Origin of the sequence: Staphylococcus sp. HMSC055A09 (assembly GCF_001809655.1) — a bacterium.
GTDB classification, from domain to species: Bacteria; Bacillota; Bacilli; order Staphylococcales; family Staphylococcaceae; genus Staphylococcus; species Staphylococcus capitis.
The window spans coordinates 759,002-816,672 of sequence record NZ_KV798369.1 but is presented as its reverse complement, the minus strand read 5'-3'; the positions used below and the strand labels follow the sequence as shown (position 1 = coordinate 816,672).

Annotated in this window: 52 protein-coding genes, 1 pseudogene and 1 riboswitch (2 of these 54 running past the window's edge); of the genes and pseudogenes, 26 read left to right on the top strand and 27 right to left on the bottom strand. The window is 31.8% G+C overall.

Going from position 1 to position 57,671, the window contains the following annotated elements:
* The 5 genes from HMPREF2642_RS09425 to HMPREF2642_RS09405 all read left to right on the top strand — a co-directional run.
* Nucleotides 1-939, top strand: partial view of a HAMP domain-containing sensor histidine kinase gene (locus HMPREF2642_RS09425; protein WP_070597809.1) — the 3' portion only. Its footprint begins 426 nt before the window's first position; the window shows 939 of its 1,365 coding nt (coding positions 427-1,365); its start codon lies beyond the left edge, outside the window; it ends in the stop codon at nt 937-939.
* Between the two features lie 234 nt (nt 940-1,173).
* Entirely contained in the window at nt 1,174-3,978 is a 2,805-nt protein-coding gene (locus HMPREF2642_RS09420; RefSeq protein ID WP_049428655.1) for a 2-oxoglutarate dehydrogenase E1 component, read from the top strand.
* 17 nt (nt 3,979-3,995) lie between these two features.
* Nucleotides 3,996-5,270 carry a dihydrolipoyllysine-residue succinyltransferase gene (gene sucB, locus HMPREF2642_RS09415; protein ID WP_049428653.1) on the top strand — a complete coding sequence of 425 codons (1,275 nt, stop codon included), beginning with the start codon at nt 3,996-3,998 and terminating at the stop codon, nt 5,268-5,270.
* 205 nt (nt 5,271-5,475) lie between these two features.
* Complete coding sequence (locus HMPREF2642_RS09410) at nt 5,476-6,675, top strand: Fic family protein (protein WP_228116333.1); 1,200 nt, start codon at nt 5,476-5,478, stop codon at nt 6,673-6,675.
* A gap of 148 nt (nt 6,676-6,823) precedes the next feature.
* Nucleotides 6,824-7,654, top strand: coding sequence for an ATP-binding cassette domain-containing protein (locus tag HMPREF2642_RS09405; protein WP_070597808.1), 831 nt, complete (start codon nt 6,824-6,826; stop codon nt 7,652-7,654).
* A 734-nt stretch (nt 7,655-8,388) separates the two neighbouring features.
* Here HMPREF2642_RS09405 and HMPREF2642_RS09395 read toward each other — a convergent pair.
* Nucleotides 8,389-8,562 carry a hypothetical protein gene (locus HMPREF2642_RS09395; protein WP_002433919.1) on the bottom strand — a complete coding sequence of 58 codons (174 nt, stop codon included), beginning with the start codon at nt 8,560-8,562 and terminating at the stop codon, nt 8,389-8,391.
* Nucleotides 8,563-8,761: 199 nt separating this feature from the next.
* Here HMPREF2642_RS09395 and HMPREF2642_RS09390 point away from each other — a divergent pair, with 199 nt between their 5' ends.
* The 5 genes from HMPREF2642_RS09390 (at nt 8,762) to brnQ (ending at nt 14,158) form a co-directional block, all read left to right on the top strand.
* Nucleotides 8,762-9,571: a VOC family protein gene (locus HMPREF2642_RS09390; protein ID WP_049428645.1), complete on the top strand. Its 810-nt coding sequence runs from the start codon at nt 8,762-8,764 to the stop codon at nt 9,569-9,571.
* 28 nt (nt 9,572-9,599) lie between these two features.
* On the top strand, nt 9,600-9,803 hold the full coding sequence (locus HMPREF2642_RS09385) for a DUF6501 family protein (RefSeq protein ID WP_002453229.1): 204 nt from the start codon (nt 9,600-9,602) through the stop codon (nt 9,801-9,803).
* Between the two features lie 111 nt (nt 9,804-9,914).
* Complete coding sequence (locus tag HMPREF2642_RS09380) at nt 9,915-10,706, top strand: ATP-binding protein (protein WP_070597807.1); 792 nt, start codon at nt 9,915-9,917, stop codon at nt 10,704-10,706.
* 12 nt (nt 10,707-10,718) lie between these two features.
* Nucleotides 10,719-12,608, top strand: coding sequence for a vWA domain-containing protein (locus HMPREF2642_RS09375; protein WP_049428640.1), 1,890 nt, complete (start codon nt 10,719-10,721; stop codon nt 12,606-12,608).
* Nucleotides 12,609-12,802: 194 nt separating this feature from the next.
* Nucleotides 12,803-14,158, top strand: coding sequence for a branched-chain amino acid-like transporter carrier protein BrnQ3 (gene brnQ / locus HMPREF2642_RS09370; protein ID WP_049428639.1), 1,356 nt, complete (start codon nt 12,803-12,805; stop codon nt 14,156-14,158).
* 79 nt (nt 14,159-14,237) lie between these two features.
* On the opposite strand, the gene HMPREF2642_RS09365 is transcribed toward brnQ, so the two are convergent.
* The 3 genes from HMPREF2642_RS09365 to HMPREF2642_RS09355 are packed head-to-tail and all read right to left on the bottom strand — an operon-like array spanning nt 14,238 to nt 16,315.
* A complete protein-coding gene (locus tag HMPREF2642_RS09365) occupies nt 14,238-15,371 on the bottom strand; it encodes a toxic anion resistance protein (protein WP_070597877.1) in 1,134 nt (377 codons plus the stop codon).
* Nucleotides 15,372-15,393: 22 nt separating this feature from the next.
* Nucleotides 15,394-16,020, bottom strand: a complete 627-nt coding sequence (locus tag HMPREF2642_RS09360; RefSeq protein ID WP_023350290.1) for a 5-bromo-4-chloroindolyl phosphate hydrolysis family protein — start codon at nt 16,018-16,020, stop codon at nt 15,394-15,396.
* Between the two features lie 25 nt (nt 16,021-16,045).
* The gene (locus HMPREF2642_RS09355; RefSeq protein ID WP_049428637.1) at nt 16,046-16,315 is read right to left on the bottom strand and encodes an acylphosphatase; all 270 of its coding nucleotides are present in this window, start codon (nt 16,313-16,315) and stop codon (nt 16,046-16,048) included.
* 159 nt (nt 16,316-16,474) lie between these two features.
* Between HMPREF2642_RS09355 and msaA the strand changes: the two genes are divergently transcribed.
* From msaA to HMPREF2642_RS09335, 4 genes and pseudogenes are all read left to right on the top strand, one after another.
* Nucleotides 16,475-16,783 carry a regulatory protein MsaA gene (msaA, locus tag HMPREF2642_RS09350; RefSeq protein ID WP_002433682.1) on the top strand — a complete coding sequence of 103 codons (309 nt, stop codon included), beginning with the start codon at nt 16,475-16,477 and terminating at the stop codon, nt 16,781-16,783.
* Nucleotides 16,784-16,965: 182 nt separating this feature from the next.
* On the top strand, nt 16,966-17,166 hold the full coding sequence (gene cspA, locus HMPREF2642_RS09345; protein ID WP_002433901.1) for a cold shock protein CspA: 201 nt from the start codon (nt 16,966-16,968) through the stop codon (nt 17,164-17,166).
* Nucleotides 17,167-17,758: 592 nt separating this feature from the next.
* Nucleotides 17,759-18,612, top strand: a pseudogene (locus HMPREF2642_RS09340) (ATP-binding cassette domain-containing protein).
* Nucleotides 18,613-18,620: 8 nt separating this feature from the next.
* On the top strand, nt 18,621-19,370 hold the full coding sequence (locus tag HMPREF2642_RS09335; RefSeq protein ID WP_049428635.1) for an ABC transporter permease: 750 nt from the start codon (nt 18,621-18,623) through the stop codon (nt 19,368-19,370).
* Between the two features lie 136 nt (nt 19,371-19,506).
* Here the strand turns inward: HMPREF2642_RS09335 and lysA are convergent, their stop codons facing one another.
* The 9 genes from lysA to HMPREF2642_RS09290 form a co-directional block, all read right to left on the bottom strand.
* Complete coding sequence (lysA, locus tag HMPREF2642_RS09330; protein ID WP_002453221.1) at nt 19,507-20,772, bottom strand: diaminopimelate decarboxylase; 1,266 nt, start codon at nt 20,770-20,772, stop codon at nt 19,507-19,509.
* Nucleotides 20,773-21,849: an alanine racemase gene (locus HMPREF2642_RS09325; protein WP_002453220.1), complete on the bottom strand. Its 1,077-nt coding sequence runs from the start codon at nt 21,847-21,849 to the stop codon at nt 20,773-20,775.
* A 5-nt stretch (nt 21,850-21,854) separates the two neighbouring features.
* Nucleotides 21,855-23,006: an amidohydrolase gene (locus HMPREF2642_RS09320; RefSeq protein ID WP_049428632.1), complete on the bottom strand. Its 1,152-nt coding sequence runs from the start codon at nt 23,004-23,006 to the stop codon at nt 21,855-21,857.
* 179 nt (nt 23,007-23,185) lie between these two features.
* Nucleotides 23,186-23,905: a 2,3,4,5-tetrahydropyridine-2,6-dicarboxylate N-acetyltransferase gene (dapD, locus tag HMPREF2642_RS09315; RefSeq protein ID WP_037549025.1), complete on the bottom strand. Its 720-nt coding sequence runs from the start codon at nt 23,903-23,905 to the stop codon at nt 23,186-23,188.
* Nucleotides 23,906-23,931: 26 nt separating this feature from the next.
* Nucleotides 23,932-24,657 (bottom strand): 4-hydroxy-tetrahydrodipicolinate reductase, encoded by a 726-nt coding sequence (dapB, locus tag HMPREF2642_RS09310; protein WP_049428630.1) that lies wholly within the window; start codon nt 24,655-24,657, stop codon nt 23,932-23,934.
* Complete coding sequence (dapA, locus tag HMPREF2642_RS09305) at nt 24,657-25,541, bottom strand: 4-hydroxy-tetrahydrodipicolinate synthase (protein WP_002433548.1); 885 nt, start codon at nt 25,539-25,541, stop codon at nt 24,657-24,659. The genes dapB and dapA overlap by 1 nt, the downstream gene beginning before the upstream one ends.
* Nucleotides 25,525-26,532: an aspartate-semialdehyde dehydrogenase gene (locus HMPREF2642_RS09300; RefSeq protein ID WP_070597806.1), complete on the bottom strand. Its 1,008-nt coding sequence runs from the start codon at nt 26,530-26,532 to the stop codon at nt 25,525-25,527. Before HMPREF2642_RS09300 ends, dapA begins: the two co-directional genes overlap by 17 nt.
* Nucleotides 26,533-26,600: 68 nt before the next feature.
* Nucleotides 26,601-27,803: an aspartate kinase gene (locus HMPREF2642_RS09295; RefSeq protein ID WP_049428627.1), complete on the bottom strand. Its 1,203-nt coding sequence runs from the start codon at nt 27,801-27,803 to the stop codon at nt 26,601-26,603.
* A gap of 85 nt (nt 27,804-27,888) precedes the next feature.
* Nucleotides 27,889-28,065, bottom strand: a riboswitch (Lysine riboswitch).
* Nucleotides 28,066-28,277: 212 nt separating this feature from the next.
* Complete coding sequence (locus tag HMPREF2642_RS09290; protein WP_070597805.1) at nt 28,278-29,885, bottom strand: ABC-F family ATP-binding cassette domain-containing protein; 1,608 nt, start codon at nt 29,883-29,885, stop codon at nt 28,278-28,280.
* A gap of 218 nt (nt 29,886-30,103) precedes the next feature.
* On the opposite strand from HMPREF2642_RS09290, the gene cvfB reads away from it, so the two are divergent.
* The 6 genes from cvfB to phoU all read left to right on the top strand — a co-directional run bounded on the left by cvfB (nt 30,104) and on the right by phoU (nt 36,122).
* Entirely contained in the window at nt 30,104-31,000 is an 897-nt protein-coding gene (gene cvfB, locus HMPREF2642_RS09285; RefSeq protein WP_070597804.1) for an RNA-binding virulence regulatory protein CvfB, read from the top strand.
* Nucleotides 31,001-31,474: 474 nt separating this feature from the next.
* Nucleotides 31,475-32,467 (top strand): PstS family phosphate ABC transporter substrate-binding protein, encoded by a 993-nt coding sequence (locus tag HMPREF2642_RS09280; RefSeq protein WP_070597803.1) that lies wholly within the window; start codon nt 31,475-31,477, stop codon nt 32,465-32,467.
* 204 nt (nt 32,468-32,671) lie between these two features.
* Entirely contained in the window at nt 32,672-33,598 is a 927-nt protein-coding gene (pstC, locus tag HMPREF2642_RS09275) for a phosphate ABC transporter permease subunit PstC (protein ID WP_002433906.1), read from the top strand.
* A 1-nt stretch (nt 33,599) separates the two neighbouring features.
* The gene (gene pstA, locus HMPREF2642_RS09270) at nt 33,600-34,505 is read left to right on the top strand and encodes a phosphate ABC transporter permease PstA (protein WP_049428624.1); all 906 of its coding nucleotides are present in this window, start codon (nt 33,600-33,602) and stop codon (nt 34,503-34,505) included.
* 84 nt (nt 34,506-34,589) lie between these two features.
* On the top strand, nt 34,590-35,468 hold the full coding sequence (gene pstB / locus HMPREF2642_RS09265; protein WP_002433584.1) for a phosphate ABC transporter ATP-binding protein PstB: 879 nt from the start codon (nt 34,590-34,592) through the stop codon (nt 35,466-35,468).
* 6 nt (nt 35,469-35,474) lie between these two features.
* Complete coding sequence (gene phoU, locus HMPREF2642_RS09260; RefSeq protein ID WP_002453208.1) at nt 35,475-36,122, top strand: phosphate signaling complex protein PhoU; 648 nt, start codon at nt 35,475-35,477, stop codon at nt 36,120-36,122.
* 66 nt (nt 36,123-36,188) lie between these two features.
* Here phoU and pepF read toward each other — a convergent pair whose 3' ends face one another.
* Nucleotides 36,189-37,997 carry an oligoendopeptidase F gene (pepF, locus tag HMPREF2642_RS09255; protein ID WP_070597802.1) on the bottom strand — a complete coding sequence of 603 codons (1,809 nt, stop codon included), beginning with the start codon at nt 37,995-37,997 and terminating at the stop codon, nt 36,189-36,191.
* Between the two features lie 249 nt (nt 37,998-38,246).
* Between pepF and HMPREF2642_RS09250 the strand changes: the two genes are divergently transcribed.
* The 5 genes from HMPREF2642_RS09250 (at nt 38,247) to HMPREF2642_RS09230 (ending at nt 42,064) form a co-directional block, all read left to right on the top strand.
* The gene (locus HMPREF2642_RS09250) at nt 38,247-38,597 is read left to right on the top strand and encodes a membrane protein (protein WP_002433873.1); all 351 of its coding nucleotides are present in this window, start codon (nt 38,247-38,249) and stop codon (nt 38,595-38,597) included.
* A 181-nt stretch (nt 38,598-38,778) separates the two neighbouring features.
* A complete protein-coding gene (nikB, locus tag HMPREF2642_RS09245; RefSeq protein WP_049428620.1) occupies nt 38,779-39,783 on the top strand; it encodes a nickel ABC transporter permease in 1,005 nt (334 codons plus the stop codon).
* Nucleotides 39,773-40,609 (top strand): nickel transporter permease, encoded by an 837-nt coding sequence (gene nikC, locus HMPREF2642_RS09240; RefSeq protein ID WP_070597801.1) that lies wholly within the window; start codon nt 39,773-39,775, stop codon nt 40,607-40,609. The genes nikB and nikC overlap by 11 nt, the downstream gene beginning before the upstream one ends.
* Nucleotides 40,590-41,369, top strand: coding sequence for an ATP-binding cassette domain-containing protein (locus HMPREF2642_RS09235; RefSeq protein ID WP_049428618.1), 780 nt, complete (start codon nt 40,590-40,592; stop codon nt 41,367-41,369). The genes nikC and HMPREF2642_RS09235 overlap by 20 nt, the downstream gene beginning before the upstream one ends.
* Nucleotides 41,369-42,064 (top strand): ATP-binding cassette domain-containing protein, encoded by a 696-nt coding sequence (locus HMPREF2642_RS09230; protein ID WP_049428617.1) that lies wholly within the window; start codon nt 41,369-41,371, stop codon nt 42,062-42,064. The genes HMPREF2642_RS09235 and HMPREF2642_RS09230 overlap by 1 nt, the downstream gene beginning before the upstream one ends.
* A gap of 80 nt (nt 42,065-42,144) precedes the next feature.
* Here HMPREF2642_RS09230 and HMPREF2642_RS09225 read toward each other — a convergent pair whose 3' ends face one another.
* The 12 genes from HMPREF2642_RS09225 to HMPREF2642_RS09170 form a co-directional block, all read right to left on the bottom strand.
* Nucleotides 42,145-42,909 carry an HAD-IIB family hydrolase gene (locus HMPREF2642_RS09225; RefSeq protein WP_049428614.1) on the bottom strand — a complete coding sequence of 255 codons (765 nt, stop codon included), beginning with the start codon at nt 42,907-42,909 and terminating at the stop codon, nt 42,145-42,147.
* 1,140 nt (nt 42,910-44,049) lie between these two features.
* Nucleotides 44,050-45,303 carry an aminoacyltransferase gene (locus HMPREF2642_RS09220; protein ID WP_023350305.1) on the bottom strand — a complete coding sequence of 418 codons (1,254 nt, stop codon included), beginning with the start codon at nt 45,301-45,303 and terminating at the stop codon, nt 44,050-44,052.
* Nucleotides 45,304-45,330: 27 nt separating this feature from the next.
* Nucleotides 45,331-46,584: an aminoacyltransferase gene (locus tag HMPREF2642_RS09215; RefSeq protein ID WP_023350306.1), complete on the bottom strand. Its 1,254-nt coding sequence runs from the start codon at nt 46,582-46,584 to the stop codon at nt 45,331-45,333.
* Nucleotides 46,585-46,858: 274 nt separating this feature from the next.
* Complete coding sequence (locus HMPREF2642_RS09210) at nt 46,859-47,518, bottom strand: type 1 glutamine amidotransferase domain-containing protein (protein WP_002433580.1); 660 nt, start codon at nt 47,516-47,518, stop codon at nt 46,859-46,861.
* Between the two features lie 143 nt (nt 47,519-47,661).
* Nucleotides 47,662-48,393: a tryptophan synthase subunit alpha gene (gene trpA, locus HMPREF2642_RS09205; RefSeq protein WP_002433703.1), complete on the bottom strand. Its 732-nt coding sequence runs from the start codon at nt 48,391-48,393 to the stop codon at nt 47,662-47,664.
* Nucleotides 48,386-49,594 carry a tryptophan synthase subunit beta gene (gene trpB / locus HMPREF2642_RS09200; RefSeq protein ID WP_049428610.1) on the bottom strand — a complete coding sequence of 403 codons (1,209 nt, stop codon included), beginning with the start codon at nt 49,592-49,594 and terminating at the stop codon, nt 48,386-48,388. The genes trpA and trpB overlap by 8 nt, the downstream gene beginning before the upstream one ends.
* Nucleotides 49,572-50,219: a phosphoribosylanthranilate isomerase gene (locus HMPREF2642_RS09195; RefSeq protein WP_070597800.1), complete on the bottom strand. Its 648-nt coding sequence runs from the start codon at nt 50,217-50,219 to the stop codon at nt 49,572-49,574. Before HMPREF2642_RS09195 ends, trpB begins: the two co-directional genes overlap by 23 nt.
* Complete coding sequence (gene trpC, locus HMPREF2642_RS09190; RefSeq protein WP_070597799.1) at nt 50,216-50,998, bottom strand: indole-3-glycerol phosphate synthase TrpC; 783 nt, start codon at nt 50,996-50,998, stop codon at nt 50,216-50,218. Before trpC ends, HMPREF2642_RS09195 begins: the two co-directional genes overlap by 4 nt.
* 2 nt (nt 50,999-51,000) lie before the next feature.
* Nucleotides 51,001-51,996, bottom strand: coding sequence for an anthranilate phosphoribosyltransferase (trpD, locus tag HMPREF2642_RS09185; protein WP_030062721.1), 996 nt, complete (start codon nt 51,994-51,996; stop codon nt 51,001-51,003).
* A 3-nt stretch (nt 51,997-51,999) separates the two neighbouring features.
* The gene (locus HMPREF2642_RS09180) at nt 52,000-52,566 is read right to left on the bottom strand and encodes an anthranilate synthase component II (RefSeq protein ID WP_030062722.1); all 567 of its coding nucleotides are present in this window, start codon (nt 52,564-52,566) and stop codon (nt 52,000-52,002) included.
* Nucleotides 52,563-53,969 (bottom strand): anthranilate synthase component I, encoded by a 1,407-nt coding sequence (locus HMPREF2642_RS09175; protein WP_049428603.1) that lies wholly within the window; start codon nt 53,967-53,969, stop codon nt 52,563-52,565. The genes HMPREF2642_RS09180 and HMPREF2642_RS09175 overlap by 4 nt, the downstream gene beginning before the upstream one ends.
* Nucleotides 53,970-54,455: 486 nt before the next feature.
* Entirely contained in the window at nt 54,456-55,490 is a 1,035-nt protein-coding gene (locus tag HMPREF2642_RS09170; protein ID WP_049428601.1) for a M42 family metallopeptidase, read from the bottom strand.
* 154 nt (nt 55,491-55,644) lie between these two features.
* Between HMPREF2642_RS09170 and HMPREF2642_RS09165 the strand changes: the two genes are divergently transcribed.
* A complete protein-coding gene (locus HMPREF2642_RS09165; RefSeq protein ID WP_070597798.1) occupies nt 55,645-56,736 on the top strand; it encodes a prephenate dehydrogenase in 1,092 nt (363 codons plus the stop codon).
* Between the two features lie 80 nt (nt 56,737-56,816).
* On the opposite strand, the gene HMPREF2642_RS09160 is transcribed toward HMPREF2642_RS09165, so the two are convergent.
* On the bottom strand, nt 56,817-57,671 hold the 3' portion of the coding sequence (locus HMPREF2642_RS09160; protein WP_030062726.1) for a Y-family DNA polymerase. The gene runs 408 nt beyond the window's last position; only the last 855 of its 1,263 coding nucleotides appear in the window; its start codon lies off the right edge, out of view — the gene reads right to left on this strand; the stop codon is at nt 56,817-56,819.

The following is a 57,671-nucleotide window of genomic DNA, read 5'->3' as shown; positions in this document are numbered from 1 at the left end:
CATTCTCTACAAAATTATGACAATCTTGTACGTTCACTATATATAGTAGCTTTAGCATTCGGTTTAATCGCTACTGTGATAACTGCTGGAATTAGTTATATCTTCTCATCTCAAATCACAAAACCCATTGTGACTATGTCGAACAAGATGAATCAAATTAGGCGCGATGGTTTCCAAAAGAAACTAGAATTAACAACTAATTACGAAGAGACAGATAATCTTATCGTTACATTTAACGACATGATGTACCAAATTGAAGAATCATTTAATCAGCAACGACAATTTGTTGAAGACGCTTCTCACGAATTAAGAACACCTTTACAAATCATTCAAGGTCATCTCAACTTAATTCAGAGGTGGGGGAAGAAAGACCCAGAAATTCTTGAAGAATCTCTAGATATTTCTATAGAGGAAGTCAATCGAATCACTAAATTTGTCGAAGAATTACTCTTATTGACTAAAGATAGTGTGAATAGTCATGTTCTTGAAGCTGAAAATGTAGACATTAACAATGAGATTCAATCACGCGTGAAGTCATTAAGACATTTACATCCTGATTACCAATTTGAAACGCACTTGTCCAATAAGCCAATACAAATGAAAATGAATAGACATCAATTTGAACAATTATTACTTATTTTCCTAGATAATGCAATGAAGTATGATACTGATAATAAATATATAATGATCAATACCTCTCTAAAGAACAAAGTCATCAGTATCGAAATTACAGACCACGGCATGGGTATTCCTAAACAAGATTTAGATTTCATTTTCGATAGATTTTACAGAGTTGATAAATCTCGTGCCCGTAGTCAGGGTGGAAATGGTTTAGGTTTATCAATCGCTGAGAAAATTGTGCAATTAAATGGTGGTTCGATCCAGGTAGAAAGTGAAGTTCAAAAATTTACGACATTTAAGATTAATTTCCCTTTATAAAGTAAGGTTAGAACCGTTTGAATTCAAAAGAAATTAGAGAATTTAGATTGCTAAAAATTGGTATAAAATACAACTTCAAATACGCAACTCAATGCAATTTTCAAAATAACGCAGAACCGATCTATATTTGGTTCTGCTTTTTGTATATTAATAGGTAAATGCACTTTAACAAAATTTGAAATAATGCTATTATTATCTTGTAAGCGTTTCAACATTTTTGTGGAGGGTGTAAAAATGACTAAGGACAAAAAAGAAGTTACAGAGGCACCTGTAAACTTCGGTGCAAATCTCGGTTTAATGCTAGATTTGTATGATGATTACCTACAAGATCCATCATCAGTTCCAGAAGATTTACAAGTCTTATTTAGTACAATTAAAACAGGTGAAGCTCATGTCGAGGCTAAACCGGCCACTGGAGGAAGTGGTTCACAAGCGGGAGATAGCACTATTAAACGTGTAATGCGCTTAATTGATAACATTCGACAATACGGACATTTAAAAGCAGGCATATATCCAGTTAATCCTCCAGAGCGTAAACATGTCCCTAAATTAGGAATTGAAGATTTTGATTTAGATCAACAAACTTTGGAACAAATATCAGCTGGTATTGTATCAGAACACTTTGAAGATATTTATGACAATGCCTATGAAGCGATAGTTCGTATGGAAAAACGCTATAAAGGGCCAATTGCTTTTGAGTACACTCACATTAATAACAACAAAGAGCGAGTTTGGTTGAAAAGACGTATCGAAATGCCTTATAAAGCGAATTTAAACAATAATCAGAAAAAAGAACTTTTCAAAAAATTAGCACATGTTGAAGGATTTGAAAAATACTTACACAAAAACTTTGTAGGTGCAAAACGTTTCTCAATTGAAGGGGTAGACACGTTAGTACCAATGCTTCAGCATACAATTACTTTAGCGGGTAACGAGGGAATTAAAAATATACAAATCGGTATGGCTCACCGTGGTCGTTTAAACGTATTAACTCACGTACTTGAGAAACCATACGAAATGATGATTTCAGAATTCATGCATACAGATCCGATGAAATTCTTACCAGAAGACGGTAGCTTAGAACTTACTTCAGGTTGGACTGGAGACGTAAAATATCACTTAGGTGGCGTGAAGACAACTGATTCTTATGGCACTGAACAACGTATTTCTTTAGCTAACAACCCAAGTCACTTGGAAATTGTTGCTCCAGTTGTTGAAGGTAGAACACGTGCTGCACAAGATGAGACGCATCAAGCAGGTTCTCCTTCAACTGATTTCCATAAAGCCATGCCAATTATCATTCATGGTGATGCTGCTTACCCAGGACAAGGTATTAACTTTGAAACAATGAACTTAGGTAGCTTAAAAGGGTATACTACTGGTGGTTCATTACACATTATTACTAATAATAGAATTGGCTTCACAACTGAACCTACTGACGGCCGTTCAACAACATATTCTACTGACGTTGCAAAAGGGTACGATGTTCCAATCTTGCACGTTAATGCAGATGATGTTGAAGCAACAATTGAAGCGATTGATATCGCGATGGAATTCCGTAAAGAGTTCCATAAAGACGTTGTTATCGATTTAGTTGGTTATCGTCGTTATGGTCATAATGAAATGGATGAGCCTTCAATTACAAACCCAGTTCCTTACCATAATATTCGTAAACATGAATCAGTTGAATTGCTTTATGGTAAAAAGTTAGTTGAAGACGGCATCATTTCTGAAGACGAAATGAATGACGTTATTGATAGTGTTCAAAAAGAAATGCGTGCAGCGCATGATAAAATTGATAAGTCTGATAAGATGGATAATCCAGACATGGAAAAACCTGAGTCACTTCAATTGCCATTGCAAAGTGATGACAAAGACTTCTCATTTGATCACTTAAAAGAAATTAATGACGCTATGCTAACTTATCCTGAAGATTTCCACGTTCTTAAAAAATTGAACAAAGTACTTGAAAAACGTAGAGAACCATTTGAAAAAGAAGGCGGCTTAGTTGATTGGGCTCAAGCAGAACAACTTGCCTTTGCAACTATTTTACAAGATGGCACTTCAATTCGTTTAACTGGTCAAGATAGTGAACGTGGTACTTTCAGTCATAGACACGCTGTGTTGCATGATGAAGAGAATGGCGACACATACACTCCATTACATCATGTCCCAAATCAGCAAGCGACGTTTGATATTCACAACTCACCGCTTTCTGAAGCAGCAGTTGTTGGGTTCGAATATGGCTATAATGTTGAAAATAAAAATAGCTTTAACATTTGGGAAGCACAATACGGTGACTTCTCTAACATGGCACAAATGATTTTTGATAACTTCTTATCTAGTTCTCGTGCCAAATGGGGAGAACGTTCAGGCTTAACATTATTCTTACCTCATTCATATGAAGGTCAAGGTGCTGAACACTCTTCAGCTCGTTTAGAGAGATTCTTACAACTTGCCGCTGAAAATAACAGCACAGTAGTGAACTTATCTAGCTCAAGTAACTACTTCCACTTATTACGTGCTCAAGCAGCAAGTCTTGATTCTCAAGAAATGAGACCATTAATCGTCATGTCACCGAAAAGTATATTGCGTAATAAAACTGTTGCTAAACCTATCGATGAATTTACTTCTGGTGGTTTTAAACCTATTATCACCGAAGAACATGATGCAGAAAAAGTTAAGAAAGTGATTTTAGCTTCAGGTAAAATGTTTATAGACTTAAAAGAACATTTAGAGAAAAATCCAGACGAATCTACTTTAATTGTTGCAATTGAGAGATTATATCCATTCCCTGAAGAAGAAATTCAAGAAGTACTTGAATCATTACCAAATCTTGAAGAAGTATCATGGGTTCAAGAAGAGCCTAAAAACCAAGGTGCATGGTTATTCGTTTATCCTTATCTTAGAGCACTTGTTGCTGATAGATATGACCTTAGCTATCATGGTAGAATACAAAGGGCAGCACCTGCTGAAGGTGATGGAGAAATTCATAAACTTGTTCAAAACAGAATTATTGAAAGTAGCATTAATAATTAACTAGGGGGAAATAAAGTATGCCAGAGGTAAAAGTTCCAGAATTAGCTGAATCAATCACAGAAGGTACCATTGCAGAATGGTTAAAAAACGTTGGAGATAGCGTCGATAAAGGTGAAGCTATCTTAGAATTAGAAACAGATAAAGTTAACGTTGAAGTAGTTTCAGAGGAAGCAGGCGTACTATCTGAACAATTAGCTGAAGAAGGAGATACAGTTGAAGTAGGTCAAGCTGTAGCCGTAGTTGGTGAAGGCAGTGGCAACGCATCAAGTGGTTCTTCAAATGAAACTCCACAAAAAGAAGAATCTAAAGATGCTAGCGAATCTCAAGATAAATCACAACAATCACAATCATCTTCAGATAATAAACTAGACGACCAAGATAGCAGTAATCAACGTGTAAATGCTACACCTTCTGCTCGTCGTCATGCACGCGAAAACGGTGTTAATTTAAGCGAAGTTTCTGGTAAAGGAAATGACGTTTTAAGAAAAGACGACGTTGATAACAGTCAAAAACAAGCTAGCCAACCATCTCAAAGCGAAAGCAAATCACAAAATAGTGGCTCTAAAAAATCTAACGATAATCCGTCTAAGCCAGTTATACGTGAGAAAATGTCTCGTCGTAAGAAAACTGCTGCTAAAAAATTATTAGAAGTGTCAAACCAAACAGCAATGTTAACTACATTCAATGAAGTTGACATGACTAATGTTATGGAATTACGTAAACGTAAAAAAGAACAATTTATGAAGGATCATGACGGTACTAAACTTGGTTTCATGTCATTCTTCACTAAAGCAGCAGTCGCAGCGCTTAAGAAATATCCAGAAGTTAACGCTGAAATTGACGGCGAAGATATGATTACAAAACAATTCTATGATATCGGTATTGCCGTATCTACTGATGATGGTTTATTAGTACCATTCGTTAGAGATTGTGATAAGAAAAACTTTGCTGAAATTGAACAAGAAATTGCGAACTTAGCAGTTAAAGCACGTGATAAAAAATTAGGCCTAGACGATATGGTTAATGGTTCATTTACTATCACTAATGGTGGAATCTTCGGTTCAATGATGAGTACACCAATTATCAACGGTAGCCAAGCTGCTATCTTAGGTATGCACTCAATCATTACTCGACCAATTGCAATTGACAAAGATACTATCGAAAATCGTCCAATGATGTACTTAGCGTTAAGCTATGACCACAGAATCATTGATGGTAAAGAAGCAGTTGGATTCTTAAAAACAATCAAAGAATTAATTGAAAATCCAGAAGATTTACTACTAGAATCATAATTCTGAACTTAATACAATCTATTAATACTCATACAACGGTGTTTGACACCGTTGTATTTTTTTTAGCTATTTTATATTTCATTTCGAGTTTTACTTCAACATAGAATAAAAGTTTAGCATTTCAAAATATAATTATAGTATCAGACTAATTTAAGCGATAGAATTATATGAAACTATAACTTATGAGGTGATCATTTTGGAGTTAATGTATAAATATTTTTATAAGTTTCCTAAAGATCATGAGAACGAATATCAGAAAAGATTAGAATCACCTAATTTGGAAGTTTTAGATCTTAAAATTAAGCCCTATAAACATAATGAATACTTTAATTTATATTATGTTCCTACATCAGAAATAATAAATTTAGTTTCTTCGATTGAAAAGAATAACTCGAATTTAATGAAATTAACGAACAACTTACCGAATGTAGCTACTGAGTCACTACACCAAGATATCATCGTTAATGAATTGTATTCCACTAATCAAATAGAAGGTATTAAAAGTAATAAACAAGAAATTGTGCGAAGTATGAGAGAATTTAAGGCAAATCCTAAAAAAGATATAAGGTTTAAAAATATGTTAAATTCTTATTTTGGTATACTACATGGGAAAAATAACCTTCCTGAAGTACCAAAAGATATTAAGACAATTTATGAGATGATTGCAGATGAAGAAGTCAATCCTGAAGATGAACCCGATGGCGAGTTATTTAGAAATAATTCAGTGAGTGTTGTTACCTCTACAAATAAAGTTATTCATGAAGGTATTACTCCGCATAGTAAAATTGTAAATCACATGCAATCATTATTAAATTTCTTAAATATGCCTAATAGAATCATTCCTATTATAAAAATTGCTATATCACATTATTATTTTGGTTATATTCATCCGTTTTACGATGGAAATGGACGTACATCACGCTTTATGAATAGTTTGTACTTAAGCAAAGAATATGATGAGTTAACAGCAATTTCACTATCAAGCATGATAGAAAATAATAAAAAAACATACTATGATATGTTTGACAAAACGAATAGTGTAATAAATAAAGGCGAACTCAATTACTTTATTAACAACTTTTTAAGCTTTATAAAAGAGGGGCAAGAAAATTTAATTGAAGATTTAGAAATTAAAAAAACTCAATTAGACTACGCTAACAAAAAAATTAATGGAGACTCTAAACTAACAACTTTATCTGAAAAACATAAAATTATAATGTTCATTCTTGCTCAAATTCAATATTTTTCTTCAGAGGATTATATAACGGTACAAGAGCTTTCAAAATATTTAAATACTACGAGTCAAACAACAAGAAAGTTATTAAATGATTTAATTTTTGTAAATATTGTTGAAAAAATAGGGGAACGTCCTGTAATGTATAAAGCCATTGAGGGATATTTCTAATTAAATTGCATACTTTTTTTGGTTGTACAACGTCGTTAAACGTCGTTGTATTTTTTACTTGAATATAACTTAAGTATGATTAAGTTTATTATGATTAATGCTAAGATATATAGAAATAAAGATAAGTCACAATTATTGGGAGTTTAATATGTCTTATAACATAATAGAAGGGCATCATATAACTAAGAAGATAAATAATCATATGATTATCCATAATATAAATTTCAATATTCCTAAGAATTCAATAACTTTAATCGAGGGACATAATGGTTCTGGAAAAAGTATCACTTTAAAAATAATTACTGGATTAATTAATCATTATGAAGGATCATTATTCATTTCGGGAAGTGTCAGTTATGCAATAGATGTTTTTCCTGGAAACTTAAATTTAACTATCAGGGAATATTTGAGATTCTTATCAAAATTTAACTCATATAAACAGTCAAGAAAGCAAGTTCATTATTTTATCGAACATTTAAATCTTACTCCATTTTTAAATCGTAAATTAAAAGACTGTTCTAAAGGTACTAAGCAGAAAGTAAATATTATACAATGCCTCACTAAAAGTGCAGACATATATATATTAGATGAACCATTTTCTGGATTAGATCAAGAGACAACAGATTTTCTATTAAAATATTTAGCTGAGTTAAAATTATCTGCTACTGTTATCATGACTTCTCATGAATTTCATCATCACAACCATATCATCACTCATACGTTGAATATTGAGACCGGTAAATTTCGTAATCTCAAAGTAGAAAATAATCTTTCTAATACTGCTGCTAAAGTTATAGTAATTAACTATGATTCAAATATTACTAAACGCTTAACTAATTATAAAAATATCACAAACATCTATACTGAAAACAATAAGGTGTATATAAAAACGCATCAGCAACATTTAAATGAATTGCTAATGCAATTAATTACTCATCAGTGCGAGATCATTGAAATTAAGGATGTGATCCACTTTTGATTGCTTTTATACAATATCAGTTTAAAAATTACTTGCGCTCATACCAATTTATACCTCCAATGATGATTTTTGTAATTTGGATTATTCTTCAATATTTATATAATGAACAACCTATATTATCTAGCTATGCATCTAGCTGTTTAGGATTATTTATCATTACATGTTGGTTAACATTAAATATATTAAATTTAGAGTCATTAAATGAAAAATACTTATTATTTATACAACTAGAATCTAAACTCAAATATCTCATAGTTAAATGGTTATTTATATTTTTAATTAATTGTGTATTAATTGTATTTTCAATAATATATCCGTTACTATTAGGTAGTTTCAAAAATCACATTTATTTTAAACAGGGTGTATTAGCCATATTTTTGCATCTTATTGTATGTATGATATGTATTTTAATTTCCACTTTAATTAAAAATCTTAATGTGATTTCTAAAAAATACATGTGGTTGCTTATTAGTCTAATTGGAGTGGTAAGTATATTACGTCCGATTTTAATACAATCCTATCCATTTATAAAATATATTTTATGGCTTATACCACCAATAGGTGATTTAATAAAGTTGTATCATTCTGACAACCCCAATTATGATGTGCTTTTATTACTAACTTTATGGACGTTAATATACATTATCATTTTATTCATACTCAATCTCATCATCTTTTCTAAATTAGATCAAAATCAAACGTCCTAACCAAATAGGTTAGGACGCTATTATTAATTATCGAGCTAGGAATATGATTTCAATAATTGCAAGAATGACACAAACAATAAATGCAATTGTGAAATATTTAAAACTAGACTTCTGCTTATTATTTAAATTAGTAAATACTTGTATACCTGAATAAACAGCTATTAAAACTGTAATCGCAAATATTATCCACAAATTAGACATATGTACGCCTCCTTATACATGTCATTTATTATATTTTAATATATACAAATATTTTATCCAATGCGAAATGATAACTTTCAAATTAATGACAATACTGAATCATAAATTAACTCATATAGAATGAGGGTTCATCATATTCATTCGCATTAAAATACGTTATAATAAGGATTGTAAAGACAAAAACTAGGGGTGTCAGTTTATGAGCGGACTTAGAAGTGTCACTATAGGAACAAGTGACCTGTCTAAAACGAAAGAACTTTTTGGAAATATTCTAGGATTACAATATTCCGATAAAAATGAAAATGCTTTAAGATTTGGAGATGCTAACTTAAGTCCAGGTACTCGCATTCACTTTGTTGAAATTTCTAATAAGGACTATAGCAATCAACATATTGATAGCATAGGACTACGTACACCATCTGATTTAGGGCTAGATGAATATCAAAACATACTTTCAAATCATAATATTAATTATAGCTCATTTACTGAACTCAATGGCAATAAACATTTTAGTTTTGAAGATGATAATCATCAAACTTATGATATCTACTCCAATGAACACAATACTGGAGTCGGGCTAGGTATGCCATCTTTTGATAGTTCTGTAAATCCTCTTCACCAAATTCAAGGTTTAGGACCAGTTATTCTTAAAGTCAATGAATTATCAATCACTACATCAATTTTAACGAGAGTATTTGGATTAGATTTATTTGCTGAATATCTACCAAGTGAAGATGCTAATGAAAATATCCAAGTTTTCAAAATTGGAGAAGGTGGCTTAGGCGGAGAATTACACCTATACCAAGCACATGAGGAAATACAACTTTCAGAGTATGGACCAGTTGAACAAGTTGAATTTTCTACACATCACCGAAATGAATTTGTTCAAGCCAAAGAACAATTAGATGAAATAGGAATACCGTATCAAACCTTGGAACAAGAAGAATCTGAATCGTTAAGAATCACCGAAAGTAGTGGTATTTCATTTATTTTCACCCTTGAAAAGTAAATCATTTTAAATAGAGGAAGGTTATACAATGTTACATGAAACTTGGAAAGAACGTACACCTATTAAAAAGGTAGAAGTTACGAATACAGATGCGAAGAAATTTACAGTTGCTGATATGCTGACTGTAGGTAAACAATATGATGTTGTTAATGAAACCGAAGAGTATTATCAAATCGTTGATAATTCTGGTTTAGTAGGTGGCTATTATAAAGATTACTTCAAAGAAGTTTAAGTTTTATTACGTAAAGTAACAGTACGTGTATTTAATTATTAATAAGACTAAGACAGGTCAATAATGACTTAATTGTCTTAGTCTCTTTTTATACATAAAGGACGGGAAATTATGACTAAATCAATTTATAAAAATTCTGATGAATCAGTATTTAAAGATGCGAAAGTTCTATTTGAATTAAATAAAAATATTTTACTTAAGGGACCTACAGGTTCAGGAAAAACAAAACTTGCTGAAACGTTAAGCGATGAAGTTAGACGTCCAATGCATCAGGTTAACTGTTCTGTCGATTTAGATACTGAAAGTTTGCTTGGATTTAAGACAATTCAAACTAACGAAGAGGGGCAACAAGAAATTGTCTTCATTGATGGGCCTGTAATTAAAGCTATGAAACAAGGACATATTTTATATATCGATGAAATTAATATGGCTAAACCAGAAACGCTTCCGATTCTTAATGGTGTCTTAGACTATCGCCGTCAAATTACTAATCCATATACAGGTGAGGTCATTAAAGCTGCACCTGGCTTCAATGTGATAGCAGCAATTAATGAAGGTTACGTAGGCACATTACCAATGAATGAGGCACTTAAAAACCGTTTTATCGTTATAGAAGTAGATTATATAGATGGACATATTTTAAAGACTGTTATAAAAGAACAAAGTCGATTACAGGATGACAAAGTAATTGAACAAATCATTAAATTTAATGAGGACTTAAGAACAATGACTAAACAAGGACAATTTTCTGAGGAAGCTGCTAGTATTCGTGTCCTCATAGATTTAAGTGATTTAGCTACAGTGATTCCAATCGAACGTGCAATTAAAAGAACAATTATCGATAAATTAGAAGATGAGCGTGAACAACAAGCAATTATTAATGCGATTGAGTTAAATTTTTAAAGAGGGATACTTATGAGTGATCGTTTTATAAAATTCAACGATGAACAGTTAGATGCTAAGCAGGTAATGATGTTACAAGACTTAGCTCGTCTATTATTAAAAGATGAACAAACACAAGTGAAAATACAAAAGTTTCCTTTTTACAATCCTTTCAGCAATACCCTAATCACAAGTTGGTTTTGGTCACACCGTCCGCATCACATTGAGCAAGCCGGCTTAAAAACTGATGTTTTACTCGCTGCATATGGATATCAACATATAGATATAGACATTGTTAATCATGTTTTACATAATGATGATTTTCATCATACTAAATTTTTCCATCAATTATTTAAGTTACTTGAAGATGTACGTATTCTCGAACTTATTCGAAAAGAACGTCCTAGCACTGCTAAGTATATAGATCTACGCTTGGATACTCGGTTAGCTTTTACTGATTCACAAATTAATGTTTATAAAACTAAAACTGTATTCACTGATTTGCTATTTCTCAATTTAGAACGTGCTTTTCTTAGTCAAAACTTCTATGACGTACCATCAATTCATCCGACATTTGATGATGTACTAGTGAATATGTATCAGTATTTGCCAAATATTTTCCAAAACAAAACCTCAGAAGATAACATGTATCTGGCTGAACGTATGATGTATCAGGTAGATGATTTGCTTAAAGAAGATATGTTAAATGAATATTATTATTTACCTCAAAAACTGTATGAAGACATTCAAGCAACCACCTTTGAGGACTTGAAAAGAACTGACGCGAGTAATACAGATGGTAACGATAAACATCAATCTGAAGAAGATGCTGAAACAGCTGAAGCTGAAACTAAAGCAGCGGATAGCGAAACTAAAGGTGGCGCTTACTTAGAGATGGAACTTCACGAGGGAGAAAACAGCGAAGTGATAGCTGATAATGATACTGCTCGTGAAGGGGATTCCACAGACGATATAACAGATATGATGACTAAGAAAGGCAAGGGCTCTCAGAACACTTTAGACCATGATGAAGGTGGTTTCATAGGTCAGAATCAAGCATTTGCACTAGAAGGAATTAATAAAAATGTAAAAGTTGAATGGAAGGTTCCAAACATCCAACCGCAACATATTTTAGACTATCAACATTCTAAAAATGATGTTCAATTTGAAATCAAGGATCTTATTCAAATCATTAAAAAGACAATCGATAGAGAGCATCAAGATGAACGTCATAATCTAACTAAAGGGCGTCTTCAAAAAGATTTAATCAATTGGTTTATCGATGATCAATATAAATTATTTTATAAAAAGCAGGATTTAAGTAAAACATTTGATGCAACGTTCACATTGTTAGTTGATGCGTCTGCAAGCATGCACGATAAAATGGATGAGACCATTAAGGGCGTTGTACTATTCCATGAAACTTTGAAATCGTTAAACATTAAACACGAAATTTTAGCTTTTAATGAGGATGCATTCGAAGCAGATGATCGTGAACAACCAAATATTATAGATGAAATTATCAATTATAATTATTCAATTTTTGAAAAAGAAGGCCCACGTATCATGTCTTTAGAACCTCAAGATGATAATCGTGATGGTGTAGCTATTCGGATAGCTAGTGAAAGACTACTACAACGTAGTCATCAACAACGTTTTTTAATTGTATTTTCGGATGGAGAACCATCTGCATTTAACTATAGCCAAGATGGCATCATAGATACGTATGAAGCCGTAGAAACTGCTCGTAAATTTGGTATTGAAGTCTTTAATGTATTTCTGAGTCAAGAAGCTATTACTGAAGATATTGAACAAACGATTCATAATATTTATGGACAATTCTCAATATTTGTAGAAGGCGTTGAACACTTACCAAGCCTTTTATCTCCATTATTGAAGAAACTTTTACTTAAATCATTTTAATAATCACACTAATTAAACATCAAAATTAATTGTATGTATTTAATAGTTGATAAATGGCATTCAACCATATATTTTAAATAATTACCAATTAAATTTGTATAAGTTTTTAAATTTTCTGAAATTATATAGACTTATAATTCCTGATTATGATAGAATGTTTAATGTTGCATTATTAGATAAAAAGGAGCAGCATTATGAATAAAAACACTTGGATTATAGGTTTTACTTTGTTCGCTATGTTTTTTGGCGCAGGGAACCTTATTTTTCCAACGAATCTAGGCCTTGATAGTGGACATTTCCTTTGGCCAGCTATACTCGCATTCGCACTAACTGGTATTGGTTTACCATTACTAGGTGTCGTTGTTGGGGCACTAGATCATCAAGGATATATCGGTGCTTTTAATAAAATTTCACCAAAATTCTCTTTAATCTTTTTAATTGTTATCTATTTAACAATAGGACCTTTGTTCGCGATTCCGCGTACAGCTTCGACTTCATTTGAAATGACTGTCACGCCAATCGCTAATACTAATGGGAATATAGCATTATTAATTTTCACTATTATTTACTTCTTAATTGTGCTTTATTTATGTCTTAATCCTAATAAAATGATAGATCGCATTGGTTCATTGTTAACTCCATTGTTATTAATAACTATATTAGCTATGATTATAAAAGGATTTATAGACTTTGGAAGTAATGCTCCCGGAGAAGGTAATACAAAATTATTCCATTCAAGTTTTTCCGGTTTTTCACAAGGGTTTACTCAAGGTTATTTAACAATGGATGCAATCGCTGCAATTGCATTTTCAATGATTGTTGTTAACGCTATTAAAGCTACCGGAATTAAACATTCTGATAAAATATTTAAGCAAACAGTGATTGCAGGACTTATTGCTGCTACAGCTTTAATCTTTATATATATTTCATTAGGATTTATTGGAAATCATATGCATATTACTTCAGGAAAGATGAAAGAACTCACTGCTAATGATCAAAATATTGGTACATACTTACTAACTACTATGGCTGCGAAGGGATTTGGTACCTTCGGTAAATATTTATTAGGAATTATCGTTGCATTAGCTTGTATAACTACAGCTTGTGGTCTTATTGTTTCAGTAAGTCAATATTTCCACAGAGTTTTCCCTAAAATTTCTTATAAAGTTTATGTAATATTATTTACATTAATAAGCTTTATCATAGCCAATCAAGGATTAAATTCAGTTATATCTATGTCAGTACCTGTATTAAGTATTGTATATCCAATAGCTATAACAGTTGTTTTACTAATATTAGTGGCTCGATTTATACCGACGAAACCAATTGCGCAACAAATTCCATTGCTTATTGTTGCAATAGAATCTATATTAAGTCTTATTACTACTCAAGGATGGTTTAAAATTTCATTTATAGACCATTTACCACTTAAACAGCATTCACTTGAATGGTTTCCAATCGCGGTAATAGCAACCATCTTTGGTTATATTATTTCATATTTCGTTAAACAAGATTTTATAGTTTATCAAAAAGAAGATAATAACAACTAAAACTTAAATATATATAAAGGCACTCGTACCATAAGTGATTTTAACCATCACTAAAGAATACGAGTGCCTTTTTCAATTATTATTCTTTTCTCATTGACAATAGATGTTGCTTCAAGTCGTTTTCTAAGCCATTAAGCTCTTTTTCAGCTGCTTGTCGCTTTTGACGACCATCTTGTTGGATTTGTAATGTCTGTTCAATTGTTTCTATAATGTCATTTTGAGTTGTTTTCAGAGTCTCAATATCAACGATGCCACGCTCATTTTCAGTGGCAGTTTCAATAGCGTTTTGCTTTAACATTGAAGCATTTTGAGTGAGTAAATCATTTGTAGTATCTGTTACGGCACGCTGTGCTGAAACTGCATTACGTTGTCTCATTAAGGTTAAGGCAATTGCCATTTGATTTTTCCATAAAGGAATACTTGTGAGAATTGAACTTTGAATTTTTTCAGCTAATGCTTGATTCACGTTTTGAATCATACGAATTTGTGGAGCTGTTTGAATAGCAATTTGTCTAGACAATTGTAAGTCATAAATACGTTTATCTAAACGATCTACAAATTGTTCCATATCCGCCACAGCTTGAATATCCATTTGATTTCCTGAGTTATGAGCTTTCTCTTGTAGTTCAGGTATTGTTTCAGATTGAATCTGTTGTTTCTTACGTTGTGCAGCAGCAATATATAAAGTTACATCGTCAAAGTATTTTTTATTTTGATCATATAAACCGTCTAATAATTCAACATCTTTAGTTAGATTCCCTTTATGTTTGTCTAGTTGAATCGTAATACGATCAATTTGAGAGCTTACTGATTGCATTCTTGAAAAGACTTCATTAATTGAAACTTTTGTTCTTCTAAATATACGTTTAAGTTTAGATTGTTTATTTGGATCTAAATCATTAGGATTAACTGACTTTAATTTGCCCATTAATTGACTTAATGAATCTCCAACAGGCCCCATATCTTTAGATTGAACTTCATCTAGCATTTGATGTGAAAATTGAGACATACTTTGTTGTAAGTTAGTACCAAACTGTAATAAGCCATCATGGTCTAAAAGCTTTATTTGTTGACTAATTGTTTCTATTTTTTTCTTGTCCTCATCACTAAATTGAGGGTTGAAGTCTTGAGCTACTGTAGGATTAGTATTTGTATTATCTTCAATATATTGATCGAGTGGATGTGATTGATTGCTATTAATTTTATGCGTCATCTCATTCATCTCTCCATTTCTCTTATACATCTTTGCGACGTTCTTGTTCTAATTTGTTTAATTCCATTTCAACATCTAATCGTTCATAATCTTCTTCATTTAATCTTTTTAAATCAGCAATTAGTGTACGTTTAACTTCATCTAGAGTAATACGCGTCTGTTCTAGTTTTTGTTTTTCTTCTTTTGATTTACGTGGCATCCTTGAAAGGCGAGTATAAGAATCTACTAGATTCAGAGCATTATCTAGATGAGAATAGAAGAAACCCTCTACTTTGAAAAACATACCCGGACGTTGTTTGATACTTGTATATATAGAACGTGATATACGGTAAATATCATTAACTTGTCTAAAATCTTTTATAGATCTGATGTTCATAAATGATTTTAAAATAGTTCTAATTTTTAATTGAGCTTGATTAAGCTGAGTTCTAACATATCTATAATCTCTACGTGACAATCCGATTTCATTAAGATATTTGCGTGAAGTAAGCCTTTGAGTAGGGAAGTACGATAATAGAAAACCACCTGCACCAACGATAGCATCAATCAGGAATGATAAATCCCATGCGAAAACAGTAACCATCCAAACAATAAATGCTACTGGTATGCCTACTAACACTCCAAATAAACGTGAAATGTTATATCTCAAATGTCATCTTCCTTTATATTAAAGTCTATATAGTTTTAAATTCTGTTAATGAGTCATCAATATCTAGATTTTTAATATTATAATCGGATACTGATGACGCAGGTGAAGCACCTTTAATTACAGATTGAATAAATTGTTCTAATTCCTTATCTTCACCTTGAGCATATATTTCTACATAATCGTCAACATTTTGGACTGTACCTTTAATGTGATATTGGTTAGCAATGCGTTCAGTATAATATCTGAAGCCCACACCTTGAACAGTTCCAAAAATTTGAATATGTTTACGTTCCATAATATCACCTCATAACTTCATTATACGTACTTTAGTTGTAAAAAACTAATATTTGCTATATGATTTATCGGCCAAAAGTATGAGCCTTGAAACTTGATTTTGAATTCTGAAAAGTTACAATTAAGTTTAAAGGTTTAACCGTGGAAGGGGATTTTAAACATGTGGACAGTTGCAAAAATGAGAGCTGACTACGAAGGTTGGTGGCTATTTAGTGATTGGCCTGAAAGAGTTATCGAAACACTAAACTTCAACACATACGAAGAAATGCTTGAAAAATACACAAAACTTCTTCAAGACTGTAAGGATTGTTTCGATAATTATGTAGTAGGTAAACATAACATTTATGCTTTCTATAACAACTGTGACTTAAATTTTTGCGAAGATTGCGATGAAGATTTACAAATATTTTATAGTTTTATTATTTTAAAAAATAATGAGGTTTATTTTAATCTTCCAAAAATTGATTAAATGATAATTTTCTATAATTGTATTGCAATTTAGCTATGACTAAACTATAATGATTATTAAGCAATTGTTTTATTCCATATTGCAAAGAATATTTGGATTTATCATACATATAAGCACACGTATTTTTTGTAATATGCGAATAACGCATATTGAAAGAATTTAGTCTTGGAGGTTTCAGAAATATGAAACAAGGTACAGTTAAATGGTTTAACGCTGAAAAAGGTTTCGGCTTCATCGAAGTTGAAGGAGAAAACGACGTATTCGTACATTTCTCAGCAATCAACCAAGATGGTTACAAATCATTAGAAGAAGGTCAATCAGTTGAATTTGAAGTAGTTGAAGGCGATCGCGGTCCTCAAGCTGCAAACGTTGTTAAACTATAATAAATAGATTATAATTATTGACTTTAACTAACACCTTACCAAGATGTAGGGTGTTTTTTTATATCAATACATACAGTAGCTCAGAAAGAAATTGATGTTAATTTCTTTCTTTTTTTATGCACAAAAAGAAACAAAACTTCTTTACAATAATATAGTCTGCAATATATTTTTTATTGATTTATTAATCCATTTTTTTATAATTTAAGTGATTAGTAGGAGAAAGGAGACAATATTATGCCAAATCCTTTTAAATTATTACAAGTTTCAATTGGTCGTTTTTATTTTGGTTACCGTGGTCGTTTCATTAAATGGTAAATCTTAAAATTGAAAATTTTAAGCTGATTAATTTATTCATATCAATAAGCATCATTATCATTAGTGTAATTGTATTAAATATAAGCATAGGTATAATAGCATACTTGAAGATATCTGAATATTCCGAATATTTATCGCTGAATCTTTCTATTATATTAAGTTTTATAATAATACCTACTTAATATGCTTGAATTATCTCAGATAATTTTCTTATTTTTTGTTTACTTAATGCCTCAATTGATTGTAGTTTTTATTAAACATAAAAGAGGTGAAAATAATGCTAGAATTTAAAAATGTATATAAATCTTTTAAGAAAAAAGAAGTATTATGTGATGTAAATTTCAAATTATCTGCAGTTGAGAAGGTGGGGCTTATAGGTTCAAATGGGGCTGGAAAATCAACATTAATGAAACTTATAGCTAAAACTCAATTACCATCTAAAGGAAATGTTTATTTCAACAATATGGATATACATAACTCTCACACTATGATTCGTTCATGATAGGACAAATATATTATCCTGAGCTAAATGCAAGGCAAAATATTGAAAATTATCTAAAGATTAATAATAAGATTAGCTATATGAACGAAATTCAATCAATACTTAATATAGTAGATTTAGAAAATAATGGAAAGAAAGTGAAAAATTATTCGTATGGAATGCAACAAAGGCTTTGTTTAGCTATATGTTTAATTACTCAACCAAAAGTAGCTGTATTAGATGAGCCATTTTTAGGTCTAGATCCGTTAGGCGTGAGAGAATTAAACAATATAATTGAAAAGTTTTCAAAAGAAAAAAACACTTTATTTTTAATATCTAGCCATCAGTTAAAAGAATTAGAAGGTCTTTGTGATAGATTTCTATTATTAGAAAACAGTAAAATTAAAGAAATTGACTTACAGAATAAAATAATCACTCAAAAGTTAATATTCAAGAATTCTATTAGCAATGCTTCGGAACTAAAAGCTAATTTCAAATTCATCAAAAGTATAGAGGACAATCTAATAACAATTATTAATAAGGATGAAGAAGTAAATCTTACAAATTTACTTGAATTAGTAGGTAAAAATCCCTTAATTAAAATAGAGAGTAATGACAATCTCTTATCTTCATATTTCTATAAAGAGTAGGTAATATTATGTTTAAATTTAACTTCTTATATATTTCAAAAATTCGTGCAACTTGGTTGCTTTACCTCATCGGACTTTATCCTCTTTTGATATTTCTAGCTGAATTACTTAATAGTAATTTCCTTTCATTATCAGCAACTCAAACAAATAGCGTAAGCTTTTTAGAACTATTTATCGCAATATATGACACCCAGCAAAAAGCAATGATATCACTTATAATTGTGGGATATTTAGCTTCATTACTATTTTATAGCGAAATTAGCACCGGAAGACTTTTATTTTACAAGGATCAAAGTCGTTACAAAATTTTTAATTCTAAATTAACATCTATTATTTCTAGTTATTTTATATTCTTATCCATTTTACTATTATCAACGTTAGTAGTTTATTTGTTTTATGTTAACAACCATCAATACTCCTCTCATTCTTTTATGTTAAATAACTATAAATTAAATCAAACTCTAATCTTAAATCTTCTTGGAATCTTTTTAACAGATTTATTCTTAATCTTTTATGTAGTTATTTTTTCTGTAAAATTTAATTCTGGGATAACTATAATCAGTATGATTTTATGTTATGTAGTCATAAAGCTTACAGACAATATTAATAAAATCAAGTTTTTTCCTTCAAATTTTACAAATTTAAATACCGATAAAGATTTCATTTTCAGCTTATTAGCAATGAGCACTATTACTGTTGTTTATATAATTATTTTTTATGTTTTAGCAATTACGATATTCAGGAAAATTCAATTTTAAATCTTGTTCATTTCAATAGAACTTAAAACGCCTTGGAAATGTTGAGACAACATCTATCCAAGGCGTTTTAAAATTCATCTTTCATTAAATTAAAATTATACTATAGTAGGTGAGTTTCGCTTGCTCATTTTTACTATCATTTCGTATCATTAATTATTAATTGTCTTAGTGACTGACGCTTTATCACTTCACGTGCTTTTCCATCTTTTAAGAAGAATACTGATGGCTTCTGCATTTGATTATAATTTGATGCCATTGAATAATGATATGCACCAGTTGATAAAATTGCTAAATAGTCTCCACGCTTAATAGAGGAGGGTAACTTAGCTTTTTTAATGATAATATCACCGGATTCACATAGTTTACCTGCAATCGTCACAGTATCATCTGCTTCCTCATTACGATTAACTAATAACGCTTGATATTTAGCATCATATAAGGCTGTACGGATATGATCGCTCATACCTCCATCAACTGAAACATATTTATTCACTTCAGGTATTTCCTTTATAGTACCGACCTCATATAAAGTAATTCCTGCTTCACCAACAATTGAACGACCAGGCTCTATACCAATTTCAGGCACTTCATAATTAAGTGAATGAGCAGTTTCTTTAATTGCATCAGCAATTTCTGCAATGCCTTCTTCAATAGGGAAACTTTCATCACCTTCAACATATTTGATACCGAAACCGCCACCTAAATTAAGTAATTCTACTTTGATTTCATTTTCAGATAACCAATGAAGCACAAGCTTAGCAGTTTCTATCATAGCTTCGGTACCTTCAATCTGAGACCCTACATGGAAGTGAACTCCTTTTAATTGTAAGTGTTTAGAAGCTTTTACTTTATTAATCGCTTCTAAAGCTAATCCATGTTTAATTGATAGACCAAACTTACTATCTTCTTGACCAGTTTGTATAAATTCGTGTGTATGTGCTTCCACGCCAGGATTAACACGTAATACGATATTCACTTCATCACTTGCATATTTATCAATTAAATCAATTTCTTCTAATGCATCTATAACAAAGTACCCGATATTATTTTCTAATGCGTATTGAATTTCTCGCTTAGTTTTATTATTACCGTGAAAGTGAATACGGTTTGCATCAAAACCAGCTTCTAGAGCAGTATAAAGTTCTCCTTCAGACACCACATCTAATTGTAAATCTTCTTCTTGCACTAATTTAACCATTTGAATACAAGTAAATGCTTTAGAAGCATAAGAAATATTATATTTTAAACCACTTTTCTCAAATGCACTATGATATCTGCGCATTTGATTACGAATTTGATCTTCATCATATACGATAGTAGGGGTACCAAAGCTTTGAGCTACAGTCTTTAAACTTGTACCTCCCATTGTTAATTCGCCATACTCATTATATTTGACTACCATTTATATGTACTCCTTTATTAGAGAATCATGATTCATAGCGCTTAATTGTTCAGAGTTTGCGCCCACACCTTTAAAAGTAAATTCATCGATGCGTATATCGTTATTATATAATACTACTTCATCTTGTGCATGAACTTCATCATCCACTTCAACAAACATATGACTCATCATTAGCGCTCTAATCGGATAACGTTTACCATTAATAATCGCCTCATGTTGAGCTCTGGATTTGAGGATGCCATCTCCATACCCAATATCAACCACTGCCAATTGTGTTTGATTCTTAGTAGCTTCATAAGCGAAGCTATATCCGCAATAATCTCCAGCATTAACTTCACGAACTTGAATCACATTACCTTTAACTGTCAAGGATTGTTGAATTTCAGATTCTTTTAATTTGCTATAAGGTCTAGAACCATAAAGTGCAATACCTACACGTGCATGGGTATGGTGAGGTAGGACTACTTGACCTTCACGATAAAAACTTGCACTATTTTGTGCATGTATCATATCAAATGAGTAACCTTCACCCAACAAAGTATTTAGAACATTTAACCATGCCTGTCTCTCAATATCATACTCTGGAACATCGAACTCATCAGCATATCCAAAGTGAGTCCATATACCAGAAATAATCATTTTGTTATCACTTTTATTTTGAGCATGATCTTCTAAAACTTCATGCAACTCTTCTAAATCTTTGAAACCTGAGCGATGTAAAAGATTTTCAAATTCTAAATGCACATGTATATTTCTTAAATCCTCTTTGTGTTCATAATAATAAGTTAAAGAGGGTAGTGTCATATGAATTTCATACTCTCTTACTGTATCAAATTCATACACAGCATTCATTAGAAATATAGTTGCATGAGGTGCGATTTCTCTCACACGGATAGCTTCTTTTAATGATGTTGTACTAAATGTTTGAATGCCTGCTTTTAAAAACTCTTTAACTGAAAATTCTAATCCATAATGATAAGCATTATTTTTTACTACTGCCATTATTGATTGTTCATTTCTAACTTTTACAGCATTCTGATAAAACACTTCTGTATCTACTGACCAAATTGCTGTCAATTGACTTACACCTCTTTGTAATTTCTTAATAATTCTTCATAATAATTTGCTACATCAATTAAAATCTTTTCATCAAAATTTAAATGAGAGGTATGCAAACCTGTAACATAACCTTTAGCTTTATTCTGAGTGCCTACAAATACAAAATATGCAGGAGCTAATTGTTGTCCATAAAAACTAAAATCTTCTCCAAATAAGAATGGGGTAGGTTTATCAATGACTTCTAGATTAGCCTTATTTAAGGCTTGTTCTACACTTTTCCGAAGTTCAGGACTATTCATAGTAGGAGGATAGCCTTCTTCAAATTTTACTTGGCAATCTACATTAAATAGTAATTGGACACTTTCTGCTATTTTATACATTTGTTGTTTAACCACAGTTAAGTCATCTACATCATACGTGCGTATTGTACCTTCAAGATAACCATGACTCGGTACTGTATTTATAGCTTCACCAGCTTCAAAATGTCCCATATGAACTATATTACGTTTTAAACCATTAAGATGGTACTGTTGTATTTGTCCTACTTGTGCTAAGACATGTTGTAACGCTTCACCACATGAATGACCTTGCTCTTTATCAGCCACATGACTTGATAAACCATTTAAATAAAAGCGATACTCAGTCGCACTTGCAGTGATTTCTTCATCACGAATCACTACTTTACCTTCTTCAGCGAACGGGTTCACATGAATACCAAATACTGCTTCGATAGGGTACTTTTCAAAGGCGCCTGCTCTAATTAAGCGATTAGCACCACCACCAGTTTCTTCAGCAGGCTGAAAGATAAACACAACATTGTGGGGAAGTTCACCTTTATCCGCCATCGCTTTGCAACGTTTTACAAATAACATTAATGCTGTTGTATGACCATCATGACCACATGCATGCATCACATTGTCCGTTTTACTTCGATAGTCGATATCATTTTCCTCAAATATTGGTAAAGCATCGATATCAGCACGAAATGCTATCGTATGATTACTTTGACCTTCTAAATACGCTATTGCTCCGGTTTCAAGAGGGCAATCATATTCAACGCCTAAATTATCAAGAAATTCTTTAATATACTTCGTTGTTTCGAACTCATGTAAACTTAATTCTGGATATTGATGTAAATGTCTTCTATGTTTTGTTACAAATTCTAATTCACTCATATTAATCATCCCTTATATGAAATTGTTTTAATTCATTATGTAATGATGACGCTTTTTTACTTAGTTATAATAAAAAGGTGAAACAAACGTGCGAACCTACATATAAGAGTGTTCAACATCATCATTTGCTTCAACCTTTAACATTCATTTATATGAAAATGATTAAAACATACAAGCTATTAATCATTTAACTTTCTTAAAGCTGAGACAATTTCACGTTTAGAGTCTTCAACTTCAGATGTTTGTTTAATTACTTTAGCAGGGGTACCTGCTACAACAGCACCAGCTGGAACATCTTGAGTTACAATAGCACCCGCAGCAACAATAGCACCTTCGCCAACGCGAACGCCTTCAAGAATAACTGCATTAGCACCAATTAAGACATTATCTTCGATTATCACTGGAGAGGCGCTAGGGGGCTCAATTACTCCAGCTAATACAGCACCTGCACCAACATGTACATTCTTACCAGTTGTTGCACGACCACCAAGCGTTGCGTTCATATCAACCATTGTACCTTCACCAACTACCGCACCAATATTTATTGTTGCGCCCATCATAACTACAGCACCATCTTCAATAATCGCTTGTTCACGAATGAATGCACCTGGTTCAATACGTGCGTTTGTGTTTGTTAAGTCTTTAAGCGGAATCGCTGAATTACGTCGATCCATTTCAATTTCTAAATCTTCAATTTTTGTTTGATTTTCTTCATAGAAGGGTTTCCAGTCATCCGCTTCACAAAAGATAACTTTAGAATGTTCTGATCCAAATACTTTAAAACTTTCTGGGAAAGTTACGCCTTCAAAATTACCATTCGCATAAACTTTTAAAGGTGTAGATTTTTTTGCATCACTGATATATTGAATAATCTCTTGAGCTGATAAATGTTGTACCATAATTTAAACCTCTCCTTTGTTTACTTTTATAAATTATCAAAAGTATAATATCCATTTTCTTTATGAATTAACTTTTCAGCGGCACCAATGGCACCATTTGCAAAAATGTCTTTAGATTGTGCTTTATGAGAAATAGTGATTGTCTCATCTGTGCCAGCGAATAAAATATCATGTTCACCAACGATTGTTCCTCCACGCACAGCATGAATACCAATTTCATCTTTCGTACGTTTCTCAGTATTCTCATGACGATCATATACTGGCGTTACTTGGTCTCTAAGTTCTTTGATCACATCATACAATTTAACTAATGTACCACTAGGAGCATCTACTTTCTTATTGTGATGAGCCTCAGTTAATTCAATGTCAAAATCTTGTAGTAGGGGTACGGCAGTTTCTAAAATCTTAGTAAGGGCGTGTATACCATAACTCATATTTGCACTAAAGAATACAGGCATATGTTGACCTAATGTTTGTAGCTTTTGAATGAGCGTATCTTTCTCACCAGTTGTAGCAATAACTAACGGTAAATTGAATGACTCATCTAGTAATGGTATTAATAATTCAGGGTTTGAAAAGTCAATCACTACATCAGCAACGTCTTGAGCTTCAACTATACTATTGTAATGCTTGTATGGTGTTGAATCTTTAGGAGTTCTATCTATGACTCCTACAATCTCATGATTTTTTTCTTCAGCTAGTCTAGCAACTCGTTGATTCATCGCTCCATAGCCTATAAGTAAAATCTTCATTAATGTTCACCTGCTTTAAACTGATCATAAGCTTGCTCTAATACATTACGCTCTGCGTCATCTAATGGGATAAGTGGTAATCTTAATTCATAATTACCAAAACCTAAATGTGCCGTTAGTGCTTTAATAGGAATAGGGTTAACATCCACAGATAATGAGTCTAATAATTGCCCAATAGGTTCAAATTGACTTGAAATATTTTCTCCACTTTGTTTAGCATCGTATAAATCTTGAAATTCTTGAGGGATAACATTTGCAATAACTGAGATAACACCTTTACCTCCACGTTGATAGAATTCAACAACATTGTCATCATTGCCACTATATAATGCAAATTCATCTTCATTAATGCGTTTTTTAACTTCTTCCATATAATCAAAGTCATTCGTCGCATCTTTAAGTGCAACAATGTAAGGGTTGTGACTTAATGTTTCAACAGTTTCTGCTTCAATCGTCATATTCGTCCGTGATGGTACGTTATAAAGTACAACCGGTAATTTTACTTCATTTGCGATAGTCTCAAAGTGTTTAATTAATCCTCGTTGGTTTGTTTTATTATAATAGGGCGTAATAAGCATCACTGCATCAGCACCAATTTCTTTAGCTCTTTTAGAGGCTTCAATTGATTTCTGAGTATTATTCGTACCAGTTCCAGCAATGATAGGTACACGTTTATCAACTAATTTAATTACAGTTTCAAGTACTTGTTCTTTTTCTTGATCTGTTAAAGTAGGGCTTTCAGCTGTTGTTCCATTAACTATAATCGCTTGTGTGTTATTTTCTAATAAAAATTTTACATGTCTTTCTAATGCGTCAAAATCAATTTCATTATTAGTAAATGGTGTAGCTAGAGCTACGCCAACGCCTTCAAACATGTGTGTCATATTTTCGTTCTCCTTTCATAGTTAAAACTTGCTCTAATACTTGAACTGCGTTTAATGCCGCACCTTTAAGTAAGTTGTCTGATGTACACCATACATGGAAAGTGTTATCTAATGAATCATCTCTACGAATACGGCCTACAAAGACTTCGTCTTTACCTGTAGAGTGAATTGCTAATGGGTATTCATTGTTTTCAGGATTATCTACAAGTACAACTCTGCTATCTTGGTCGAAAAGGTTTTGGATATCTTTAACGTTAGCTTCTCTATCTAAAGTAACGTCAATTTCAATGCTGTGACTGTCTTGCACTGGTACACGTACACAAGTAGCTGTAACTTTCAGGTCTTTATCGTTTAAAATTTTTCTTGTTTCATCAATCATTTTTTGCTCTTCTTTGGTGTAGCCATTTTCAAGAAAAACATCAATATGTGGTAACACATTATTATAAATAGGGTGAGGGTACGCTTCAGGAGCTTTTCCATTAGGCCCCTCAGATAAATCTCTTTTACCCTTGATACCTGAGCCTGAAACTGCTTGATATGTTGTATAAGCAACACGTTTTAAGCCATATGCATCTTGTAAAATTTTAAGTGGCACTACGGATTGAATTGTTGAACAGTTAGGATTAGCAATAATGCCACGAGTTAGTTTAGGTTCATTCACTTCGGGAACAATTAAATCTACATCTTCGGTCATTCTCCATTGACTAGAGTTATCAATGACGATAGCACCTGCTTGTTCAAATAGTGGGGCGAAATGTTCACTTGTACCTCCACCAGCACTCATTAACACGTAGTCGAAGTGTTCACTTGCTGCTTCATCTGTTAACTCTTGAACAGTATATGTTTGTCCTTGGAATTCTACTTCCTTACCCGCTGAACGCGCTGAAGAAAAGAGTACTAATTCATCGAAAGGAATATTCTTACGATCCAATGTTTCTAACATTTTTGTTCCTACTAATCCTGTTGCTCCGGCTACTGCTAATCTTGTCATAATAAAGTCACTCCATTTGTAATATTGTTAATTTTAAGAAAATTCTTTATAAATATATCATACCAATTTTAGATATCGAATGCGTTATATAATTCTTCTACCGCTTTTTGACCATTTTCTGCATCAATAACATATGAAATACTAATTTCTGAAGTCGTTGTTTGATAGAATGGAATTTCAGAATTGATTAAAGTGATAAATGCTTTAGATGCTACTCCAGACATATCTCTCATACCTGATCCAATTAACGAAATTTTGACGTATTCTTCATTAATTTTATAATCTAAGGCTTCAAAGTGAGTGGATAGATTTTCCAATATAGATGAAATTTGATTAACGTCACTATCTTTAATCGAAAATGATAGCTGTAATCCTTCGAGATTAACGATTTGCGAAATCATATCGACATTGACAGAACCTTCCTCTAACTCAGTAAATAACTGAGTTAATAAGCGATTGTCAGGTAGGGGATAACTAATTGTGACGTGCATCATATGCGTATCTAAAGCTACTCCTGTAACAGCTTTTTTCTCTAATAAATCTGATCTAGACATAATCCACGTTCCTTTCACATTTGATAAAGTTCTCCCTAAATAAAGGGGGATTTCATAGTTTTTAGCAAGTTCAACACTTCTAGTTTCAAGTACTCCAGCACCAAGCGCACTCATTTCCATCATTTCTTCATATGACACGTATTCTAAACGCTTAGCATGACTTAATATTCTTGGATCTGTTGCATAAACTCCATCAACGTCAGTATAAATCTCGCAAGGGATTTGGTTACTTGCTGCTAGAGCCACAGCAGTAGTATCAGAACCTCCACGGCCTAAAGTAGTAAGCTCAAACTCATCATTTATACCTTGGAAACCAGCTACTACCAGTACATCGTTATTTTCAAATGCTTGATTAAATGTATCTGGATTAATCTCTGCAATTTTACTTTTCAAATGATGACCAATTGTTTTAATACCTGCTTGGTATCCAGTCATTGCTTTGGCTTTTACACCAATATCATTAAGTACCATTGAAAGATAGGAGACTGTCTGTTGTTCACCCGTAGTAAGTAGTAGGGCAAGTTCTTGATCTTTAGGTGTAGAAGTCAACGTTGACACATTTTCCATTAATTGATCAGTTGTTTTACCCATTGCACTAACTACAACGATTAATTCTTCTCCCTGTTCAACTCGTGTTTTAAGCATTTCAGCAATATTTTTTATCTTTGTAAAATCACTGACGGAAGACCCGCCAAATTTCAAAACACTTCTGTTCAATTTCAGTCCTCCTAAAATTAGGGGAGGCTCACACGATATAAAAAAAGAACAAGTTCGGAATGCGCGAACTTGCTCTACATTTATGTACAAGTGATGCACTCCATTATTTAGTAATAATGACAAACTTTCAGCTCTTAACCAAAAAGTCCAACGACTCATAACTGCTATTATGAATTGTTTCGGCATCGCACCCTTTCAAAATTAGTTGTTAGCAGACAAAATACTAAAATTTACTCATGATTGATGCTCCTCATCAAAATCTTATTCAATTGATATGAGTTTATTATACATAGAGTGTATATCTCTGTAAACCGATATGTTAGATTTTTAAAAATATACTGAAAATTTAAGAGTAATATAACACAATTTGTGATTTATTATAAATAAAACTTTATTATTGATTGCTTAAATATCAATTTCCAAAAGAAAAACTCTAGAGAATCACGAAGATGCTCTAGAGTTAAAGAAAATTTATTAACTATTTTGTAAAACACCAATTTCTTGAAGATATTCTTCATAAGGAACTTCTTTAGATAAACCACCTGGTTGATTTAAATCGATAACACGGTTTGCAATTGTATTGATGAACTCGAAGTCATATGAAGTGAAGATGATAGAACCTTTAAATGATTTCAATCCATCATTAACTGCAGTGATACTTTCTAGGTCTAAATGGTTTGTAGGTTCGTCTAGTAATAAAACGTTAGCACTTGATAACATCATTTTACTTAACATACAACGAACTTTTTCACCACCGGATAGAACACTTGCCTTCTTCTTAACTTCTTCTCCGCTAAATAGCATACGACCTAAGAAACCACGTAAAAATGTTTCAGTTTGTTCATCTTCAGGCGCATATTGTCTTAACCAATCAACTAAGTTCATGTCGACGCCATCAAAGAACTCTGAATTATCTTTAGGGAAATAGCTAAGGGAAGTAGTGACACCCCATTTAAATGTTCCTTCATCTGGTTCCATTTCACCAGCTAAAATTTTAAGCAATGTTGTTTTGGCAATCTCACTATCACCAATTAAAATAGCTTTATCGTTAGGATTCATTGTGAATGAAACATTATCTAATACTTTTTCGCCGTCAATTGTTTTAGATAGATTTTCAACAGTTAATAAATCATTTCCAATTTCACGTTCAGGAGTAAATTTAACATATGGATATCTTCTTGAAGATGGTTGAATATCATCTAATTCAATTTTTTCTAATTGTTTCTTACGACTTGTAGCTTGTTTTGATTTAGAAGCATTCGCAGAGAATCGTGCAATGAAATCTTGCAATTCCTTAATTTTTTCTTCTTTTTTCTTATTTTGTTCTTGAGCCATTTTTTGGGCTAACTGACTTGATTGATACCAGAAATCATAGTTACCTACATATAGTTTGATCTTACCGTAGTCTAAGTCAGCAATGTGCGTACATACGTTATTTAAGAAGTGACGGTCGTGGGATACAACAATAACTGTATTTTCAAAGTTAATTAAGAAATCTTCTAACCAGCTAATTGCAGGGATATCTAAACCGTTAGTAGGCTCGTCTAGTAGAAGTACATCGGGATCGCCAAATAAACTTTGCGCTAATAATACTTTTACTTTTTGATTGTTTTCAAGTTCAGACATTTTTCTGTCATGTAAATCTGCTTGAATACCTAAACCAGAAAGTAGGTTAGCAGCATCGGCTTCTGCGTTCCAGCCATTCATTTCTGCAAATTCACCTTCAAGTTCTGCAGCACGAATACCATCTTCGTCACTAAAATCTGGCTTCATATAAATCTCATCTTTTTCTTTCATAACTTCATATAAACGCTCATATCCTTTAATTACGACATCTAATACGCGTTCATCTTCATATGCGAAGTGATCTTGCTTTAATACTGCTAGACGTTCATCTTTTCCTAATGAAACATGACCTGTTTGCGAATCAATTTCGCCAGATAAAATTTTAAGAAATGTTGATTTACCAGCACCATTAGCACCAATTAAGCCATAACAATTACCTTCAGTAAATTTTATATTTACATCTTCAAATAGTTTACGATCTCCGAAACGTAAACTTACATCAGTTACTTGTAACATGCATTTGCTCCTTTATCGTTATTCTAACGGAGAAATTATATCATATAATAGTAGGAGTTTCGACCACGTTGACATAGTAATGATAGAATAAGTGACTCATGTTATAATTAAAAGGAATTTTATCGTAGTGAATCATTTATTTTAATTTTGAAAATAACTATTTATATAGAAGAAACAATAATGAAATTTAGAAATCACATTAGTATAAGGAGAAAATAATGGCATTAGATAAAGATATCGTAGGTTCAATAGAATTTTTAGAAGTTGAGGGCTTACAAGGCTCAACTTATTTATTAAAGGGGCCCAATGGGGAACAAGTTAAACTTAATCAATCAGAAGTAGCCGATGAAGACGAATTTGAAATAGGGGAAGAGTATAGCTTCTTTGTCTATCCAAACCGTTCAGGTGAACTGTTTGCAACACAAAACATGCCTGATATCACCAAAGATAAATATGATTTTGCAAAAGTTTTAAAAACTGACCGTGACGGTGCACGTATTGATGTAGGGCTTCCACGTGAAGTGTTAGTTCCATGGGAAGACCTACCAAAAATTAAAGAATTATGGCCTCAAGCTGGAGATTACCTCCTTGTTACTCTAAGAATTGATAGTAATAATCAGATGTTTGGACGCCTCGCTAGTGAAACAATTGTTGAAGGTATGTTCACACCAGTAATGGATGATAGTAAACAAAATGAAATGATTGAAGCACGAGCATATCGCTTATTAAGAGTAGGAAGTTTCTTATTGAGTGAAGATGGCTACAAAATTTTCGCCCATGAATCTGAACGTAAGCAAGAACCTCGTTTAGGAGAGAAAGTTGAAGTGCGTATCATCGGACATAATGATAAAGGTGAACTCAATGGTTCATTCTTACCGCTAGCTCATGAACGTTTAGACGATGATGGACAAGTTATTTTCGATCTACTCGTAGAATATGATGGCGAATTACCATTTTGGGATAAATCCAGTCCTGAAGCCATTAAAGAAGTGTTCAATATGAGTAAAGGCTCATTCAAACGTGCTATTGGTCATTTATATAAGAAGAAAATAATTAATATTGAAACTGGTAAAATCACGCTTACTAAAAAAGGTTGGAGTAGAGTAGAAGAATAAGAAGTATATATTAGTAAGTAATGATTGATGTACAACATACTTTAATGTAGTTAATTTAAGAATAGAATTAGAAAAATTCAAATCTAATGCAAAGGCTTATTCCTAAAATTCTAGGAATAAGCTTTTTTTATCGAATTATTTTAAATAGAGAATTAAGTATAAAACATCTTTAATAAGCGGGGGCTTGTGATCTGTCTGACTATCTAAGTACAATTTTTAATTTGTGATATCGCCACTATACACACTCACACCTGTATGTTTTCTAAATAACAACTATTGTATTTATGAATTAAAGTAATTTTTCAAAAATATAAACTTCATCTATACCTCTATAAAGCGCGTTATACCAACCTTTAAACATTCTTAACAAAAGATTTACAATTACTCTATTTTTAATTAACAAAAGGTATGTATTATAAAAGCTGTAAGAAATACATATAACATTAGGGTTATTTATACTAGGAGGATGTTTCAATGAAAAAGTGGCAATTAGTCGGTACTACTGTATTAGGTGCTTCATTCTTACTTGGCGCTTGCGGTGGTAGTAATGGAGGTTCTGGTAGCGGAAGTGATCTTAAAGGTTCTGCAAAAGGTGAAGGTTCATCTACTGTAGCTCCTATCGTCGAAAAATTAAATGAAAAATGGGCGAAAAATCACAAAGACGCTAAAATTTCTTCTGGACAAGCTGGTACAGGTGCTGGATTCCAAAAATTCATTGCTGGCGAAACTGATTTCTCAGACGCTTCAAGACCTATTAAAGACGAAGAAAAGAAAAAATTAGAAGATAAAGGTATTAAATACCACGAATTTAAAATTGCACAAGATGCTGTTACTATCGCAGTAAATAAAGATAATAAATTCGTAAAATCATTAACTAAATCTCAATTAAAAGATATTTATTCTGGAAAAGCTAAAACTTGGAAAGATGTAAATTCTAAATGGCCAAACAAAAAAATCAATGCTGTATCACCTAACTCAAGTCATGGTACATACGACTTCTTCGAAGAGGAAGTAATGAACAAACAAGATATCAAGGCTGAGAAAAATGCTGATACTAACCAATTAGTTAGCTCTGTAACTAAAAACAAAGAAGGTATTGGTTACTTCGGTTATGCGTTCTACGAACAAAATAAAGACAAATTAAAAGAAGTTAAGATCAAAGATGATAACGGCAAATTAACTGAACCAACTAAGAAAACAATCAAAAATGGTTCATATGCTTTAAGTAGACCATTATTCATCTACGTTAAAGATAAATCATTAAAAGATAACAAAGTAATGTCTGAATTCATGAAATTCGTTCTTAAAGATGAAGGTAAATCTGCTGAAGCTAAAGATGAAGTAGCTGCTCCTAAGAAAACTTATAAATCTCAATTAAAAGAGTTAAATAAGTTTTTAGATAAACATCAAAAATCTGATAAAAAATCTGACAAGAAATCAGATAAAAAATCAGACGACAAAAAATAAAAATTAGTGTACTTAATATAAAAGGGTTGGGAATTTGCAAAAGTATAAGACAAAGTGGAGAACAACCACTTTGTCTGTACTTTTTTCTTCAGGGAAGATTATTGAGTTTTTATAAACAATTGATTCATTTGAACTCATCATTCCCTAAAGTAATTCCCAATCTTTTTTAAATTATTTTGGGAGAAATTAGAAAGAGGGATTTACATGGCTTCACAAACAAATGTTAGAGAAATGATAGCCAAGAATAATGCTAAAAAGGGTGGAGCAAGTGATAAAATCGTTCCTATCATTTTGGGTATTATTTCAGCTATTTCAATCTTAACCACTATTGCTATTTTATTTACTTTACTCACTGAGACAATCACTTTCTTTACACGTGTACCATTTTCTAAATTCTTTTTAACAGGAACGTGGAATCCTACGGGTTCAAATCCTGAATATGGCATTTGGGCATTGATTATAGGTACATTAAAAATTACTTTCATTGCAACTATCGTATCAGTTCCAATTGGACTAGGCGCTGCAATTTATCTTAATGAATATGCAAGTGATAGAACACGTCGTATCATCAAACCAATCCTAGAAATATTAGCAGGTATACCTACGATAGTATTCGGTTTCTTTGCCTTAACTTTTGTAACACCAATTTTAAGAAGTATTATTCCTGGTTTAGGCGAGTTCAACTCTATAAGTCCCGGTATAGTTGTTGGTATTATGATCGTGCCTATTATTACAAGTTTGAGTGAAGATGCAATGTCTTCTGTACCTAATAAAATACGTGAAGGCGCTTATGGTCTTGGTGCAACTAAATTTGAAGTTGCTACTAAAGTTGTCTTACCTGCAGCCACTTCAGGTGTTGTCGCATCAATTGTATTGGGTGTTTCAAGAGCGATTGGTGAAACTATGATTGTTTCATTAGCAGCTGGTAGTACACCTACATCTTCATTAAGTCTAACTAGTTCCATACAAACAATGACTGGTTATATTGTTGAAGTTGCAACTGGTGACGCGCCATTTGGCTCAGATATCTACTACAGTATTTATGCGGTAGGATTTACTCTATTTATCTTCACTATAATAATGAATCTACTTTCACAATGGATTTCAAAACGATTCAGAGAGGAGTATTAATATGAGTGCAACAACAAATCCTACTAATAAAGCGTTAATAGATAAAAATAAGGTAGATAAAAACATTTCTACTCGTGGTACTAAGAATAAAATATTTAAAGGATTATTTTTTCTATGCACAGTCATCGGTCTCGTAGTATTAGTTGCTTTACTAGCACAAACAATTATTAAAGGGGCAGGACATTTAACACCTGAATTCTTTACGAATTTCTCATCTTCAACACCTGCAGATGCCGGTATTAAAGGTGCGTTGGTTGGATCCATTTGGTTAATTGTTACTATTATTCCAATTACTATCATTCTTGGAATTGGTACAGCGATTTATCTTGAAGAATATGCAAAGGACAATATTTTTACAAGTATTGTAAAAATAAGTATTTCAAACTTAGCTGGTGTACCTTCAATCGTATTCGGTTTATTAGGTTACACACTTTTCGTTGGAGCAGCAGGTATGGGCAATAGTGTCTTAGCAGCTGCATTGGCAATGTCATTATTGATTCTTCCAGTTATCATCGTTTCAAGTCAAGAGGCTATTAGAGCTGTACCTGGTTCGGTGAGAGAAGCGTCATTTGGATTAGGTGCTAATAAATGGCAAACGATTAGAAGAGTCGTATTACCTGCAGCATTACCTGGTATCTTAACTGGGTTTATCTTATCGTTATCTCGTGCATTAGGTGAAACTGCACCATTAGTAGTTATTGGTATCCCAACTATTCTTTTAGCTACACCTTCTGGCTTATTAGATCAATTCTCTGCACTTCCAACTCAAATTTACACTTGGGCTAAAATGCCTCAAGCTGAATTCCAGAATGTTGCATCAGCAGGAATTATCGTCTTACTAATTATTTTATTAGCAATGAATGCAGTAGCAATTCTTTTACGTAATAAATTCAGTAAAAAATATTAATTAAACTTATAGGGAAATAGTTATTCAAATAGTCGAGGGTGATACGTATAAAACCTCGACTATATATAGAAGGAGTTTTTAATTATGGCTAATTCACAAGTCGCAGAAAAAAATAAATTAAATGAGCAAACAGAGAAAAATAATGGCTCTGTGTCTACGATTATTACTACTGAAAATGATAAAAAAGACAAGACACCTGATAGTCAAAAAAACATCGTATATTCTACTCAAAATTTAGATTTGTGGTACGGTGAAAATCATGCGTTACAAAACATTAACTTAGATATTTTAGAAAATAATGTAACAGCAATTATCGGACCATCAGGTTGTGGTAAATCAACTTACATCAAAACTTTAAATCGTATGGTTGAGCTTGTACCTTCTGTTAAAACAGCTGGTAAAATCTTATATCGCGATCAAAACATCTTTGATGCTAAATATTCTAAAGAGAAACTAAGAACTAATGTAGGAATGGTCTTCCAACAACCGAACCCATTCCCTAAATCAATTTACGATAATATTACTTACGGTCCTAAAACACATGGTATTAAAAATAAAAAAGTTTTAGACGAAATTGTAGAGAAATCATTACGTGGCGCTGCAATATGGGATGAATTGAAAGATAGATTACACACTAATGCTTATGGCTTATCAGGGGGGCAACAACAACGTGTTTGTATCGCTAGATGCCTAGCAATTGAACCGGATGTAATTTTAATGGATGAGCCAACATCAGCATTAGACCCAATTTCAACTTTAAGAGTTGAAGAATTAGTACAAGACTTAAAACAAAATTATTCAATTATTATGGTTACACATAACATGCAACAAGCTGCACGTGTATCTGATAAAACAGCATTCTTCCTTAATGGTTATGTAAACGAATACGACGACACTGATAAAATCTTCTCTAATCCTTCTGATAAACAAACAGAAGATTATATTTCAGGACGTTTCGGATAATTATATATGGCAATCATTAGACATAAATACGAAGGTCAGCTAGATGAGTTAATCAAAGATTTACGTCGTCTTGGCCTTCGTGTTTATTTTAATATCAAAAATGCATTAGTGTCGTTAAGTGAAGAAAAAAGAACGTTTGCTAGAGAAACCATTGAGAAAGATAAGGAAATTAATCAATTAGATTATGAGATTAATGAAAAAGTCATTATGTTAATCACTAAACAGCAACCAATTGCTACTGATTTACGCATGATGATGGCAGCATTAAAAATTTCTACTGACTTTGAAAGAATGGGGGACAATGCTGCAAGCATCGCACATATACGTTTAAGAGTGAAGATTAACGATGATTATGTGTTTACACGTTTAAAGACGATGGGTAAGTTAGCAATGCTTATGCTAGAAGACTTAAATACAGCAGTTAAAACCGAGGATTTAACATTAATTAAGGAAATTATTGAAAGAGATAAAGACATTGATGATTTATACATTAATATCGTTAACACAACATACTTAATTGATAATGATCCATTCGTTGCTGGTCAAGCACATTTAGCCGCTCGACACTTAGAACGCATTGGAGATCACATTAGTAATATTGCCGAAAGTGTCTATTATTATTTAACCGGAGAGCATTACGATACATTTGACTAATAAAAAAATCGCCCTTATTGGATAAATTATATCCTGTAGGGGCGATTTTTCATATTCAATTATTCTTTATTCAGCTTCAATTTCATCTGTTAATCTCTCTAATTCATCCACCAACTCTGAGATATACTTTATTGTAGCTTTTAATGGAGCTTCAGTAGTGATATCAACACCGGCAGTTTGAGCTAATTCAACTGGAGACATACTACCGCCAGCTTTTAATGTATTTAACCAGTTATCTACAGCTGGTTGACCTTCATTTTTAATTTTTTGAGATACAACTGTACCAATAGTTAAACCAGCAGAGTACGTGTATGAATATAAACCCATATAATAATGTGGCTGACGCATCCATGTTAGTTCGACGCCATCAGTCATTTCAACCACATTACCGAAGAATGTTTCGTACACATCTAGCATAATTTTATTTAGGATCGGAGCTGTGAGTGATTCTCCTTCATCTACTAATTGATATACTTTACGTTGATATGCAGCTTCTAATAAATGCGTTACCATATTGTGGTAATAAGTTCTTGATAGAATTGAACCAATCACCCAACGTTTGAATTTAGGATCATTACTACTGTTAAATAGGTAGTTAGCCATTAACATTTCATTCATTGTAGAAGGCGCTTCAACAAAGTACATTGATGCCTCAGATTCCAGTAAATTTTGATGGTCTTGTGCTAATTTAAAATGTCCTGCATGACCTAACTCATGAGCAAGAACGAAAGTTTCAGCCATTTTGCCTGTCCAAGAGATAAACACATAAGAGTGCGTAAAGTAAGGGCTCGCACAATAAGCGCCTGTCTCTTTACCTTTATTTTGTGCGAAATCAATCCAACGATTGTTGTAAGCAGTTTCTAACATATTTACATAATCATCACCTAAAACGTTAAGCGCTCCATAAATATATTCTTTTGAAGTTTCAATAGATATATCAGGTTCATAACTTGGGTCAATAGATATTTTCAAATCTTCAAAGCGCATTTTATCAAGACCATGTACACGTTGAATGAGTTTAGCATATTTCTGCATTACAGGAGCTAAATCACTCATAATGACATCAATTTGACGGTCAAACATATCACGCGTAACTTCTTGTTCTTGAAGTAAATAATCTATTACGGAGTCATACCCACGTAAATCCGCTTCAATTTTCTCTTGTTGTACTTGCATGTTATATGTAGCTGCCGTTGTATTTTGATATTTACGTATAGCATCACTAAATGTTTTAAAACTCTTTCTTCTAAATTCAGCATCTGGATGATCTTCGTATTCATTTTCAAAAGTTGCGTAATCTAATGGATAGGTAACACCATTATGTTCAAATGATTCGAAGTCTATATCCAAACTTTTAGTGGTGCCATATAATTCAAACGGACTTCTTAAGGTAGGTGTTAATGTGGCAAGTACTTGTTCTACTTCAGTTGATAATTGATACGGCTTTCTATCATGTAATCTCTTAATAAAGTAAGGATAATTAGTTTTTTCTTGTAATTCATTTAACGTTTCCTCGGATAATGCCAAGATTTCTGAATCTACAAATGATAATAAACCAGCAATTTTTCCAGACATCGTATTAAGTTTAGCATTTACTTTTTGTGCCTCTTCATTAGAAGTATCAACACTAACTCTTAATTCAGGATAATTATATAGGCGATCTAATTGAATTAGAATGTCCTCATAATCTTTCAACGCTCGTTCGACATTCTCAATGTTAGTAAGTTGATTTTTATATTTAGAATTAAACTCTTTAGAAGACTTAAATACTTGATTTAAAGTTTCATAAAATGCTTCATCATTAATAAAAAGATCTTTGAGGTCCCATGTTTCTTGCTTTGGAACATCTTTTCTTAAAGGTAGACCTTGTGTCATCAGTCACACACTCCTTAAATTAGAATTACTTATATTATACAAAACTCAATTCAGAATAACATTTCATGTGGTTATCTAATTGTTTGTTTATCTAATATATAAGCAGGGAATTAAATATTTAATCTTGTATCATGAATAGGTTAGAATTAAGCGTGATTTATAAAACTTTCCTACTTGAGCCTGAGTAGTTTAATGCACATCAATAGTATAATAAAATTATTATTAATTAGAGAACGAGGAGATAGTATAATGACAATTTTTGATATGCCTAATTATTTATGGATTACTATCTTAGCAATGATTTTGTTAACAGTATTCTGTACTCTTGTTTTACATAAATGGTTTTCGGCCGCAATCATCACGTTTGTAGTTTTAGCATTATTAGCATTCTTTATTCCAAATTTCCATGATATTTCTTATCAACCTTTATTAGGTTATGCTGCCTTTTTAGCTATAATGAGTTTAATCATAAGTTTCTTATTGTGGTTCTTTACTCGTAAATGGCGACGTGAGCGTAAGAAAAATAAACTTGAGAAAGAAATTCGTAAATATGAAGATGATGACGATTTTAAAAAGTCGAGACATCGTTTTCGTAAATAAAATTTTTTAAAGACTCCGCACATTCGGTAATTCGAAAGTGTTGAGTCTTTTTTATTTAACGCTCTTACTATTATTTTTTTAAAATCACTACTATAATAGAAAGATGATAACAAAAACAATTTAATGTTAAATTTTATTATATAAATATTTAATTCATTTAAAGTGGAAGGATGCTTCTATAATGTTTAAAACAATCATTTCCAAAATATTGCAAATGATGATTGTTCTGTTTGTAATCACAACGCTCACATTTATTCTGATGAAATTATCACCAGGTAATCCTGTTAATAAAATCCTTCATCTTGATACAACTCAGGTTTCTCAATCCCAAATTCGAGCAACAGAACAGAAATTAGGTTTAAATGACTCTATATTTGTTCAATGGTGGCACTGGATGAGTCATTTATTACACTTCAATTTAGGTACAAGTTTTCAAACTAATGAACCAGTAACACAAGAAATCGCAGGTTATATTGGCCCAACATTGATTATTACCTTTGGCACTCTAATTGTATCTATGCTTATTTCTATACCATTAGGTATTTTTGCGGCATTAAACTATCACAAAACTTTAGATCACTTGATACGTATTTTTACTTCTCTTTCGGTAAGCTTACCTTCATTTTTTTTTGGATTAATTTTATTATTTATTTTTAATCAAAAACTCAATCTCTTACCAACATCGGAGGAGGGGTCTATAGCCATATATGTATTACCTATACTTACAATGAGCATTGGAATGTGTGCATATTATATTCGACTCATTCGATCTAATTTATTAGAACAATACCAAAGTCCAATTGTGGAAGCTTCTAGGTTACGAGGAATGTCAGAACGTTATATTTTATTTAACGACATCTTTAAACCTTCATTACTTCCCATTATCCCATTATTAGGTTTATCAGTAGGTAGTTTAATAGGGGGCACTGTAGTCATTGAAAACTTATTCGATATTCCAGGTTTAGGTTACATTTTAGTAGATAGCATCAAATCAAGAGACTATCCTTTAATACAAGGTTGCGTTTTATTTATAGGCTGTTTCGTAGTGATTATCAATACGATTGCAGATATTTTAAGTTTGATGATGGATCCTAAACAACGTTATAACTCTAAAGATGGAATAAATATTTTCAAATCCTCTCGCCAAAGCCAGCATAGACAAGAAGGTGATCGACATGAAGCGTAAACTAGCCAACCGTAATTATATTTTTTATGTGTTTGGTATTTATATCTTTATAATCATTGCCTTACAATTATTTGTAAGTCCAGACGCAGCTTTCAATGTTCATTTATCAGAGACGTTTAAACCTATAAGCTTCAAACATTTATTAGGCACTGACGATTATGGTCGCGATTTGTTTAGCCGTCTTATCATAGGCGCTCGTACAACTTTATTCATTACATTACTTACGTTACTTTTTACTATTTTAATAGGTGTGCCATTGGGTCTTTTGGCAGGCTATAAAAAAGGGATTATTGATTCAATCATTATGAGGATTATCGATATCGGTTTAAGTATTCCAGAGTTTGTCATAATGATTGCTTTAGCAAGCTTTTTTCATCCAAGTATATGGAATTTAGTCATTGCGATTACACTTATTAAATGGATGAATTATACAAGTGTAACGAGAGGGATTGTTAATTCTGAAATGAATTATTCCTATATCAAAATGGCTAAACTATTCAATGTGTCAACTTTTAATATTTTATTTAAACATTTATTACCAAAGGTCATACCATCTATTTTGGTCATTATAGTAGTAGATTTCGGTAAAATTATATTATACATTAGTTCGCTATCATTCTTAGGATTAGGGGCACAACCGCCTTCTCCTGAATGGGGAGCTATGCTGCAAGCAGGACGAAATTTCATCACGTCTCATCCTATTATGATTATTGCACCAGCCACACTTATTTCAATCACAATATTGTTATTCAATCTTACTGGTGATGCAATTCGAGACCGCTTATTAGAGAAGAGAGGTGCCGAGTTTGACTCTTTTAAAAATTAAAAATCTTAACATTAGCGATCTAAATGGTACAAGTTTAATTAAAAACCTAAACTTAGATGTCCGCAAAGGAATCTTAAATGTAATTATTGGAGAAAGTGGGGCAGGTAAAAGTCTCACAGCTAGAGCACTGTTAAATTATTTACCTAAAGGTCTTGATATGAGTTTTACGGAATATCAATTTGAGAATAATGAGGCTCGTGACATAAAAAAATTTTTAGGTAAGGACATTGGTTATATTTCTCAAAATTATGCTCAAAGCTTTAACGAACATACACGTTTAGAAAAACAACTCATCGCAATATACCGTACTCATCATGATGCAAGTCGTTTTGAAGCATTAGAAAAGATAAAGAACGCATTAAAATGGGTGAATTTAGATGATTCTAATATTATAAAAAAATATAGCTTTGAACTTTCAGGTGGTCAGCTAGAACGCGTATATATTGCTAGTGTACTAATGCTAGATCCTAAACTTATTATCGCAGATGAACCTGTAGCTTCATTAGATGTGGTTAATGGTCATAAAATAATGCAACTGCTTCAACACATTGTCAAAGATCATCATAATACGGTACTCCTTATTACTCATAATATGAATCATGTCCTTCGTTATGGAGATTATTTTACTGTTATGAAGCATGGGGAAGTGGTAGAGACTGGTGAAGTTGGCAACCTCTTAGAAAATAGAGTATCTCATTCCTATACAAAACAATTATTAGAAAACAGAAATACCTTGAGTCAAAGGGAGATAAATGAATAATGATTAGATTACAAAACGTCTATTATGAATATAGTAAAAATCATCCAGTACTTAATGGTATTAATTTAGACATTAAAGAAAATGAAAAGGTAGGTATTCTAGGTGAGAGCGGGGCAGGTAAAACTACCCTAGTTAAACTAATATTAAATGAAATCAAATCTATAAGAGGTAAAGTTAATGTAGATTCCAAACGTGTATTGCCTATATATCAACATGCATTTGAAAGTTTTGATAGACACTATACAATTCAACAATCATTAGAGGAGCCCCTTATTTATTACAATAAAGTTAAAGCTTCATTTATAAAAGAACAAATTTTAAATCATTTAGATGCTTTTCACTTATCTCATCAATTGTTGCAAAAGTATCCAAATGAAGTAAGTGGCGGTCAATTGCAGAGATTAAATATTATAAGAACTTTACTAGCTCAACCAGACATCTTGATATGCGATGAAATAACATCAAATCTTGATGTTATCGCAGAACAAAAGGTAATTGATTTCTTATTGAAATCCGAAATTGACATACCTCAAACGATGATTGTTATATCACACGATTTATCAGTGTTGCAACGTTTAACAAATCGAATTATCGTTTTAAAAGATGGATTAATTGTTGATGATTTCAAAACAAATGAATTATTTGATTCTGAACGTAATGAGTACACTAAATTATTAATTGAAACATTTGAATAATAGAAACTCCCCGCTTCATACATGCTTGATATTGAGTGGGAAGTTTTATATTGATTTTTATGTTCTACGATTAATACCTCTTAAAGATATCTATCTAAGACATTACAAATTGCTTCATTAGTATTATTTATAACTTCTATATTAGGGTTCTTTAAAAAAGATTGATACTCTACATTAGCATTTGAGACGAAATAACCATGAGAAGCATTATTTAACATATGTATATCATTATGATCATTGCCGAATGCGATATAATCCACTTCAGCACCCAATATGTATTGAATCGTCGTATGCTTATCTATACCTTGAGCAGTAACATCAATGTATGATTCATTGTAATGGTGTATAAGCTCAATTCCATTAGATTCAGTTTCTAAAGTATTAGTAATAGTAGCAAATTCTTCAGATTTAATATTTAAAAGTATAGCCTTAATCGGATCCTTTATAGCATCCATATGTAAAGATTGTGCCGTACGATTAGGGTCTATACGCTGATACAATTCAGTATCAGCATTTAGATTTGTCGAGTAATTGAATTTATCATCAATGATATATGTTAAATTGTATTGCTTAATGATTTGTTTGATAAGCGTAATATCATGAACGTCTATTTCCGAAATAATTTCGATTTGTCCATTTTGAGAAATAATAGCTCCATTTCCACCAATTAAAGTATAATCCGCAAATTCAGGAATTACTGGTAGCAAATCTCTTATAGGACGTGCAGATGCGAATATTACATTATTGTGAGCATTTTTGAGTTTTACAAGCCGATGTTTAATAGATTGGTCAACATGATGACCATCAAAACAAATTGTACCATCTATATCAAAAATAAAATTCATTATCGAGTCACTCCAAATTTAGTAATAATGAATTCAGTATAGCATACAAAATACATCAAAATGATTAACTATAGCTACTCATTAGATTTATAAGTGTGAATACATATATAGTTGCAATTTCTATTAACTAATATCATAGAGTAATGATAGTAATCTAGCTTATTAATAATGTAAGACAATAGAGAAATAAAACAAATAGTTAAACAACAAATAACGCGAGTAAGTAATATTTTATAGACAACAAGTAAGGCCCCTGAACAAATATACACAACTTCCTATAATATATATTATGTAAACTAAAAGATTAAAAACATCCCAGCGCGCATATATACAACTGATTATTATAATTATGGTTATTATTAGTATTTTAAATGTGTGCTGAATTAATTTGAATTATTTCTTCTAACACAGCCACTAAATCTCCAAGATTATTATGCGCTATGCAATCGTACGAGCTTATTATAACTTATCGCTATATACATAGAGTTAAGGCGTAAATATCTGCCATAAGCGTTTGTTTATATACTTAATTTGCTAAATTACAAGCCATTGTTGGATAATAATCACCATAAATTTGCTGTATTTAATTGAAACAAACTTTAATATCACTTTTTTAATTGATGTATGGCCCAAAATGCCTCTCAATCTCTTGTTATAAGGTGCTTTAGATTAGATTAGATGAAATCTCCTTAATTAATTGTTTTTAAAAGCAAATATATATCCTTAGTTTACATAATACTTTTATAATCATCTCTATACTATACTTCGCTTTAAATATCTTTAGTATACTGTCGATTAAATTAACAAACTTCCAAAAAATTTAGAAAATATCAGTTGTATAATCTTCATTTTTAGCTTTTTATAAAAACTTCATCATTCAAATTTGTCATTCTCTCTTTATTTAAACGATTATAATAATAGTAACTCTTATAGATATAAAAACTTTATTTAAAATTAATCTAAGTGCATTATTGTGCAATAAAAATAATATGCTATTATTAAATGTGTAGGGAACAACATGATTTCGACAACTAAGATTTATATTCTACCTACACTAACCAGTTAGAGTTTTCCAACCCTTCTCTAATATGGTAAAAGAGCATATTGGCTCTATCCCAATATGCTCTCAAATATAGATATTTATTTTTTAACCTTACTACGTATACGATCTAATGTCGTGAATAACCAATATTTCACTTTATTAATTGGTTTATAAAAATCGCCAATTAATTCTTCAATTTGAACATTAAATCCTCTCTTAAAGCGATAAACACCATAATCTTCACTATCTTTAGTAAAGTCACCAGATAAACCATAAAAGTTATATCTTGCGTAACCATTATCGAAGCAATAATTTATCATATGCCAATGCATTGCATAAGGTCCCATATATTGGTTGAACTTTTCTGAAGAACCTCCTGAGAAATAATTGACTTCATATGCATTAGCGAAGTATACACCTGCTGCTAAGTTTAGAATGGATCCTTCAGTTTGACGAATCTCACTAGCATTTAGTAATTCTTTTTTGTCATGCTCAATTTGTTTATCTAATTCGGCAATTTTTCTTAATTGCTTATCATTTTTATTTTCTTTAGCCATCATATCATCACGACGATTCTCTTTATCATTTAAAGAATGTTGAACTTTTTCTATGTATTCATCTAAGTCTATATAGGCCAATGGTAAAAGAACTTTATCGCCATAGTGATCAATGAAATTATAGAAATATTGATCTGTTTTAGATACAAAGCCTGTTCTAGCTTCAGTTTCGCGATATAAATCTAAGAATTTATCAAATTCATCTCTCTCAAGAAATCTTACTTTAATTCCATAGTTTATCGCTTTATTAATATTTCTTTTACGTTGACTATCAAATTCCTTTTTCAGTGAAGAAGGTGTCTTACCTTCTAAATCTAAAACGCCCATCCATCTTACTTGGCTAGAAGTATCATATTCAGTTGTGAAACCATGGTGGTCATAACCATGTGATTTAAAGAGGTTAACTAAAGCATCGTTCTTCTCAGTTAAAGGATTGATGTCTTTATCATGAACTTGATATATCCAATAAGGATCTAATTTTACGTATAAACATTGATGTTGGTGTAGATAATTTTCCAATTCTCTTAAATAAAAATCAACTAAACCTAAATCTGAATAATCCATAACTGGACCACGATTTGAATAATATACATAACTTCCCATTGTAGGAATTTTAGAGAAAAGACTTGCTGCAATTACTCTATTGTCATCATCTTTAACACCTAATAATACAACTTGGAATCCATCTGCTTCACGCGTAGCAATATTTTCCTTTACCTGAAAATAATGGCTTTCTAATGATGGATTTTGTACAAAGTTTTCGAATTCTTTAACTGTTAACTCTGTAAATTTCATAATTAGATAATTCCCTTCCTAAAAAATCTATTTCTTTAACTTTTTAAGTGCGTTATAGATTGCATACATAGGTTTATTGATTGGTTTTATAAAATCACCTACATATTCAATAACATCAGCGTTATAGCCTTTTTTGAACTTAATTACTCCTACATCTTCAGCGTCTTCACTGAAGTCCCCACTAACTCCATAAAAATTATAACGATCAATACCATGTTCTAAAGCATAGTTTATCATTTTCCATTGAATTGCATAACTACCAGCATAATGACGATAACGATTTGAAGTACCACCGGCGTAATATACAACCTCAAAAGGATTAATGAAAAAGTATCCTGCTGAAATAGGTAATTCATTACCATGTTCTTGTTGTAAATTTTTAGCTTCATCAATTTTTTGTTGATTTGCATCTAATTGTTGTTGAAGATTATCCTTTTTGTTATAAGCTTTCTTATTGTCAGGTCTCTTCTCAATATCTTTAAGCGCTTTATTTAAATCCTTATTGAGAACATCTCTTTCATTATTAAGTTCCTCGATATATTCATCGAAATCAATATATGCTAATGGTACTAACACTCTGTCTTTGAAATGTTTGAATCTATTATAATAGAAACTATCATCTCTATCAGCGAATTCTTTCGTTTCAGTAGTATCTTCCATAAATGATCTGAAAATAGGTAATTCATCTTCGGATAGGAAACGAACTTTAACACCATTTTTTTGTACTTTCTTAGTATTTCGCTTTCTTAAACTATCCATTCCTTTAAGAATATCTTTAGATGTTTTATCTTTTAAATCTAAAACAGAATGGTATCTTACTTGTAATATAGGATGGAAGCCTTTATGAAAGCCTTCATGTTCAAATCCTAATTCTTCCATTTTATTGAAAAACCAATCATGGCCAGCATTTCCAATAATTTCACCATCATGATTTAAGTATTGGTATGGAAGATAAGGGTCAACTCTTAGATAAAGACAGTTATACTTTTTTACGTATTTACTTAGTTCATTAAAGAAAAAGTGAACAAGTTCTTTATTATCATAATCAATTACTGGCCCGCGATTTGAATAAAAATATTTAAAAATTTTCATTACAGGTACAGCAGTTAATAAACATGCAGCAATCACTTGATTGTCATTATTTTTAATTCCTACAAGATGTGAATCCGTTCCTTCAGCAACTTTAAGTTCATAATTACCTTCCATCTGAGTAAAATGGCTATAAGGCATTTGATCAGTAAAGTCACTAAATTCTTTGGCTGTTAAATTCGTAAACTTCATTATCATAACTCCTATTAATCTCTTTATAACTCTCTTTATTTAACATTAAGTATGATAGATTGTTGTTAAATATACATTATATGTAACTTTATGATTATATATGTTATCTATACTTCTAATCTTAACAAGTATACAATAGTTAAACCCAAAACTAAAATATTAACTAATTTAAAAATTGCACTAAATTGGTAATCAACTTTAGATTTGAATAATTATGTAAAAAATAATATGGACTAAACAAAGGTTTGAGCCCATATTATTTTGTAACCAGTTTTTATTTTAATGCATTTACAAGTGCTTTACCAATGACTTCGCTTGATTGAGGATTTTGACCAGTAATAAACTTACGATCCTCTTCTAAATGTGAAGTAAAATCATCACTTGTAATGAAATGAGCACCTTGTTCTTCTAATTTAGATTGCGTTAAAAATGGTACTTTATCTTCCAGTCCCATTGCTTTTTCTTCACTATCAGTAAAAGCGGTTAAGCGTATACCATCAACAAGATATTTACCATTACTTGTTTTAACACCAACAAATGCACTTGGTCCGTGACAAACTGATGAAATAATTTTATCATGGTCTCTAAAATGTACTAAAATATTTGCTAATTTTTCATTATTAGCAAAATCAAAAACTGTGCCATGACCACCTGGTAAATAAATTGCTTCATACTCATCAACATCAATGTCCTCAATACTTGGTGTATGATTTAACTGCGAAGTAAATGAAGTATATTTGTTTAATAACTCATCTGAAGTGGAGTTAGGGTCTAAGTTAACCTTACCACCTTTGATTGACGCTATATCAACATCAATCCCTTCGTTTCTAAGAATATCATAAGGTTCTCCGGCTTCTTCTAACCATAAACCAGTTTCCGTACCATCAGGATACTGACTCGTACTAGTTAGAACAAATAATACTTTTTTACTCATTCACTTTCACCTCTTTAACTTGTTATAAAATTAATTTACCCCGATTAGCTATGAAATATTCAAATATAAATTTAATATAGCTATCCCCTCAAAATTAAAAAAAGGTTGGAATACCCATTTATCCCAACCTATTAACTGCCATTTTAAATTTGATCGAGTGTCTTTCTTATGCTTCTTAAAAATTGAAACATCTCACTAGGATCACTCTCAGCGAATCTTTTTACAATTTCACTGCCGATGACAACGCCATCTGCTATACGTCCAATATCTTTCACATGTTCTTGATTTCTAATACCGAATCCAGCAACCACAGGTACATCTGTGACACCTTTAATTAATTCGATTTTTCTTTTTAATTCAGGGTGAAATTGACCATTTTCTCCAGTAGTAGCATTCATCGTAACCGTGTAAATAAAACCTTCTGCCTTTTTAGCAATATTTTTAATTCTTTCCTCAGAAGTAGTCATTGCTATAAGTGAGATTAATTTAACTTTCTCATTAGGGAAATCTTTTTTAAACTTTTGGGTTAGTTCAAACGGCAAATCTGGAATGATTAAACCATATACACCTGCTTCCTCACATTTATTTAAAAATTCATTCTCCCCAAATGATGAGATAATATTATAATAGGTCATTAAAACATATTTAGAAGTTATAGTCTCTTTATTTTTAATTAACTGTTCAAATATAAAATTAATATTCACGCCTTCTTCAATGGCTTTTGCTCCAGCGTTCATGATTGTTGAACCGTCCGCTACTGGATCTGAAAAAGGAACACCAATTTCTATAATATCAGCACCTGCTTCACTTAGTATCTTTAAGTTCTCAATAAACTTTAAATTTCCCATTATATAAGGAATAAATAACTTACTCATCTATATCACCACGACTTTCAGTATAATTTCTAATTGTTTCCATATCTTTATCCCCTCTACCAGAGACAGTAATAACAATAATTTCATCTTTTCTCATTTTTGGAGCTAACTTTTCAACATAACTAATCGCATGAGCACTTTCAATTGCAGGAATAATACCTTCAGCTCTAGAGAATCTTATTAGAGCTTCCATGGCTTCTTCATCAGAGGCATTTACATATTTCACTCTACCTATATCATTATAATATGAATGTTCCGGACCTATTCCTGGGTAATCTAGTCCTGCAGATATTGAATGGGCTAACTCTATCTGTCCATCCTCATCTTGAATAAGATACATTTTAGATCCATGTAGAACACCAGGTTTTCCCTTTCCTATAGCTAATGCATGTTTATTTGAGTTAACTCCTTTACCTGCAGCTTCAACCCCGTAAAGTTTTACGTCATCATTAATAAATGGATGGAAGGTCCCTATCGCATTAGAACCCCCACCTACACATGCAACTATAGCCTCTGGTAAACGCCCTTCTTTTTGATTAATTTGTCTTTTTATTTCGTTTCCAATCACACTTTGGAAATCTCTAACCATTGTAGGAAAAGGATCAGGTCCTAAGGCTGAACCTAATAAATAATGTGTGTCCTCTACATGGCTTACCCAATATTTTAAAGCTCTATTGACAGCATCAGACAATGTTCCTTGTCCTTCTTCTACTGAAACAACTTTTGCGCCTAGAAGTTCCATTCTAAATACATTCAATTGTTGTCTTTTAACATCTTCTTTTCCCATAAAAACGATGAGCTCCATATCGAATAAAGCAGCTACTGTGGCACTCGCCACACCATGTTGCCCAGCACCTGTTTCAGCAACTAATTTTGTTTTTCCCATACGCTTCGCCAACAATGCTTGACCTAAAGCGTTATTAATTTTATGTGCCCCAGTATGATTTAAGTCTTCACGTTTTAAATATATTTTGGCTCCTCCTAAATCTTCGGTAAATGATTTAGCGTAAGTAAGTGGTGTTTCTCTTCCGACATAGTCTTTTAAATAACTTGCGAGCTCCTCTTGGAATGATTCGTCTTGTTTAGCCTGTTGATAAGCTTTTTTGAGTTCTATGATTGCAGGCATCAGTGTTTCAGGGACATACTGGCCACCATATTCACCAAAAAAACCTAGCTCGTCAGCTTCTGTTTGTATGTTCATTTCTTTCATCTCCTTTAATTATTTTTATAATTTGCGTCATTTTTGCTAAATCTTTAATATTATCTGTCTCAATCCCACTAGCAATATCGTAACCACACTGACCTAATTTAAGGTATTTTAGTTTACTAATATGATTTATATCTAACCCGCCAGCTATTAAAAAACGTGATTTCCGAATATTACTAAGCATATTCCAATCATATGTATCACCTGTTCCACCATAATTTTGAGATGGTGTATCAATAATAAATAAATCAACGGTTTTCTCATATTTTTCAATATTTTTATTTAAATATTTATCAGCAGGAATTGCTTTAAAAATTTTAATCGTAGGATTTAACTTTCTAATTGCTTTTATTAATTGAATAGACTCACTTCCATGAAGTTGTATTACGTTGATATTAGTTTCATTGAAGACTTGCTTAATTAAGTCTAATGTTGGATTTACCAAGACTACCACGCGATGAATATGGTCTGGAACTCGTTTGGACAGTAATTTTAATTGATTCATAATCACGTGTCGTTTACTGCTAGGAAAATGGACAAACCCTATTGCATCAACATTTAGATTTTTAACCTTTTCGATATCTTCTTCACTTTTAAACCCGCAAAATTTTAAAATCATTGATGAATCTTCTCCATTTTTAAGCTTGGTAAAAATTGACTTAAGTCGTTGCATTTCATTAATGATTCACCCACTAGTAAGCCATCTATACCTGACTGTAAAATGTGCTCAACATCATGAGTACTATGAATACCGCTTTCTGAAATATAATGAAATCCTTTCTTTTTAAATTTTAAAATTTGGTTCGTATGTTCCACGTTAGTAACAAACCGTTTCAAATCTCGATTATTAACTCCAATTATTTTTGGCGATAATTGATGTGCTCTATTTAATTCATTTCTATCATGTACCTCAACTAAAACTTCTAAGTTAAGTTCTGTTGCATAATCATATAAAGTTTTTAACTCTTTGTCTGTGAGAATGTTAACAATAAGCAAAACAATAGAAGCACCTGCTTTTTTAGCTACGTCAATTTGAATTTTATCTACTATAAAATCTTTACACAGTACTGGTAAAGATGTTTCGACGGTGAGTTCACTCAATCTTTCGAAACTACCACCAAAGTATTTTTCATCTGTTAAGATTGAAATTGCATTTGCACCATATAATTCATATTCTTTTACTTGATCTATTAAGTTTCTATGAGGTAATTGTTTTAGCGTTGGACTTTTAGTCTTTATTTCTGCAATAACCGATAACTTTTTTTCATTTTTCAATGCATTTATTAATTTCTTCTTATTAGAAACATCAACATATTCTAATTCTTCTAATTTTTGTTGATAATATCCTTCCTTAAGTAGTGACTTTTTATAATTAACTATTTCATTAAGTATCGTCATCACTATACCCCCATCTTTAAATACTGTTTCATAGCCTGACCACTGTCTATAAGATGACGTACTAGTTTAATACCTGAGTGAATATCTTTTGCTTTTTCAGCCACGTATAAAGCAATTGCTGCATTGAGTATAACGACATCTTTTTTACTCGATTGATCGTTTCCATTTAATATATTTATGGCTATATTTTTATTTTCTTCAGGTGTTCCCCCTTTGAGTGCGTCATTGTCAGCAATAGTTAAACCATAATTTTTAGCATTAATTGTATACTGTTTGATTGGCTTATTTTGGTTAATTTCATAAATGATATTGTTTCCCGATAGCGTTGCCTCATCCATACCATTTGCACCATGAACGACAATAGCTCTCTTCCTACCTAAATCTTTGATAGTTTGAGCAATCTTATCTAGTTGTGTAACATCATAGACACCCATCACTTGATAAGTTAGTTTAAATGGATTGATAAGAGGCCCTACTAAATTAAATATTGTTGGAGACTTTATCTGCTTCCTAATGGGTTGGATGTATTTCATAATTGGATAAGAATCAGTGGCACTAATGAAAGAGAGACCTTTTGTATCTAATTGTTTTATCACACTAGCTACTTCACTTGTTTGAATCCCCATTGCTTGAAGAACATCGGTACTACCTGAATGCGATGTGATACTTTTATTGCCATGTTTAACTACCGGTACACCGGCACTTGCTACTATGAATGCTACTGTTGTTGATATATTGAAACTGTTTGAACCATCTCCTCCAGTACCACAAACGCACATCGCTCCTTCATAATAGGGTTGAACTGGATACATTGTGCTTATAAGATGTTTAACTAAATAGGTTAGTTCAATTTGTTGCATTTCCTTTTTAGTGTAAGACTTTAATAACTTAAGTTTATTGTCTTCCTTCACATTTGGATTAAGAAGAATATCGATAAATTCCTTCATATGTTCTTCCGTTAACTGTCTATTATCTTCAATATCTTTTAATAATTTCATTTTTTAACTACCTTTCATTGCTAGTCTTACAAAGTTGTTAATTATTTTTTCTCCATGTTCTGTTGCAAAGGATTCAGGATGATATTGGATTCCATAATGTTTTTTGTATTTATGTTGAAATGACTGTATGCAATCTATCGTTTGACCAGTAATTTCTAAAGCGGATGGAAATGTTTTAGGATTACTTATTAATGAGTGATATCGCATTATTTTAAAATGATTAGGTAAACCTTGGTACAAAGGTGTTGATTTCACTATTTCTAAATCATCCACTTTACCATGCATAATTTTTAGTCCTTGAATAACTTCTCCACCGTAATAACAAGTCAATGCTTGTGATCCTAGGCAGACACCTAATATCGGTTTGTTTTCGAAATATTCAATTAATTTAATCAATAAATTATTATCTAATGGATGCCCTGGACCTGGAGAAATAATAACTGCTGAGATATTTTTAAGTTCATAAATTTCACTGTCATCGGGAAATTTAACAATCACATCTGCTTGTTTTGATACTATATCTACGAGATTATAGGTAAAAGAATCATAGTTATCTATAATTAAAATCATGGAGTCACCTCCAGTAAACTCTTTGCTTTCAGTTTAGTTTCTTCGAGTTCTTTCTCAGGTATGGAATCATAAACTACACCACAACCTGCTTCAATGTTTACTTGTTTGTCGTCTATGAGCATAGTACGTATAGCAAGCGCGAAATCTAAATTATGATTACAATTGATGTAGCCAACTCCCCCACTATAAATCCCTCGTTTAAACGGATAAGCTTCATAAATCCTTTGAATGGCCCTTAATTTTGGTGCCCCCGATACTGTACCTGTGGGTAATAAACTTGCAATGACACTCATTGGAGATAAATTCTCCTTTAATTCACCTACGACTTCACTCACTATGTGCATGACATGTTCATATTTCTCAATTTCCATTAACTTTGTGATTTTAGAAGTTCCTACTTTACTAATTCTATGAATATCATTTCTACCTAAATCTACAAGCATACTATGTTCACTTATCTCTTTTTCGTCCTTAAGTAAAGCGTGACTATTTTTCTTATCCTCATCTTTATTAGCACCTCGCTTAGTAGTTCCAGCTATTGGATTGGTATAAACCAATCCATCTTTAACTCTAACGAAACTTTCAGGTGAACTGCCTACGACTATAGGAATATCTTTATTCATATAATACATATATGGACTAGGATTTTGTCTCTTTAATTTTTGATAAAGTTGAAAACTTAATTGATGCAAATGAGTTACAAAGTTATGCTTGTAATAATAAATTCTTGAAGGCACAACTTGGAACATATCCCCTTCTGCGATTTTCTTTTTTAATTCTGTTATTATTTTTAAAAATTCTTGTTCTCCTATATTTGTCTCAATTTGTCGTTCAGGTTGTTTCAACTTTATTCTTTCATGAGCTAAATTGATGTTTTTTAATTCATCAATTCTTTGTTTAACTTTTGCTTCCAACTGAGATTTAGAAGTATTTGAGAATAAATTTGTTGAAATCACATACAACTCATCTTTATAGTGATCAAAAACATAAGTATCTTCTACCAGATAAAATTTAACGTCATGATCCCGATGATCATCTAATTCAATTTCTTGAAGTTTAGGAAACTCATGCCTTACAAGATCAAAACTACATGTCCCTATAAAACCTGAAATAAAAGGTAAATGCTTCAATTGATCATCTGCAATATTCACGTAGTACTGATTGACTAAACTTTTTAAATAATCATACGGATGTTCATTCACCACTTTTATTTTTTCTCTTGTATTAATAATTAATTGATTATTATCAAGAGTAACTGAACCATAGTCTTCTAAGACAACGATGGAGTATCTTCCTTTTAATTTATCTTGATTTGTACTTTCAAATATAATTTTTGCTTCTCCTAATTGTGCTAAAGCTTCTGGCGTCATTAGCGCATTTAACTTTTTATAAACTACATCCATATTTCTTCTCCTTTCCATTAAAAAATCAGCCTCCTTATGAAAAAGGACGCTGACGCGTGGTACCACCTTAATTAGCCGAATATTCGTAATATTCAAAACTCACTCTTTGTATTTATTTTTTATTTCACAAAACCCAATTTCTTCAAAGTAGGTGTTAGTTTACATCAACCACTAACTTTCTGTTGCTACCTATTCTTTAAATACTACATTTTGCTTAAAAAACACCACAATAACGCTTATCTCGCAATAAGGACGCGTTACCGTGGTGCCACCTTAGTTAACAATTTTATTTGTTCACTTTTAAATTATTTAATTGTAATTTGAAAGCCCAATTCGTTTATTGCATTGTGCTAATTTACATCAACCATTAGCTTTCTTAGTGCTACAACATGCAGTAACTACTTATTCATTCAAATTGTCTGATTTTTCTAATTATTCAGTATCATACATATTAATGTTAACTTTGTCAATATAAACTTGTTTTTTTTATTCATTGATTGGCGACAAACAATAAGCATAAAGTAATTCTTGAGTGGCATTAATCGAATCTAAGTGTGTTCTCTCCATTGCATGTGAGGATTCAATACCTGCTCCGAATAAACCATGACGAATATCAGATCCTGCTTTTAGAGCTGCTGAAGCATCTGAACTATAATATGGATAAATATCTACTTTGTATGGTATGTCATTAATTTTACAAAGGTTAATTAGATGATTTTTTAGTGCTTTATGGTATGGACCAGATCCATCTTTTGCGCAAATTGAAACAGTATATTCATTAGAAGATTGACCATCCCCTAGCGCTCCCATATCTAAAGCTATAAATTCGACAATATCTTCTGAAATGCTTGAATTTGCACCATACCCTATTTCTTCATTGTTAGAAATATAAAATTGTGTTGTATGCGGTAATTTTGTACCTTCGTTTTTTAGCTTTTTCAAAAGTTCTAGAATCATTCCGACACTCGCTTTATCATCTAGATGTCTAGACTTAATAAATCCTGATTGAGTGATAACTGTTCTAGGATCAAATGATATGAAATCACCCACTTCTATGCCTAAATCTTTTGTTTCTTGAGCATTATGAGTTATTTCATCAATTCTTACTTCCATATGCTCTTTATCTCTTGGAATATTATGGTTATCTTTGTAAACATGCACGCTCGTTTCATGTAGACAGATTGTTCCTGAAAATGTTTGACCGGTTTGGGTTTGAATTTCACAATACTCACCTTCTATAGCATTGAAGTGAAATCCACCTATTAAGTCTAAAGCTAATCTGCCATTTTCTTTAATCTCTTTAACCATTGCCCCTAATGTATCCACATGTGCTGTTATACACCGCTGTTTATTTTCATTTGTACCATCAACAGTAATAAGGAGTCCGCCTTTATTAGTAACTTTTGTATGATAACCTAGATCTTCAACATAGTTTTTGACATAATTAATCGCTTCGTCAGCATTACCAGATGGGCTATTGATTTCAGTTAATGTTTTTATAGTTTCTAAAATTCCGCTCATATTATCCCCCTTTTTTCTTAAATCACTTTTTATTTTAAACTAAACCACCTTCATACTCTAACAATTATAGATTACTATTTTAGAGTATTGCTTACTTTTCTTCTCTCATTTACAATAATACTATTCTGAAAATTTTGAAATAAGGTGATTGTTTATGCAACACATATTATTTGTTGGCCTTGGTCTTATTGGTGGTAGTTTAGCTAGTAATTTAAAATATTATAATTCCGACGTACAAATTATGGCTTATGACGCTAATGAAACACAGTTAGATAAAGCATTGTCCATTGGTATTATTGATAAAAAAATAACTGATTACAAAACCGCAGTTGAAAAAGCTGATGTCATTGTTTATGCAACGCCTGTAGAACAAACAATTAAGTATTTATCAGAACTTCCCAATTATAAAACCAAGCCTCATTTGATAGTGACCGATACCGGAAGCACTAAATCTACTATTCAAACTTTTGAACAACAACTACTAGATAACAATATTCATTTAGTTGGTGGTCATCCTATGGCAGGAAGTCATAAATCTGGAGTATTAAACTCTAAAAAGCATTTATTTGAAAACGCCTATTACATTCTTGTATTTAATGAAAAAGAAAATCAAGAAGCAGCTAAATATTTACAAAATTTATTCAAGCATACTTTAGCTAAGTTTATTACAACGAATGCTGATGAACATGATTTTGTAACTGGTGTAGTTAGTCATGTCCCTCATATTATCGCATCTAGCTTAGTACACTTAAGTGCCAATCATGTAGATCAACATGAATTAGTAGAAAAATTAGCTGCTGGAGGTTTTAGAGATATTACGCGAATTGCCAGTAGTAATGCTCAAATGTGGAAAGATATCACTTTAAATAACCAAACGCATATTTTGTCTTTGTTAAACGAACTAAAAAATCAAATTACAGCATTTGAAAAGATGATAAATTCTAATAATGATGAAAACATTTACGAGTTCTTTGCTAAAGCTAAAAATTATCGTGATCGCCTACCCGCTAAACAACGAGGTGCCCTATCTGTGGCGTATGATCTATATGTAGACATTCCGGATAAACCGGGTATGATAAGCAAAGTTACACATATCTTAAGTTTACATAATATTTCTATAAGCAACCTTAATATTTTAGAAGTCCGCGAAGATATCTATGGCGCATTGCAAATAAGCTTTAAAAATCCTGAAGATCGAGAACGTGGTATCAAAGCTTTAAAAAATTTCGATACCTATATTGAATAATATAAGTCCCCTAAAGTGTGATGAATAACATATCAATCATCGCTTTAGGGGATTATTTCTAAATTTTTAACGTTAATCACCTACATTTTGTGGCCAGCCATAAGTCCTAATCGACCATGCTTAGTCCCTGCTTCAGTATAAGATGTCGCTTTAGAAACGATACCTCTACCATATTTTAGGTGTAAATGGTCAATTGTTTTAGCTAGTTTTTCATCTCGTTTACGCTCATACTCATCAATAAATAAATTTAACTGTCGATCTTGTTCATCTACAAACTGTGTTAAAGATACACTTAGCGTCCTATACAAAGCATTTTTATCACATAATCGATTCGCAAAATAATTAATCACTTTAAAAATATCTCTTTCTAAATTTGTAGGATCTTCTAAAGTATACTGCTTGTGTACACCTCCATCATCAGCATAACCAAATGAAAAATGTATCGTACGCGCTAATTTTTTCTGTGCTCTTAATCTACTTGCTACATCTTCAATGAGTTCTTGCATGACTACTTTTGATTCCTCAAATCGATAATCTCTCATCAAAATTTGACTTTTACATATTGAAGGATTTGTTACTTTGTATTTTTCTCTTACTTTACTTTGATCAATACCGTTAGCATGTAAATGCATATCTACACCTAAAATACCAAAATCTCTCTTTAAATAGCGATAAGGATATTGTGCTAAATCGCCAATTGTAAATATCCCTCTCTTATTTAATTTCGCTTCAGTACGTTTATTAATACCCCAGAAATCTCTTAACGGTTGAATAGGCCATAACTTATCAGGTACATCTTGATAACGCCATTCTGCAATTCCATCTTCTGTATGCTTTGCTTCTATATCCATTGCTATTTTGCTTAATAACATATTAGAACCTATACCAACAGTGCAATGGATACCTGTCTCTTCCAGTATCTCTTTTTTTAATCG

What these genes read in the sequence shown, in the direction of transcription:
- HMPREF2642_RS09395 (WP_002433919.1), bottom strand. Translation starts at nt 8,562, where the DNA reads ATGTCTAATTTGTGGATAATATTTGCGATTACAGTTTTAATAGCTGTT.
- trpB (WP_049428610.1), bottom strand. Translation starts at nt 49,594, where the DNA reads ATGAACATACAAACAGAAGCTGACGAGCTAGGTTTTTTTGGTGAATAT.
- HMPREF2642_RS09375 (WP_049428640.1), top strand. Translation starts at nt 10,719, where the DNA reads ATGAGTGATCGTTTTATAAAATTCAACGATGAACAGTTAGATGCTAAG.
- HMPREF2642_RS09335 (WP_049428635.1), top strand. Translation starts at nt 18,621, where the DNA reads ATGTTTAAATTTAACTTCTTATATATTTCAAAAATTCGTGCAACTTGG.
- msaA (WP_002433682.1), top strand. Translation starts at nt 16,475, where the DNA reads ATGTGGACAGTTGCAAAAATGAGAGCTGACTACGAAGGTTGGTGGCTA.
- HMPREF2642_RS09180 (WP_030062722.1), bottom strand. Translation starts at nt 52,566, where the DNA reads ATGATTTTAATTATAGATAACTATGATTCTTTTACCTATAATCTCGTA.
- trpA (WP_002433703.1), bottom strand. Translation starts at nt 48,393, where the DNA reads ATGAGTAAGTTATTTATTCCTTATATAATGGGAAATTTAAAGTTTATT.
- HMPREF2642_RS09365 (WP_070597877.1), bottom strand. Translation starts at nt 15,371, where the DNA reads ATGACGCATAAAATTAATAGCAATCAATCACATCCACTCGATCAATAT.
- HMPREF2642_RS09355 (WP_049428637.1), bottom strand. Translation starts at nt 16,315, where the DNA reads ATGGAACGTAAACATATTCAAATTTTTGGAACTGTTCAAGGTGTGGGC.
- HMPREF2642_RS09225 (WP_049428614.1), bottom strand. Translation starts at nt 42,909, where the DNA reads ATGAATTTTATTTTTGATATAGATGGTACAATTTGTTTTGATGGTCAT.
- HMPREF2642_RS09280 (WP_070597803.1), top strand. Translation starts at nt 31,475, where the DNA reads ATGAAAAAGTGGCAATTAGTCGGTACTACTGTATTAGGTGCTTCATTC.
- lysA (WP_002453221.1), bottom strand. Translation starts at nt 20,772, where the DNA reads ATGGTAGTCAAATATAATGAGTATGGCGAATTAACAATGGGAGGTACA.
- HMPREF2642_RS09300 (WP_070597806.1), bottom strand. Translation starts at nt 26,532, where the DNA reads ATGACAAGATTAGCAGTAGCCGGAGCAACAGGATTAGTAGGAACAAAA.
- pepF (WP_070597802.1), bottom strand. Translation starts at nt 37,997, where the DNA reads ATGACACAAGGTCTACCTTTAAGAAAAGATGTTCCAAAGCAAGAAACA.
- cspA (WP_002433901.1), top strand. Translation starts at nt 16,966, where the DNA reads ATGAAACAAGGTACAGTTAAATGGTTTAACGCTGAAAAAGGTTTCGGC.
- HMPREF2642_RS09170 (WP_049428601.1), bottom strand. Translation starts at nt 55,490, where the DNA reads ATGAGCGGAATTTTAGAAACTATAAAAACATTAACTGAAATCAATAGC.
- HMPREF2642_RS09210 (WP_002433580.1), bottom strand. Translation starts at nt 47,518, where the DNA reads ATGAGTAAAAAAGTATTATTTGTTCTAACTAGTACGAGTCAGTATCCT.
- nikC (WP_070597801.1), top strand. Translation starts at nt 39,773, where the DNA reads ATGAAGCGTAAACTAGCCAACCGTAATTATATTTTTTATGTGTTTGGT.
- pstB (WP_002433584.1), top strand. Translation starts at nt 34,590, where the DNA reads ATGGCTAATTCACAAGTCGCAGAAAAAAATAAATTAAATGAGCAAACA.
- HMPREF2642_RS09410 (WP_228116333.1), top strand. Translation starts at nt 5,476, where the DNA reads ATGTATAAATATTTTTATAAGTTTCCTAAAGATCATGAGAACGAATAT.
- HMPREF2642_RS09405 (WP_070597808.1), top strand. Translation starts at nt 6,824, where the DNA reads ATGTCTTATAACATAATAGAAGGGCATCATATAACTAAGAAGATAAAT.
- HMPREF2642_RS09385 (WP_002453229.1), top strand. Translation starts at nt 9,600, where the DNA reads ATGTTACATGAAACTTGGAAAGAACGTACACCTATTAAAAAGGTAGAA.
- nikB (WP_049428620.1), top strand. Translation starts at nt 38,779, where the DNA reads ATGTTTAAAACAATCATTTCCAAAATATTGCAAATGATGATTGTTCTG.
- HMPREF2642_RS09290 (WP_070597805.1), bottom strand. Translation starts at nt 29,885, where the DNA reads ATGTTACAAGTAACTGATGTAAGTTTACGTTTCGGAGATCGTAAACTA.
- dapA (WP_002433548.1), bottom strand. Translation starts at nt 25,541, where the DNA reads ATGACACACATGTTTGAAGGCGTTGGCGTAGCTCTAGCTACACCATTT.
- pstA (WP_049428624.1), top strand. Translation starts at nt 33,600, where the DNA reads ATGAGTGCAACAACAAATCCTACTAATAAAGCGTTAATAGATAAAAAT.
- pstC (WP_002433906.1), top strand. Translation starts at nt 32,672, where the DNA reads ATGGCTTCACAAACAAATGTTAGAGAAATGATAGCCAAGAATAATGCT.
- HMPREF2642_RS09230 (WP_049428617.1), top strand. Translation starts at nt 41,369, where the DNA reads ATGATTAGATTACAAAACGTCTATTATGAATATAGTAAAAATCATCCA.
- HMPREF2642_RS09380 (WP_070597807.1), top strand. Translation starts at nt 9,915, where the DNA reads ATGACTAAATCAATTTATAAAAATTCTGATGAATCAGTATTTAAAGAT.
- HMPREF2642_RS09320 (WP_049428632.1), bottom strand. Translation starts at nt 23,006, where the DNA reads ATGAGTGAATTAGAATTTGTAACAAAACATAGAAGACATTTACATCAA.
- HMPREF2642_RS09220 (WP_023350305.1), bottom strand. Translation starts at nt 45,303, where the DNA reads ATGAAATTTACAGAGTTAACAGTTAAAGAATTCGAAAACTTTGTACAA.
- HMPREF2642_RS09420 (WP_049428655.1), top strand. Translation starts at nt 1,174, where the DNA reads ATGACTAAGGACAAAAAAGAAGTTACAGAGGCACCTGTAAACTTCGGT.
- HMPREF2642_RS09250 (WP_002433873.1), top strand. Translation starts at nt 38,247, where the DNA reads ATGACAATTTTTGATATGCCTAATTATTTATGGATTACTATCTTAGCA.
- phoU (WP_002453208.1), top strand. Translation starts at nt 35,475, where the DNA reads ATGGCAATCATTAGACATAAATACGAAGGTCAGCTAGATGAGTTAATC.
- HMPREF2642_RS09390 (WP_049428645.1), top strand. Translation starts at nt 8,762, where the DNA reads ATGAGCGGACTTAGAAGTGTCACTATAGGAACAAGTGACCTGTCTAAA.
- HMPREF2642_RS09195 (WP_070597800.1), bottom strand. Translation starts at nt 50,219, where the DNA reads ATGATTTTAAAATTTTGCGGGTTTAAAAGTGAAGAAGATATCGAAAAG.
- dapD (WP_037549025.1), bottom strand. Translation starts at nt 23,905, where the DNA reads ATGGTACAACATTTATCAGCTCAAGAGATTATTCAATATATCAGTGAT.
- HMPREF2642_RS09215 (WP_023350306.1), bottom strand. Translation starts at nt 46,584, where the DNA reads ATGAAGTTTACGAATTTAACAGCCAAAGAATTTAGTGACTTTACTGAT.
- HMPREF2642_RS09175 (WP_049428603.1), bottom strand. Translation starts at nt 53,969, where the DNA reads ATGGATGTAGTTTATAAAAAGTTAAATGCGCTAATGACGCCAGAAGCT.
- brnQ (WP_049428639.1), top strand. Translation starts at nt 12,803, where the DNA reads ATGAATAAAAACACTTGGATTATAGGTTTTACTTTGTTCGCTATGTTT.
- sucB (WP_049428653.1), top strand. Translation starts at nt 3,996, where the DNA reads ATGCCAGAGGTAAAAGTTCCAGAATTAGCTGAATCAATCACAGAAGGT.
- trpC (WP_070597799.1), bottom strand. Translation starts at nt 50,998, where the DNA reads ATGACGATACTTAATGAAATAGTTAATTATAAAAAGTCACTACTTAAG.
- trpD (WP_030062721.1), bottom strand. Translation starts at nt 51,996, where the DNA reads ATGAAATTATTAAAAGATATTGAAGATAATAGACAGTTAACGGAAGAA.
- HMPREF2642_RS09165 (WP_070597798.1), top strand. Translation starts at nt 55,645, where the DNA reads ATGCAACACATATTATTTGTTGGCCTTGGTCTTATTGGTGGTAGTTTA.
- cvfB (WP_070597804.1), top strand. Translation starts at nt 30,104, where the DNA reads ATGGCATTAGATAAAGATATCGTAGGTTCAATAGAATTTTTAGAAGTT.
- dapB (WP_049428630.1), bottom strand. Translation starts at nt 24,657, where the DNA reads ATGAAGATTTTACTTATAGGCTATGGAGCGATGAATCAACGAGTTGCT.